Origin of the sequence: Nocardiopsis quinghaiensis, from assembly GCF_008638365.1 — a bacterium.
In the GTDB taxonomy this organism is placed as follows: Bacteria; Actinomycetota; Actinomycetes; order Streptosporangiales; family Streptosporangiaceae; genus Nocardiopsis; species Nocardiopsis quinghaiensis.
On record NZ_ML703337.1, the window covers coordinates 150,668 to 206,885 of the forward strand.

The 56,218-nt window shown below is 72.1% G+C and carries 54 protein-coding genes (1 of these 54 only partly in view); 27 read left to right on the plus strand and 27 right to left on the minus strand.

The window, feature by feature from the left end:
• Positions 1–155 precede the first annotated feature (155 nt).
• The 3 genes from FYX01_RS00695 to FYX01_RS25955 all read right to left on the minus strand — a co-directional run bounded on the left by FYX01_RS00695 (position 156) and on the right by FYX01_RS25955 (position 2,513).
• The gene (locus FYX01_RS00695; RefSeq protein ID WP_190394128.1) at positions 156–1,229 is read right to left on the minus strand and encodes a tyrosine-type recombinase/integrase; all 1,074 of its coding nucleotides are present in this window, start codon (positions 1,227–1,229) and stop codon (positions 156–158) included.
• Between the two features lie 311 nt (positions 1,230–1,540).
• The gene (locus FYX01_RS26445) at positions 1,541–2,251 is read right to left on the minus strand and encodes a site-specific integrase (RefSeq protein ID WP_223830235.1); all 711 of its coding nucleotides are present in this window, start codon (positions 2,249–2,251) and stop codon (positions 1,541–1,543) included.
• Between the two features lie 88 nt (positions 2,252–2,339).
• A complete protein-coding gene (locus FYX01_RS25955) occupies positions 2,340–2,513 on the minus strand; it encodes a hypothetical protein (protein WP_190394129.1) in 174 nt (57 codons plus the stop codon).
• A gap of 250 nt (positions 2,514–2,763) precedes the next feature.
• Here FYX01_RS25955 and FYX01_RS00705 point away from each other — a divergent pair, with 250 nt between their 5' ends.
• The gene (locus tag FYX01_RS00705) at positions 2,764–3,285 is read left to right on the plus strand and encodes an FG-GAP repeat domain-containing protein (protein WP_150236436.1); all 522 of its coding nucleotides are present in this window, start codon (positions 2,764–2,766) and stop codon (positions 3,283–3,285) included.
• 112 nt (positions 3,286–3,397) lie between these two features.
• Positions 3,398–4,186, plus strand: a complete 789-nt coding sequence (locus tag FYX01_RS00710) for a hypothetical protein (RefSeq protein ID WP_150236437.1) — start codon at positions 3,398–3,400, stop codon at positions 4,184–4,186.
• 414 nt (positions 4,187–4,600) lie between these two features.
• On the opposite strand, the gene FYX01_RS00715 is transcribed toward FYX01_RS00710, so the two are convergent.
• The 5 genes from FYX01_RS00715 to FYX01_RS00740 all read right to left on the minus strand — a co-directional run bounded on the left by FYX01_RS00715 (position 4,601) and on the right by FYX01_RS00740 (position 8,722).
• Complete coding sequence (locus tag FYX01_RS00715; RefSeq protein WP_150236438.1) at positions 4,601–5,890, minus strand: DUF2637 domain-containing protein; 1,290 nt, start codon at positions 5,888–5,890, stop codon at positions 4,601–4,603.
• A 465-nt stretch (positions 5,891–6,355) separates the two neighbouring features.
• Entirely contained in the window at positions 6,356–6,676 is a 321-nt protein-coding gene (locus FYX01_RS00720; protein WP_190394130.1) for a hypothetical protein, read from the minus strand.
• A 125-nt stretch (positions 6,677–6,801) separates the two neighbouring features.
• Positions 6,802–8,007: an L-2-hydroxyglutarate oxidase gene (gene lhgO / locus FYX01_RS00725; RefSeq protein ID WP_150236439.1), complete on the minus strand. Its 1,206-nt coding sequence runs from the start codon at positions 8,005–8,007 to the stop codon at positions 6,802–6,804.
• A 36-nt stretch (positions 8,008–8,043) separates the two neighbouring features.
• Complete coding sequence (locus tag FYX01_RS00730; protein WP_150236440.1) at positions 8,044–8,370, minus strand: aldehyde dehydrogenase family protein; 327 nt, start codon at positions 8,368–8,370, stop codon at positions 8,044–8,046.
• Between the two features lie 37 nt (positions 8,371–8,407).
• A complete protein-coding gene (locus FYX01_RS00740; protein ID WP_223830236.1) occupies positions 8,408–8,722 on the minus strand; it encodes a hypothetical protein in 315 nt (104 codons plus the stop codon).
• A gap of 201 nt (positions 8,723–8,923) precedes the next feature.
• Here FYX01_RS00740 and FYX01_RS00745 point away from each other — a divergent pair, with 201 nt between their 5' ends.
• The 3 genes from FYX01_RS00745 to FYX01_RS25960 all read left to right on the plus strand — a co-directional run bounded on the left by FYX01_RS00745 (position 8,924) and on the right by FYX01_RS25960 (position 10,225).
• Complete coding sequence (locus tag FYX01_RS00745) at positions 8,924–9,331, plus strand: cupin domain-containing protein (protein ID WP_150236441.1); 408 nt, start codon at positions 8,924–8,926, stop codon at positions 9,329–9,331.
• Between the two features lie 283 nt (positions 9,332–9,614).
• The gene (locus FYX01_RS00750; protein ID WP_223830237.1) at positions 9,615–9,947 is read left to right on the plus strand and encodes a hypothetical protein; all 333 of its coding nucleotides are present in this window, start codon (positions 9,615–9,617) and stop codon (positions 9,945–9,947) included.
• A 116-nt stretch (positions 9,948–10,063) separates the two neighbouring features.
• A complete protein-coding gene (locus tag FYX01_RS25960; protein ID WP_190394131.1) occupies positions 10,064–10,225 on the plus strand; it encodes a hypothetical protein in 162 nt (53 codons plus the stop codon).
• Between the two features lie 273 nt (positions 10,226–10,498).
• Here FYX01_RS25960 and FYX01_RS00755 read toward each other — a convergent pair whose 3' ends face one another.
• A complete protein-coding gene (locus tag FYX01_RS00755) occupies positions 10,499–11,086 on the minus strand; it encodes a phage antirepressor KilAC domain-containing protein (RefSeq protein ID WP_223830238.1) in 588 nt (195 codons plus the stop codon).
• Between the two features lie 398 nt (positions 11,087–11,484).
• A complete protein-coding gene (locus tag FYX01_RS00760; RefSeq protein ID WP_150236442.1) occupies positions 11,485–12,249 on the minus strand; it encodes an SDR family NAD(P)-dependent oxidoreductase in 765 nt (254 codons plus the stop codon).
• A 243-nt stretch (positions 12,250–12,492) separates the two neighbouring features.
• On the opposite strand from FYX01_RS00760, the gene FYX01_RS00765 reads away from it, so the two are divergent.
• Positions 12,493–13,104, plus strand: coding sequence for a TetR/AcrR family transcriptional regulator (locus FYX01_RS00765; protein ID WP_150236603.1), 612 nt, complete (start codon positions 12,493–12,495; stop codon positions 13,102–13,104).
• 52 nt (positions 13,105–13,156) lie between these two features.
• Here the strand turns inward: FYX01_RS00765 and FYX01_RS00770 are convergent, their stop codons facing one another.
• From FYX01_RS00770 to FYX01_RS00810, 9 genes are all read right to left on the minus strand, one after another.
• The gene (locus FYX01_RS00770; RefSeq protein WP_150236443.1) at positions 13,157–14,215 is read right to left on the minus strand and encodes a fatty acid desaturase family protein; all 1,059 of its coding nucleotides are present in this window, start codon (positions 14,213–14,215) and stop codon (positions 13,157–13,159) included.
• A 759-nt stretch (positions 14,216–14,974) separates the two neighbouring features.
• Positions 14,975–16,171 (minus strand): cytochrome P450, encoded by a 1,197-nt coding sequence (locus FYX01_RS00775; RefSeq protein ID WP_150236444.1) that lies wholly within the window; start codon positions 16,169–16,171, stop codon positions 14,975–14,977.
• A gap of 76 nt (positions 16,172–16,247) precedes the next feature.
• Positions 16,248–17,213, minus strand: coding sequence for a PDR/VanB family oxidoreductase (locus FYX01_RS00780; RefSeq protein WP_150236445.1), 966 nt, complete (start codon positions 17,211–17,213; stop codon positions 16,248–16,250).
• Positions 17,214–17,440: 227 nt separating this feature from the next.
• A complete protein-coding gene (locus FYX01_RS00785; protein ID WP_150236446.1) occupies positions 17,441–18,193 on the minus strand; it encodes an IclR family transcriptional regulator in 753 nt (250 codons plus the stop codon).
• A 68-nt stretch (positions 18,194–18,261) separates the two neighbouring features.
• A complete protein-coding gene (locus tag FYX01_RS00790; protein WP_223830239.1) occupies positions 18,262–19,476 on the minus strand; it encodes an MFS transporter in 1,215 nt (404 codons plus the stop codon).
• Positions 19,477–19,827: 351 nt separating this feature from the next.
• Positions 19,828–22,305, minus strand: a complete 2,478-nt coding sequence (locus FYX01_RS00795; RefSeq protein WP_150236447.1) for a glycoside hydrolase family 3 protein — start codon at positions 22,303–22,305, stop codon at positions 19,828–19,830.
• A 263-nt stretch (positions 22,306–22,568) separates the two neighbouring features.
• Positions 22,569–23,819: an ABC transporter substrate-binding protein gene (locus FYX01_RS00800; RefSeq protein ID WP_150236448.1), complete on the minus strand. Its 1,251-nt coding sequence runs from the start codon at positions 23,817–23,819 to the stop codon at positions 22,569–22,571.
• Between the two features lie 44 nt (positions 23,820–23,863).
• Entirely contained in the window at positions 23,864–24,688 is an 825-nt protein-coding gene (locus FYX01_RS00805; protein WP_150236449.1) for a carbohydrate ABC transporter permease, read from the minus strand.
• Positions 24,685–25,647 carry a carbohydrate ABC transporter permease gene (locus FYX01_RS00810; RefSeq protein ID WP_150236450.1) on the minus strand — a complete coding sequence of 321 codons (963 nt, stop codon included), beginning with the start codon at positions 25,645–25,647 and terminating at the stop codon, positions 24,685–24,687. The genes FYX01_RS00805 and FYX01_RS00810 overlap by 4 nt, the downstream gene beginning before the upstream one ends.
• Before the next feature lie 403 nt (positions 25,648–26,050).
• Between FYX01_RS00810 and FYX01_RS00815 the strand changes: the two genes are divergently transcribed.
• Entirely contained in the window at positions 26,051–28,657 is a 2,607-nt protein-coding gene (locus FYX01_RS00815; protein ID WP_190394132.1) for a glycoside hydrolase family 78 protein, read from the plus strand.
• A gap of 141 nt (positions 28,658–28,798) precedes the next feature.
• On the plus strand, positions 28,799–29,773 hold the full coding sequence (locus FYX01_RS00820; RefSeq protein ID WP_150236452.1) for a LacI family DNA-binding transcriptional regulator: 975 nt from the start codon (positions 28,799–28,801) through the stop codon (positions 29,771–29,773).
• 164 nt (positions 29,774–29,937) lie between these two features.
• Here the strand turns inward: FYX01_RS00820 and FYX01_RS00825 are convergent, their stop codons facing one another.
• Complete coding sequence (locus tag FYX01_RS00825; RefSeq protein WP_150236453.1) at positions 29,938–30,924, minus strand: alpha/beta fold hydrolase; 987 nt, start codon at positions 30,922–30,924, stop codon at positions 29,938–29,940.
• A 54-nt stretch (positions 30,925–30,978) separates the two neighbouring features.
• Here FYX01_RS00825 and FYX01_RS00830 point away from each other — a divergent pair, with 54 nt between their 5' ends.
• Positions 30,979–31,593, plus strand: coding sequence for a TetR/AcrR family transcriptional regulator (locus tag FYX01_RS00830; protein WP_150236454.1), 615 nt, complete (start codon positions 30,979–30,981; stop codon positions 31,591–31,593).
• A 9-nt stretch (positions 31,594–31,602) separates the two neighbouring features.
• Here the strand turns inward: FYX01_RS00830 and FYX01_RS25965 are convergent, their stop codons facing one another.
• A complete protein-coding gene (locus FYX01_RS25965; RefSeq protein ID WP_190394133.1) occupies positions 31,603–31,770 on the minus strand; it encodes a hypothetical protein in 168 nt (55 codons plus the stop codon).
• Here FYX01_RS25965 and FYX01_RS00835 point away from each other — a divergent pair.
• The 3 genes from FYX01_RS00835 to FYX01_RS00845 all read left to right on the plus strand — a co-directional run bounded on the left by FYX01_RS00835 (position 31,769) and on the right by FYX01_RS00845 (position 35,889).
• The gene (locus tag FYX01_RS00835) at positions 31,769–32,647 is read left to right on the plus strand and encodes a sigma-70 family RNA polymerase sigma factor (protein ID WP_150236455.1); all 879 of its coding nucleotides are present in this window, start codon (positions 31,769–31,771) and stop codon (positions 32,645–32,647) included. The two genes, FYX01_RS25965 and FYX01_RS00835, sit on opposite strands and share 2 nt — an antisense overlap.
• Positions 32,648–32,723: 76 nt before the next feature.
• Positions 32,724–35,321 (plus strand): hypothetical protein, encoded by a 2,598-nt coding sequence (locus FYX01_RS00840; RefSeq protein ID WP_150236456.1) that lies wholly within the window; start codon positions 32,724–32,726, stop codon positions 35,319–35,321.
• 94 nt (positions 35,322–35,415) lie between these two features.
• Positions 35,416–35,889, plus strand: a complete 474-nt coding sequence (locus tag FYX01_RS00845) for a carboxymuconolactone decarboxylase family protein (RefSeq protein WP_150236457.1) — start codon at positions 35,416–35,418, stop codon at positions 35,887–35,889.
• A 173-nt stretch (positions 35,890–36,062) separates the two neighbouring features.
• On the opposite strand, the gene FYX01_RS00850 is transcribed toward FYX01_RS00845, so the two are convergent.
• Together FYX01_RS00850 and FYX01_RS00860 are read right to left on the minus strand one after the other, a co-directional pair.
• Complete coding sequence (locus FYX01_RS00850) at positions 36,063–36,440, minus strand: MerR family transcriptional regulator (RefSeq protein ID WP_150236458.1); 378 nt, start codon at positions 36,438–36,440, stop codon at positions 36,063–36,065.
• Between the two features lie 628 nt (positions 36,441–37,068).
• Positions 37,069–37,998, minus strand: a complete 930-nt coding sequence (locus FYX01_RS00860) for a LysR family transcriptional regulator (protein ID WP_150236459.1) — start codon at positions 37,996–37,998, stop codon at positions 37,069–37,071.
• A 164-nt stretch (positions 37,999–38,162) separates the two neighbouring features.
• On the opposite strand from FYX01_RS00860, the gene FYX01_RS00865 reads away from it, so the two are divergent.
• The 8 genes from FYX01_RS00865 (at position 38,163) to FYX01_RS26450 (ending at position 45,646) form a co-directional block, all read left to right on the plus strand.
• Positions 38,163–39,170 (plus strand): fumarylacetoacetate hydrolase family protein, encoded by a 1,008-nt coding sequence (locus FYX01_RS00865; protein WP_150236460.1) that lies wholly within the window; start codon positions 38,163–38,165, stop codon positions 39,168–39,170.
• The gene (locus tag FYX01_RS00870; RefSeq protein ID WP_150236463.1) at positions 39,170–40,177 is read left to right on the plus strand and encodes a cyclase family protein; all 1,008 of its coding nucleotides are present in this window, start codon (positions 39,170–39,172) and stop codon (positions 40,175–40,177) included. Before FYX01_RS00865 ends, FYX01_RS00870 begins: the two co-directional genes overlap by 1 nt.
• A gap of 12 nt (positions 40,178–40,189) precedes the next feature.
• Positions 40,190–41,317 carry an FAD-dependent oxidoreductase gene (locus FYX01_RS00875; RefSeq protein ID WP_150236465.1) on the plus strand — a complete coding sequence of 376 codons (1,128 nt, stop codon included), beginning with the start codon at positions 40,190–40,192 and terminating at the stop codon, positions 41,315–41,317.
• On the plus strand, positions 41,317–42,330 hold the full coding sequence (locus FYX01_RS00880; protein ID WP_150236607.1) for an amidohydrolase family protein: 1,014 nt from the start codon (positions 41,317–41,319) through the stop codon (positions 42,328–42,330). The genes FYX01_RS00875 and FYX01_RS00880 overlap by 1 nt, the downstream gene beginning before the upstream one ends.
• Complete coding sequence (locus tag FYX01_RS00885) at positions 42,327–43,265, plus strand: VOC family protein (protein WP_150236467.1); 939 nt, start codon at positions 42,327–42,329, stop codon at positions 43,263–43,265. The genes FYX01_RS00880 and FYX01_RS00885 overlap by 4 nt, the downstream gene beginning before the upstream one ends.
• Positions 43,266–43,314: 49 nt before the next feature.
• Positions 43,315–44,250: a fumarylacetoacetate hydrolase family protein gene (locus FYX01_RS00890; protein WP_150236469.1), complete on the plus strand. Its 936-nt coding sequence runs from the start codon at positions 43,315–43,317 to the stop codon at positions 44,248–44,250.
• A gap of 49 nt (positions 44,251–44,299) precedes the next feature.
• Positions 44,300–45,064 (plus strand): SDR family NAD(P)-dependent oxidoreductase, encoded by a 765-nt coding sequence (locus tag FYX01_RS00895; protein ID WP_150236471.1) that lies wholly within the window; start codon positions 44,300–44,302, stop codon positions 45,062–45,064.
• A gap of 267 nt (positions 45,065–45,331) precedes the next feature.
• Complete coding sequence (locus tag FYX01_RS26450; RefSeq protein WP_223830240.1) at positions 45,332–45,646, plus strand: alpha/beta hydrolase family protein; 315 nt, start codon at positions 45,332–45,334, stop codon at positions 45,644–45,646.
• 134 nt (positions 45,647–45,780) lie between these two features.
• Here the strand turns inward: FYX01_RS26450 and FYX01_RS00905 are convergent, their stop codons facing one another.
• Entirely contained in the window at positions 45,781–47,352 is a 1,572-nt protein-coding gene (locus FYX01_RS00905) for a cation:proton antiporter domain-containing protein (RefSeq protein WP_150236473.1), read from the minus strand.
• A gap of 296 nt (positions 47,353–47,648) precedes the next feature.
• Between FYX01_RS00905 and FYX01_RS00910 the strand changes: the two genes are divergently transcribed.
• Entirely contained in the window at positions 47,649–48,095 is a 447-nt protein-coding gene (locus FYX01_RS00910) for a hypothetical protein (protein WP_223830241.1), read from the plus strand.
• A 275-nt stretch (positions 48,096–48,370) separates the two neighbouring features.
• Positions 48,371–49,417 (plus strand): SDR family oxidoreductase, encoded by a 1,047-nt coding sequence (locus FYX01_RS00915; RefSeq protein ID WP_223830242.1) that lies wholly within the window; start codon positions 48,371–48,373, stop codon positions 49,415–49,417.
• Between the two features lie 99 nt (positions 49,418–49,516).
• Here the strand turns inward: FYX01_RS00915 and aztA are convergent, their stop codons facing one another.
• On the minus strand, positions 49,517–50,269 hold the full coding sequence (aztA, locus tag FYX01_RS00920) for a zinc ABC transporter ATP-binding protein AztA (RefSeq protein WP_150236477.1): 753 nt from the start codon (positions 50,267–50,269) through the stop codon (positions 49,517–49,519).
• A 51-nt stretch (positions 50,270–50,320) separates the two neighbouring features.
• On the opposite strand from aztA, the gene aztB reads away from it, so the two are divergent.
• The 4 genes from aztB (at position 50,321) to aztD (ending at position 54,676) form a co-directional block, all read left to right on the plus strand.
• Positions 50,321–51,226 (plus strand): zinc ABC transporter permease AztB, encoded by a 906-nt coding sequence (gene aztB, locus FYX01_RS00925; protein ID WP_150236479.1) that lies wholly within the window; start codon positions 50,321–50,323, stop codon positions 51,224–51,226.
• Positions 51,223–52,425 carry an ABC transporter gene (locus tag FYX01_RS00930; RefSeq protein WP_150236481.1) on the plus strand — a complete coding sequence of 401 codons (1,203 nt, stop codon included), beginning with the start codon at positions 51,223–51,225 and terminating at the stop codon, positions 52,423–52,425. Before aztB ends, FYX01_RS00930 begins: the two co-directional genes overlap by 4 nt.
• 5 nt (positions 52,426–52,430) lie before the next feature.
• Positions 52,431–53,399, plus strand: a complete 969-nt coding sequence (aztC, locus tag FYX01_RS00935; protein ID WP_150236483.1) for a zinc ABC transporter substrate-binding protein AztC — start codon at positions 52,431–52,433, stop codon at positions 53,397–53,399.
• Between the two features lie 83 nt (positions 53,400–53,482).
• Positions 53,483–54,676: a zinc metallochaperone AztD gene (gene aztD / locus FYX01_RS00940; protein ID WP_150236485.1), complete on the plus strand. Its 1,194-nt coding sequence runs from the start codon at positions 53,483–53,485 to the stop codon at positions 54,674–54,676.
• A gap of 140 nt (positions 54,677–54,816) precedes the next feature.
• Here aztD and FYX01_RS00945 read toward each other — a convergent pair whose 3' ends face one another.
• Positions 54,817–55,623 (minus strand): hypothetical protein, encoded by an 807-nt coding sequence (locus FYX01_RS00945; RefSeq protein ID WP_150236487.1) that lies wholly within the window; start codon positions 55,621–55,623, stop codon positions 54,817–54,819.
• Positions 55,624–55,665: 42 nt separating this feature from the next.
• Between FYX01_RS00945 and FYX01_RS00950 the strand changes: the two genes are divergently transcribed.
• The gene (locus tag FYX01_RS00950) at positions 55,666–56,175 is read left to right on the plus strand and encodes a DUF4232 domain-containing protein (protein ID WP_223830251.1); all 510 of its coding nucleotides are present in this window, start codon (positions 55,666–55,668) and stop codon (positions 56,173–56,175) included.
• Here FYX01_RS00950 and manD read toward each other — a convergent pair.
• A protein-coding gene (gene manD / locus FYX01_RS00955) for a D-mannonate dehydratase ManD (RefSeq protein WP_150236491.1) crosses the window boundary here: on the minus strand, positions 56,138–56,218 show its 3' end. 1,134 nt of this gene lie beyond the right edge of the window; the window shows 81 of its 1,215 coding nt (coding positions 1,135–1,215); its start codon lies off the right edge, out of view — the gene reads right to left on this strand; the stop codon is at positions 56,138–56,140. The two genes, FYX01_RS00950 and manD, sit on opposite strands and share 38 nt — an antisense overlap.

The window sequence follows — 56,218 nt, forward strand, 5'->3', positions numbered from 1 at the left end:
GCGGTGGGCTCTGCTTCCAGTCTACCAGCGTGCCAAATGTGCCTATACGGCCATGAGAGCCACTGTGCGGAACTGGGAGGCGTTCCCGGATGCAACCACGCGCGTGGTGCCGTTCGTGCCTCAGTGGCGATTCTGTGGCCGTTCCAGCTTTCCGGTCACTCGCCGGTCGTGGCGTCCAGGCCCTCGGTCCAGCCGGTCATCTCGGACAGGCGGAGGGCGATCGCCGCGTCCCGGTCCCCGGCAGCGTGCTGGTAGTTCATCGCCGCTTGAGAGGAGGAGTGGCCCAGGCGCGACATCAGCTCGCGCAGGGTCGCGCCCGACTGGGCCGCCAGCGTGGCCCCCGTGTGGCGCAGGTCGTGGAACCGCAGGTCCGGCCGTCCGGCCTTCGCGCGGGCCGGGTAGTAGACCTTCGCGAAGCTGGACTGCCGCAGGTGCCCGGACGGGTCGGTGCGAGCGGGGAACAGCAGCCCGTCCGCGCCCGGCGCGGTGTGTTCGAGGAGGTGGGCGCGCACCATCGGCAGCAGGTGCGGCGGAATCGCCACGTCGCGATCGCCCGCGTCGCTCTTGGGCGTCTTGACCACGAACCGGCCTTCGACCAGCACCACCGCGCGGGAGACGTGCAGGACACCGGCCTTGACGTCCACGTCGCCCCGGCGCAGCTCGGTCAGCTCTCCGTAGCGCAGCGCGCAGAAGGAGGCGAGGGCGACCATCAGGCGGTAGCGGGGCGGCATCGACCCGGTCAGCGCCGCCAGCTCCTCGACGGAGGCGGGGCGGATCGTGTGGCGTCGCCGCACCTGTCCGGCCCCTCGGATACGGGCGGGGTTCGCCGACAGGTACCCGTCGTCCACCGACCCGGCGAGGATCGCCCGCAGCAGGCTGTACGCCTTCGCCCTGGTCGTCGGCCGATCCTGAGGCAGGCGGCGGCCGTGCCAGCGCTTCACGTCCTCGCGAGTGATCGTGTGCAGATGCGTGGGGGCGAACTCGGGGAGGATGAACCGGTCGAGCAGGTCCTGGTACGTCGCGCGGGTGCGGTCGGCCAGCGGACGGCCGCGCACGGTGCGCGTGGCCATCCAGCGCTCGGCATAGTCGCCGAACGTGGTGGCGAGCTGCGCCGTGGCCGTAGTCCACGTGCCCTTGCTGATCATCGAGCGCTGTTCACCGAGCCACGCGACCGCGTCCCGCTCGGTCTGGAAGGTCCGGCCGGTCTGGAGGCCGTCAGGGGTGAGCAACCGAGCCTGGAACGTCCCCCGAGGGCACGCCTTGGTCGGCGGGAGATGGCGCACACCGTGGGCATGTGGCGTCTTGCGCCTGCAATGGGGGCAATTGGCTCGCTTCGGACGCGACATTTACGGGACTCCCTCGGTCGGCGCACGGAGACGCCAACCGAGGGAATCCCGTGCCAAATTCTTGCCAAACTCCTTTGGTTCCCATTGTACCGCGTTTCCGCTTGTTTCCAAGCATTTCAGCAGGCCACAGCGCATTTTTGCAGTTCAGCAAGGAGTGCCGAATTCACTTTCGAGTCCTGTATCGCCCACCAGCATCACCGCAGGTCAGAGGGTTTACCTGACATGTGGGTGAAGACGGACCAGCCCGGACTGGGAGATATCCGGGAGATCGTCTTCGAAGCGGGTTCCTCCGGGAGCCCGCTTTCGCCGTCTCCACGGTGGTGCTCTTCGAGGGTGGTGCCACGGCGAAGAGCCACTCGCGTTCCCGGTCCGTGAGAGCCGCCGCACTCCCCCGCCACCGGTCTTCGAGCACGCTGAGTACACGCCGCTTCATCTCCGGTGTGACGTCCCTCGTTGAACGTGGAGTGCGGCAGCAGCGGACGCCGCCACCGGGCCCCACCGCTACGGGGATCGCCGTCCCAGGCCGGACGCCAGAGCCGGGCCCGGAAGTTCCCCCGGCACAGCAGCCCACCTTGGGGCCCGCTGAAGAGATGGTCCTCCTCACAGGCCTCGGTCAGATCCGTGCAGAGGGCGTCCAGGAACGGCGGGAGCTGGATCCACCGCTTGCCCGCCGGGGTCTTGGGGCCCTTGGCCGTCTCCAGGTACCCGCCCACCTCCCGTAGCGGTGTGCGCACCGGGACGGCGTGGTTGGTCTCGTCGTAGTCGTGGGGCCTCAGGGCGACCGGTTCCGACCAGCGGGCGCCGGTGCAGCCGTTCATCAGCGCCAGCACGGACCCCGCCCGTCCGAAGGACTCGTGCAGCCGCTGGCGGCAGAACGCACCGAAGAGCACGGGACGGTCACGCACGCGCCGGTGGAACGGTGGGCGGACCCGTTGCGAACTCAAAGGAGGCCCCGCGCGACATCGCGTCGCGCAGGGCCCCTGGGGAGTGGGACTACTCGTAGAAGCTCCAGGCGTAGTCGGTGATGTTCTCCACCACAGGGATGGCGAGTATCTGGACATCGATCTCAGTGGGTTCGGTGTCGTCTTCCTCCTGGGCGTGGGCGGGTGCGGCGCCCAGGGCCAGGACGGCGGCGGCCAGCACCAGGGACGAGGCGAGCTTGCGCATGAGGAACCTCCGGTGTGTGGGTCATGTCCTCCGGGACCTCTATCCCGATGACCTGCACTGATACCCCTTCGAAGCAAGAAGTGACAGGGCATTTACTCCCTGTTCCCAAGCGGGCGCGAAAAAGCCCCCGCGCAACGCTCGGTCGCGCGGAGGCCACCGCGACCTCACCGAGACTCTGCTTGCGGATGACCCGGCACCCGGTGACACTCTTCTCTTCTGGCCGATACCCCACCAAGGACGGGCACGCGAGATGATCACCAGCCGAGGGCACCGAGGACTCTGGGCGGCAGCCGGCCTGGGTCTGACACTCACCGGCTGCATCCGTCCGGCTCCACCACCTGAGCCGTCCGGGCCCAGCGCCTTCCCTCCGTGTTCGGACTCCAGGGGCAGGCTGATCGCCGATGTCAACAACGACGGCCACCTCGACCGCATCACCGGCACCGAGGGCACAGGCACCGACCTGGGAATCTCCTTCGGCGGGGAATCGGGGTTCGCGGAGCCGTGTACACCGGGCGACCTGGTCGGAAGCCCACGTGAAGGAGACGAGCAGGTCACGGCGTCGGTGGCCGACTTCGACGGCGACGGGTGGCTCGACCAGCCGACCCGCCCCGCGGCCGGGCACCCCGTCCGGGACGGCGGACACCCGCTCCAGGCCCACCTCGCGCGCGGCCTCGGTGAACGCCTCCAGGAGCTGGGCCCCGGCTCCGGTCCGGCGGACCGGCTGTCATGTTCGTGCTCGTCAACAGTGGCTCAGGAACACAGATCTCCGTGACCCTTCGTGAAGGAACCATAAGATCAGTGCCAGAACCTTCTCAGGCACACTCACCACCCCCACCCGCCACATCAACTGCGAGCGCTGAGAGAACCCGAGGGGAGCACCGAGCATGGGTGAGGACACGATGCTGGCGGCACTCCACGGAGAACTCGCGGTGCACCCCTGGCACGATCCAGGTACCGCATCCTCCGACGCCTACAGCCTGTTCCTCTCCCGGTCCTCGGCGCTGGAGTGGCTCACCGATGCCGTACCCGGCGCCCACGGCGGTCTGTGGGGCATGAACGACGCCGGACAGGACTTCGAGGCGGGCTCCCCAGGTCCGCTGACACGCAAGCTCTGGTTCCAGGTATCGCTGACCGGGTCGGCGGCCGAGCGGCCGCTGCCGACCCAGCCGCTCCTCTCCTGTGCCGGCGACGTCGCGGCACGGATCGGCGTCCTGGACCTGCACGCGCTGCAGATCCTCGTGCCCGTGCCAACCCGCGCCGCGGCGGGGCGCACGGCCGCACCGGCCGTGCTGGCCCTGCTCCAGGACACCGGGTGGCTCGCCGACACCGATCCGGGCCTGGCACGGCGGGTCCAGGTCACCCTGGACGGCGGGCAGGTCCCCTCCATCGTCGACGCGGCGTCCCGGATGCTGTCGTGGATGCGTACGTTCGAGCAGCGCGTCTTCGCGTGCGGCCCCACACTTGCGCAAGGGGACGCCGACGCGGCCGAAGGGCTGGTCCCCGGCATCGCCGACCACCTGTGGAACGGCCCCGGCCACCACCGCGCCACCGTCTACGGCACCCTTGCCGAGTGGTCCCTGGACGCTCTGGGATGGCTGGTCGCTTTCCTGGCCGAGGCCGGCGCGCAACACGGTGTCCGAACCCCGCTGGTGCTCACGGTCCGCGCTCTGTGACGGCGCCGTGGCCCTACCGGGTTTCCCCCGGTGGGCGGCGGCAAGGACCACACCGGCCCCTGACTCATCTGAGGCCGAGTCACTCCTGGTGACCGTGGGCGCTGGAGCGTTCGGCGTCTCCACGATCGCCGACCGGGGCTCACCGCTGCGGTCAGCCCGTCCTCGGGCGCTGTCGAGCGGCCTTCATCCTCGCTTCGTCCCGTGCTCCGTCCGCACTCCGCGTGGGCCCTCGGAGTCGTCCAAGGGGGCGGGGAGAGGAGGCGAGTAGCGGGGGGCGGCCCGGTCGGGATGTACGTGTTCCTTCCCGGCGGTGCCGGCCGCCGTTCCAGGACCGTCGTCTGGGCGTACCGCGACGGAGCGGCGGCCCCGTGGCGGACGGCGGCCTCCGGTGACCAAGGGCTCCCACCCCGTGTGTCAGGGCTCCGAGCGGGCCGTGGCCAGCGTCGGAGCGGTGTCCTCCCGCTGTTTGTCCTCGTCGCGCCGTGCCGGGTCCTGGCCGGGGGTGTGTCCCGGGATGTCCACTCCCAGGCGCTGGTGGGTGATCTCGTTGCGGTAGCGGCGTGCGGTGCTCGGGGAGGCGTTGATGTACCGGGCGAGCTCGGTGTCGGTGATCCCGGGGAAGGACCGCAGGAGCTCACGCACGCGCTGACGTTTCTGCGCGGGTGCGAGCGGCTCCGCGGGAGGGGTCTCCTCCACCTGGCGGGCGCGCGGGGTGGAGGAGGAGTGCGTGCCCTGCGCCCGGGAGGCGGTGCGGGCCCGCGAGGACACGGTGCCGGAGGTGCCGGCCCGCTCCTGCCCGGTGTGGGCCGGGGCGGACGGGCGGCGGTGACCGGTGCTGCCGGCCAGGGCCGTCACCTCCGCGGCGGTCATGGCCACCGTGGACATGGTCATGGCCCGGGTCAGCTCGTAGGCGGTGTCGAGGTCGTAGCCGTTGTCGAGCATCCACCGCAGGTGCCGGGGGGTGTGGCGGCGCCAGGTGCGGCCGTGCTGCTCGCGCAGCATGGCGTAGGCCAGCTGGCGGCGCTGCTCGCGCTCCAGGGCCTGGGGGTAGGAGGTGATGCCCCAGCCCAGCATGAGCCGGGCCACCTTCATGGTGGAGAGCGGGTGGGCGACCCACCGCCCCACGGGGATGCGGTCGGCGGACTGGCCGTGCGCGATGCCGGCCAGATGGCGCACCCAGGCGGCCACCCCCTCGGCGATGAGGATGATGACGATGGGCGGGCCGGCGTGGCCCAGGTAGGAGGCGGTGGACCCGTCCCCCTGGCTCACGTTGAGGATGATGGTGATGGCCGACAGGGCGTAGGCGGCCCACCGGTTCAGGGGGTGGCGCCGACCCTGCCACTCCATGAGCAGGTCCATGGCCAGGAAGTAGACGATGACCGCGTCGATGCCCAGCGGGAAGAGGAAGCGCAGGTCACCGCCGTTGATCGCGTGCAGCTGGGTGGCCTCCAGCCAGGTGGCCGCCTCGTACAGGGCCGCGTAGCTCATGGTGAACGCGACCAGGATCAGCGCCAGCGCCACCGCGGCGATGACGGCGGTGGCCACCAGGTAGCCGCCGTGCAGGGGCGCCGCCCCCGAGCCCCCCTCCACGCGCGTGGGTCTGCGGGCGACCAGGCGGCGCATGGCCCACACCGCCAGCACCGTGACGACCAGGGCGACCGCGGCGATCAACGACCACAGCGGGAGGGGCAGGGATTCGGACATGGGTTCTCCAGAGCAGGCGGGGACCCAAACGAGTGTGCCAGAGCCCGATTGCGGAGAAATGCCGGGATCGACACCCTTGCCGGGGCCGGGAGGGGGAGCACCCCGCGCTCCCTGGCGAAATGCCGGATGCTCCAGCCGAAGGAGGGTGCGGATTGACTCGTTCCTGTGATCTGGAGCGAACTCCGTATCGTCCCCGGCCCCGAGGGGGAGGACATGGGCGGCCAGGCCGCTCCCGGCCGGGCTGGGATACCCCGGCGACGCCCTCCCAGGCCAGGGCTTCGGCTCTGGCCCGGGACGTGTGCGACAGCCCCCGGACGGGAGGTGTTCGGGGGCCGCCCCGCCCTCCGAGCGGCACGTCGCCGGATCGGTTCATGAACACGCCGCCGTCCACGATCCGGCCCCACCCGCCCCGGTGGCCACCACGGCGCGGTGCGTTTCGTGCCGTGTGGACATCACCGATCCTCGTCAGGACCGGATCATGCCCTCGGCCAGCGTGGGGTAGTCGGTGTACCCGCGCTCGTCACCGCCGTAGGCCCTGGACATGTCGGGCTCGGCCAGTTCGGCCCCCGACGCCAGCCGTTCGGGCAGGTCCGGGTTGGAGATGAAGAGCTGGCCGAACGAGACCAGGTCGGTCGCGCCCTCGTCGACGGGAGCGAGGTGCTCCGGCCCCGTCCTCGCTCCGGGCGTGGCCGGGACGTCCTGCGCGCGCTCGGTGAGCTCGAGAGCAACCTGGCCGCCTCGGAGACGAGGCGCAGGGAGGGCCGCTGAGGCCGGGGCGGCGCCCACTCCCCTGGCTGTCCGGACGAGCGCCTACGGACCCACGGCGTCCAGCGGTTTCGCCGGTACCCGACCCCAGGGGGCGCGCGTGCCGTCGCCCGGACCGGATCGATACCGAATGGGGTGGAAGGCCTTCACCGCGCGTTCTCACCGTGAATGGCGTCGACCACGTGCTCGGCGATGGCCATACACGAGGTGGCGGCGGGCGAGGGCGCGTTGCGGACGGTGGTGACACGCCCCAGCCGGTTGACGCGGAAGTCGTCGACGAGTCCGCCGTCACGGTCGAGCGCCTGGGCGCGCACGCCCGAGCCGCTGCGTACGACGTCGCCGGGACCGATCTCGGGCACGTAGTGCCGCGCGGACCTCATGTAGGCGCGCTTGGAGAAGGACCCGTACACCTCCTTGATTCCGGTGCGCCAGTGCTGGAGCCCCATGGCCCAGAAACCGGGCCAGGAGAGGTTGTCGCCCAGATCCGGCAGGCGGACGTCGGAGCGGCGGTAGCCCTCACGGGAGAACGCGAGGACGGCGTTGGGCCCCACCTCCACGTCCCCCGACACCCGGCGGGTGAAGTGCACACCGAGGAAGGGGTACCTGGGGTCGGGCACGGGGTAGATGAGCCCGCGCACCATGTGCGCCTTCTCCGGGCGGATCAGCATGTACTCGCCCCGGAACGGGACGATCCTGGGGCCGGCCTCGTCCCCGGCCAGGCGGGAGACCCTGTCCGTCTGCAGACCGGCGGCGACGATGAGGTGGTCCACCCGCACCGTCTCTCCGCCCGCGACGACCCGCAGTGAGTCGCCGGACCCGTCGATCCGTGTGACCGGGGAGTCGATGCGGATCTCCCCGCCCTCCGCGACGATGTCCTCGGCGAAGGCCTGGCAGACACGCGTGTAGTCGGTGATGGCCGTGTGCGGCGAGTGCAGGGCGGCCAGGCCCTCGGAGTACGGTTCGATGTCGCGGATCTCGGCGGGACCGACGCGGCGCAGCCCCGGAACGGTGTTCCGGTCGGCTCTGGCGTAGATGTCGTCGAGCCTCGCCACGTCGTCCTCGTCGACCGCGACGACGAGTTTGCCGCACTCGTCGTAGGGCAGTCCGCGTTCGGCGCAGTACTCGCGCAGCATGCCCCTGCCGCGGGTGCACAGACGGGCCTTGAGGCTGCCGGGCTTGTAGTAGAGGCCCGCGTGGACGACCCCGGAGTTGTGGCCGGTCTGGTGCACGGCCACGCGGTCCTCCTTCTCCAGCACCACGACGCGTGTTCCCGGCTGTCTGCGGATGACCTCCCGGCCGACCGCGAGCCCGACGATGCCGGCGCCGACGATCCCGACGACCTCGTCAGTCATGCTGCCTCCCTCGCTTCCGGTCCTGCGCGACGGCCTTCACAGGCCGATGTTGATGGCGACGGTCTTGACCCGGGTGTAGAAGCGCAGCGCCTCCGAGCCCTGCTCCTTGAAGGCCGAGCCCGAGTCGCGGAAGCCGCCGAAGGGGTGGTGCACGTCCCAGCCGATCGTGACGGTGTTGACGGCGACCTGCCCGCACTCCACCTCGCCGACGAACCGGTGGGCGGCGCGCAGGCCCCGGGTGAAGACGGCGGCGGAGAGCCCGTAGACCGAGTCGTTGACCGCCTCGACGGCCTCCTCGAAGCCGTCCACGGCCCGTACCGCCAGGACCGGGCGGCCTTCGACGCCCACGCGGCCTCGGAGCACTTCGCCGAGTACATCCTCGGTGCGGTCCGCCCCAGGCTCACCGACCGGAGCGTCCGGTTCGGCGAGGTCCTCTGAGGCGCTCGCGGTCGCCGACCACGGCGGGGATGCCGACCTCCACGGCCTTGTCGATGTGGGCGTTCCAGGAGTACTGGGCGTCGAGGTGCCGCGCCGCCAGCAGCAGCGACAACTCCCGCAGGCGCAGCGGCAGGCAGGACTCGAAGCGAACGAAGGCGCCGAGCGACTCGACGCGGTCACACAGCTCGGCGCTGTGCAGCCACATCCGGAACGGGCCCCGGACGGCGCCCCGGCGCCCGGCGATGCGCTCGGCGACCTCCTTCTGCCGTTCGTTCATGTCACCGGGTTCGAGAATGGGGGGTCTCATGAGCAGCCTCTGCATCGGAATCGCGGGGTGGAATCAGCCACGACCGTACAGCGCGCTCCGCCGTACTCCCAGAGCACGCGCTGCAAGGTAAAGGCGCACGCTTCGTGCCTCCTCACAGCGGATGCCTGGCATTAGCCTCGGCGGCACGAAGCCCAGGCAGAGGAGTACACGGTGACAGTCATCATCAAGGCGTCCGAGGTCCCCCTTCTCGATCGCGGGGGCGCGGTCACCACGACTCCGCTCGTCACGAAGGAGTCGGCCCCCGGAGAGAACCGGATCACCAGCGGTATGAGTGTCTACCCGGTGGGCTCGGGCGCGCCGATGCACTCGCACAACTGCGACGAACACGTCACCGTGCTCGAAGGCGAGGCCGAGGTCGTGGTGGAGGGCGGGGTCACCAGGCTCAGCCGGTTCGACACCACCTACATCCCCTCCCCCGTCCCGCACCTGTTCCGCAACGTGGGCGACACCCCGCTGCGGATCCTGTGGGTCTACACCTCTCCCACGGTGACGCGCACGTTCACGGACACGGGCGTCACCGTGGAGCACCTGTCCGCCGAGGACCAGATGGGCCGCTGACGCCCGGTCCGGGTGAACCACGGCGTACGGGACCCGTGCCGTTCAGGGCACCAGGCGGTGCGGGTGCGGGTGCTTCCGTGCGGTGAGTCCGCTCCTTCCCCGCGGAGGGGGACGGTTCGTGCCCCTGGGCCGCGGGTGCCACACTGGAGCCCTCCCGCGCCGCCTGCGTCGGCGCCTCTTCCCCGCGTGGAGGTGTGTGGTGAAGCTGCCGCGTGCTCTGGTCTGCGCTGCTCTGGTGACCGCGGTATGCGGTTGTTCCGCCGCGCCTGAGCCGGTGAAGGACGTGGCGTCCTCACAGGCCGCTGTGGAGTCCGCGTCCCCCTCGCCGTCCGTGCCGCCGTCGGTCGGGGTGGATCCGACCTCGGCGAGATTCGTCTGCGAGAAGCTGCGTCTGCGTGACGCACACCTGGAGCGTGGGGACTCGCTGTCCCCGGTGGAGGAGGAACAAGTGGTCCTCCTGGGGATGGAGGCAGCCCATGATGCCCGCCTGGAGGACGCGGAGCCCGCGTTACGAGAGATCGCCCGGGGCTACGGGGAGCACGACGTGGTGGTCGCGAAGATGATCGCGTGGTGCAAGGAGCACACCGAACCGCTGCTCGACACGTCGCCATGGTGAGGGCGCACCACGCGGTGACCGCGGATCAGCGGAACCACCGGAGCGGCGCGGTTACCGCCGCGGCCATCGGGTAAGCGAAGCACGACCCGCCACGCTCCCACCCCCGGAGGCCCCCCGTGCTCGCCACCATCGCCGCGATCCTGTTCGGGCTCGCCCTGTTGCTGGAACTTCTCGGCGAGAACATCCAGAACCTCATCACCACCAGGACCCTCACCCTCGCCGGGCTGCTGTTCCTCGCTCTGCACGTGGCGGGCTACGGCTCGCGCGGGCGGCGCTGAGCCGACGGCCGGAACCTCCACGACCGCTGGCACGGCGGGTGCCCCTGCTCCGCACCGCCGTACCCCGTCCCGTCAGGGAAGCCGATGGTTTCTCCGTGGACCGGGCGAGGGGTCGAAGGTGGCCGGGGAGGGCCTGCGGGACCTGAAACGGCAGGCGACACGGACCAGACCCGTGGACGCCGCACGCGCGCTGTTCGCCGCGCGCGGTTACACGGCCACCGGCGCTGACCTGCTCGCGTGGCCCGAAGGGGAACGGAGCGTCCCCGGACCGGGTCAGGCCGCCTCGTCCACCGCGGGGCGGGCGGGCCCGCCCAGGCGCTGGTGGAGGTACCTCAGCCCCTCGGCGGTCACCCGCAGCTGCGGTTTCGCCGAGACGCGCCTGCCCGTGCGGGGATGGCTGTACGACGTGGGCCGCAGGCGCAGACGGCGTTCGTGCCCGGCCTTGGGAACGTCGGTTCCGGCGGAGACCATACCGCTGGCCCGGATGAAGGAGAACAGCCGTCGCTGTCCCGTGGAGATGGCGGGGTCCCGGTTGAGGATGTGGGCCGCCTCGCGGACGGAGTAGTCCCCGTCGGCCGACACCAGGACATTCCACGCGTGCGCGGCGGATCCCGGCTCCCCTACCGAGGCCCGTGCCTCCAGGGCCCGCCGCGCGGCCGCGGAGATCGCCTCGCCGAGTCGGCCGATGGACTCGATCGCCTCCGAGGGCATCGAGTCGAGGTCGGCGCCGGAGGGCACGAGCGTGGGCGCCGTGGGGGCTCCGGCCCGGCCGGTCGCCTCCTCCACCGCGGCCCGCCGGTCCTGGAACGGTCCGCGCACCTGTCCGCCCCACTCGTCCGGCCCGTGTTCGGTGTGCCGCAATACTCCCCCCCGAGGTCTCGCTCTCCCCGTCTTCGCAGGGACACCGGACCAGCACTCACCGAACGGTTCTTCGGGGGCCGGTGTTTCCGGTAGGGACACCTGCTCTGTTATAACGAAAACGAGGGCGGGGGAATTCCCCGAACACACCATGACCTGGCCTGTCGGATCGGCGTATCCGGAAAGGAACGCCACTTCGGGGGAACGCCGGTTTCCTTTTCCCCGGCCCGGGTTCCCCGCGCGTATTCGGCAGGGCATTCTCATGGAGAACGGATGGGGGGAACGGTCGTCGGCACGACAGGTGCCACAGTTCCTGTTCCCGGGCACCGAAGGATCGGATCACCCCGCCCAACGGCTCACGGCCGTCTTCCCGGGCCGTTGGAGGGGGACCGGAAGTCCGGTCAGACGGCCGCCCAGCCGTTGTCGACCGGCAGGATCACGCCGTTGATGTTGCTGGCGGCGTCGGAGGCCAGGAAGACGATGGCCGCGGCCATCTCCTCCGGCTGGGCCACGCGGCCCATGTTGGCGGCGTACGTGCCCAACACGGCCGGACCGTGGGCCCCGGGGTCGAGGTCGACGCTGATGCCGGTGGCGGTGCCGCCCGGGGCGACCGCGTTGACGCGGACGCCCCGGTCCCGGTACATGATCGCGGTGGACTTCACGAGCCCGGCCACACCGTGCTTGGAGGCCGTGTAGGCCGCGCCCGACGCGCTGCCGCGCAGGGACGCCTCGGAGACGGTGAAGACGATCGACCCGGCGCTCTTCTCGACCATGTGCGGCAGGACGGCACGGGTCATCAGGAAGGGCGCGGTCAGGTTGACGCGGATCAGCCGCTCCCAGACCTCGTCGGCCACGTCGGCGGTGGCGGACATGTCGTCCATGACGCCGGCGTTGTTGACCAGGACGTCGATCCCGCCCAGGCGGGCGGTGGCGGTGGCGACGACCTCGTCGACGACGTCCTGGCGGCTGAGGTCGCCGATGACGGTCTCCGCCGTGCCGCCGGCCTCGCGGATCTCCTCGGCCACGCCCTGGGCGGCGTCGGCGTTGAGGTCGGCGACCAGGATCCCGGCTCCGCCCCCGGCCAGTCGCAGGGCGGTCGATCGCCCGATGCCGGAACCGCCTCCGGTGACGATGACGTTCTTGTCCTTCAGGCCCGGGTCGGCCATGGGGAGTCCTCTCGTTAGCGCTGCCGGCGCCACGTGGCCGCAGGGCGGACCGTGGCGGCCCCACGATTGCTCTCTGTCACTTTAGGACTTTTTGTCGCTCAGTGACAAATATTTTCGCGAGAGCCGTGGACGCGGATAGAGTTGGACCGCCCCGGAGCCAGGACGAGCGGAGGGATGGTTGTGGCGGAGACCCGGTCCCACGACCACTCCACCCGCGTGCGTTCGGGGAGGGGCCGCCCGCCCATGACCGAGCGGCGCAGGGAGATCGTCCGCATGGAGATCGCGCACGCCGCCGTGCGGCTGTTCACCGCGAACGGGGTCTCGGGCACCACCGGCGACGACATCGCGCACGCGCTCGGGCTCTCCACCAGGACGCTGTGGCGGTACTTCCCCACCAAGGAGAGCTGCGTCCGGCCCCTGCTCACCGAGGGCCTGGACCTCGTGGCCGGTCACCTGCGCGCCTGCCCGGCGGACACGCCCCTGTTGGAGTACCTGGACCAGGAGCGGTTCTTCGACGGCGACGCCCCGCTCGTGGAGGACTCCGTCATGGACCTCATCCGGATGACCCGGACCGAGCCGGGGCTCATGGCGGTCTGGCTGGAGGTCCACCACGCGGCCGAGTCGGTCTTCGCCGACATCATCGCCGCCCGCTCCGGAGACCCCGCGGACGGCATGTCCGTCCGTGTGCAGGCGGCCATGCTCAACGCGGCGCTGCGCCTGGCCGCCGAGGAGCAGGCCCGGCACCCCTCCGGCTCGCCCGGTGCCCCTCCGGGCGGCGTGGGCGCTCTCGTCCGCGCCGCCCTGACCACAGCCGTGCGCGGCCTCCCCACCTTCGGACACGGCCCGGACGCCTGAGGCGCCTAGGTGTACTGACCTGAGAGGTTAGGTACGCACTTGGCGGGAGGGCTCAGTACTCGAGTTCCGGACGCAGCGGGCCCCCCACCCTGTGCAGGTGCTGCAGCACCTCGGTGTAGGAGCGCAGGAGGCTCGTCTCGTAGTAGTCGAGCCCGTACCGTTCGCACGCCTCCCGGACCAGGGGCTGCACCCGGCGCAGGTTGGGCCTGGGCATCGAGGGGAACAGGTGGTGCTCGATCTGGTAGTTCAGTCCGCCCAGGGCCAGGTCGGTCAGCGGACCCCCGCGGATGTTGCGGGAGGTGAGGACCTGACGGCGCAGGAAACCCGTCTTGGTGCCCTCTTCGAGGACGGGCATGCCCTTGTGGTTCGGAGCGAAGGAGCAACCCATGTAGAGGCCGAACAGGCCCTGGTGCACCAGGATGAAGCACAGCGCCTGGAGCGGAGTGAGCGTGACCAGGATGATCGTGAGGTAGCCGGCGAAGTGGAGTGCCAGGAGCGAACCCTCCACGACCCTGACCCGCGTCGGCAGCGTGTTCCGCATGATCTCGTGCACCGAGGCGACGTGCAGGTGGAAGGCCTCCAGGAGCAGCATCGGGAAGAACAGCCACGCCTGGCTGCGGGCCAGCCACCGGGCCGGGCCACCACGGCGCTGGAGGGCCTGCTCCCGGCTGAAGGCCAGGGCGGCTCCGGCGATGTCGGGGTCCTTCCCCTCGTGGTTGGGGTGGGCGTGGTGGCGGTCGTGCTTGCCGACCCACCAACCGAATCCCAGTCCCACCAACAGGTCGCCGTGGATCCACCCGATCAGGGTGTTGGTCCGCTGGTTCTCGGAGATCTGCTGGTGTCCGGCGTCGTGTCCGATGAAGGCCGTCTGCGTGAAGAGCACCGCGAGCACCACGGCCGTCAGCAGCTGCCACCAGGAGGGCCCGATCAGGGCGAAGACCGTCCAGGTCGCGAAGAGCAGGGACAGCGTGATGGCGATCCGCGCCGCGTAGTGGCCCGGGCGCTTCCTCAGTAGTCCGGCCTCGCTCGCGGTCCGGGAGAGGACGGCGAAGTCGCTTCCGCGCCGTCGTCCCGCTCCTGTGCCAGCATCCACCTTGTCACTTTGGGTCATCAACCAGGGCCTCCCCCGTCGTCGTGTGAACTGATGGAAGGTACCGCGTCCCGGAGGACTCCGGAAGCCTGCCGACCTGCTTCGACGAATCCCCCGCTCGCAGGTCGCCTCCCAGCGTTCCAGCCCGGCTTCGGGCCACGGCCGGGAGGGAGTCTCCCGCCGCGCTGAAGGAAATTACCCCGGACGGGGCGACGACAATCCTGTCGCCGTCCGCACGGAACACCTCGAACGGTTGGTCACGGCATTCGGGAATCGTCATCGGGCCGATGCCACCGCAGATACGACCAGGCACCTGCTTGGATCTCGGCCCGGGAGCCGCGGGAAAGATGTCGGAGACGGCTGGTGGACGGTGTGTGAAAGGAGCCATGAGTGGAGTGCTCCACAATCCCCAGAGCGGGCGTGCGTGCGTACGCTGCTCCGGACGAAGAAACGTGGGCGCGGCACACGCGTTACGGGTGCGCGGGAAGGGGCACGGATCCGAACCTGTGCCGGGAGCACTGCGGCTCGGGCCCGAAGTGCCGGATCATGCGTCGTCGTCACACCCTCGGCCCGGCCAGCCGGGCTGTATCAGAACGAAATGTGATCTTCGTTCCCTTCCCATCCTACACGGCGCCGTTCTCCGCCCCGGACACCTCGGAGGCGGCCCCGGCGGCGACCCCCTCGCCGCCGAGGACCCCGCCGCCATATCCGACGGGGTCCTCGTTCTCTGATGGGGGCCGCCGCGACGGCCTGCGCGCGCCACGCCTCTCGCCCCTCGGTTCAGGTCCGGGTGACGCGTACGGGGAGCGACTCCCACCCCCGCAGGGTGTTGTTGAGGTGGCGCCGGGGACGTCCGGTCAGTTCGAGGCGTTCGACCCTGCGGGCCAGCGCGGTCACGAGCGCCTCGGCCTCCAGTCGGGCGACGTGCTGGCCCACGCACTGGTGGACGCCCATGCCGAAGCCGACGTGGCCGGACGGGTCGCGCTCCAGGTCGAAGGCGTCCGGCGCGCTCCAGCGGCGCGGGTCCCGGTTGGCCGATCCGAGGAACATCAGGATCTTCTTCCCGTCGGGGATGACGGTGCCGCCGATCTCCACCTCGGTGAGCGCGGTCCGGAAGAAGGTCTGCACGGGCGACTCCCAGCGGACGGCCTCGTCGAAGGCCATCCGCGCCAGGGAGGGGTCGCGGCGCAGCAGGTCCCACTGGCGCGGATGCGTGGCGAAGGCGTACAGGACGGCCGCGAGCCCGTGCACGGTGGTGTCGACCCCCGCCGTGAGCAGCGAGCGCACCAGCAGCGGAGCCTGCTCGTGGGTGATGTCCCCGCGGTCGGCGGCCGACCAGATCCGGGCGCCGAACCCCGCGGAGTCCAGCGTCTCGCGCCGGCACTGGGCGTTGATCCAGGCGGAGACCTCGCCGAGCCCGGGCCTTCCCCTGGCCACGAGGGCGTTGTCGGGACCGAACGCGTTGAAGACGTGGTCACCGTAGGGAAGCAGGTTCTCCCGTCCCTGCCGGGGCAGGCCCACCGCGTCGGGGAAGACGCGCAGCGGAAACGCCTGGGCCAGGCTCGGAACCGCGTCGAACTCGTCGTCGGCGAGCACCTGGTCGACCAGTTCCTCGGCCTCGGCGAACCACCTCCCGCGAAGGGAGCGGAGCGCTCTCGGGGACAGGACCCCGCTGAGCACGGCGCGGGGCGCGTCGTGGTGCGGCGGGTCCGCCTCCAACAGCAGGCTCGGCGGCCGCCACGGCTCCTCGTAGCGGAAGTTGCTCAGGCCGACCCCCGCGGCGGACTGGAAGCGCTGCCAGTCCCGCAGCGCCGCGTGGACGTGTTCGTGGCGGCTCAGGGCGTAGACGTCGTGACGGGTCAGGTGGACGACCGGCCCGGCCTCGCGCAGCCGTGCGTGCAGCTCGGCCGGGTCCTCCAGGACCGAGGGGGAGAAGGGGTCGGTGTCGTCGGTGGGCAGGACGGCGGTGGTGTCCATGGGCTTCCTTCGCGGTGTCAGCGGTCTGACGGTGCACGGACCCGGCGGGGTCCGTCGGGATCACGGGCCGGCGGGGTCACAGGTCCAGGACGAGGCGGTCGGAGACCGCGCGGGAGACGCAGATGAGCATGCGGTCGCCCGCCGCGCGCTCGTCGTCGTCGAGCACGGAGTCGCGGTGGTCCGGGGTCCCCGAGAGGACACCGGTCTCGCAGGTGCCGCAGGTGCCCTGGCGGCAGGAGGACAGCACGTTGGCGCCGGCCTCCCCCACGGCGCGCAGCACCGACTGGCCGGGCACGACCGTGAGTGTGCGCCCCGAGCGGGCCAGTTCCACCTGGAAGGGCTCCCCGCGCACGGGGGCTCCCTGGTCGCGGGCCACGAAGCGCTCGGTGCGCAGCACGCCGGGCGGCCGCTCCGCGCAGGCCTCCTCGACCGCGGCCAGCAGGGGCTCGGGGCCGCAGCAGTACACCTTGGCGTCGGGACCCGCCCATCCCAGGGCGGCCGCCAGGTCGGGCAGGCCCCGCTCGTCCTGGGGCACGACGCTCACCCGGTCGCCGTGGGGGGCCAGCTCGTCGAGGAAGGCCATCGAGGCGCGTGAGCGGCCACCGTAGAGCAGGTGCCAGTCGGCGTCGAGGATGTGGGCCTGGTGCACCATCGGCAGCAGGGGGGTGATACCGATGCCCCCGGCGATGAACAGGTAGCGCGGCGAGGGCACGAGGGGGAAGTTGTTGCGCGGGCCGCCGGCCGTGACGCGCTCCCCCACCGCCAGTTCGTCGTGGATGTGGGCGGAGCCGCCGCGTCCGCCGGGCTCGCGGAGCACCCCGACGCGGTAGGCGCACGGATCCCAGCGATCGCCGCACAGGGAGTACTGACGTACCTGTCCGGTGGGCAGCGCCAGGTCGATGTGCGCGCCGGGGGTCCAGTCGGGCAGCCGCCCCGAGTCGGGGCGGGCCAGGGTCAGCACCGCCACACCCCGCGCGGCGGCCTCCTTCGACCGAACCTCCAGTTCGATCCCGTTTCCGTCGAATTCGGACGTGTTCGACATCGCCGTCCTCTCCCCTTTCCGTGGTTCCGGCCCCGTCCCCGGGGCCGGGAATCCCTTTTCGCGCTCATATGCGCGCTCAGGGAGTTCCGCCGTGGGCGGGATATCGGAGGCCGGATCATGCGGGCCGTGGAAAGGGCCGGCAGCCACCGGTCCCTCGGCCGCGTTCCCATCGTCCTGTGACCTGGGTCATAGGCCAAGGCCGATTCCGTCCAATGGAAAGGGAGGGCTCAGCGTCCGCGCAGGGCCCGGGTGATGCCGTGGGCCGCGGTCCACAGGCCCGAGACGTACTGCCCCGGGTTCTCGGACGGATGCGGGACCACGACGCCCAGGGCGGCGACGACCTCGCCCGCGGGGGCGTGGACCGGGACGGCGATCCCCATGGCGTCGGAGTGGATGTAGCCGCGGCAGACGACGTGGTGGTCGCGGCGGACCCCGGCCAGGAGCGCGCGCAGCCTCTCCGGCTCGTGCGGGGTGTGCTCGGTGAACCGGGGTAGCGGCTCCGCGAGGACACGTTCCTGGAGGCCGGAGCCGGCGTTGGCCAGGAGCACCAGTCCGCTGGAGGAGGCGTGCAGGGGCAGGCGTCCCCCGAGCCTGGTCAGGTTGACCACGGACCCGGGGGCGGACAGGCGCTCGACGAACAGCACGTCCGTTCCGTCGAGCACCCCCAGTTGTGTGTGCTGCCGGGTGGCGGCCTGGAGGTTCTCCAGGAACGGCAGGGCCGCCTCGCGCAGTCCCTGCGTGCGGGGCGCGTGCGAGGCGATCTCCCACAGGCGCAGGCCCACGCGTAGGCGGCGGTCCGCGTCCCGCTCCAGCAGCCCGGCGCCCACCAGTTCTCCGACGAGTCGGTGCGCCGTCGCCACGGGCAGGTCGGCCCGGCGGGCGAGGTCGGACACCGTCAGGGCGGAGACGTCCCGCTCGAAGGCGCCGAGGAGGCGCACGACGCGCTCGACCACCGACTCTCCGGAAGGGGATCTGGCCATGCTTTCCTCCTGTCCGGGGCCGCCGCGGTCACAGGGCGGAGAGTGCCGCGGCGGCCCCGGGGGATGTCTCAGTGTCGCGCCGCGCGTGTCCGCGCTGTGGTGCGCATGGTGAACACGAGGAGCAGGGCCATGACCGCCGAAGCGGCGCCCAGGATCCCCAGGGAGCTCTGCAGGTCGGCGCCCGCGGCCGCGATCGCCGTCACGATGAGGGGGCAGGCGAACTGGCCGACGAACAGCGCCCCCGTCCACAGGCCGGTTCCGCGTCCGCGCTGCTCGAAGGAGAGCCTGTTGATGGCCCACAGGACCAGCGTGGGCAGCAGCAGGCCGGTGCCGAAGCCGGTGATGACAGCGCCGATGATGATGACCGGTACCGGCCCGGCCGCGAAGACGACCCCCAGCCCGAGGGCGGACAGCCCGAACTCGATCGGGACGAGCACCCGCGGTGTCACGGCGGAGACCCTCCCGAACAGCCCGGCTCCCACGGCCGTGGCCAGTGACATGACCGCGCTGATCATGCCCACCGCGGCGGTCGACGTGATGCCCGCGCCGTCCAGGACGTAGGAGAGGTGGACGATCAGCGCGTAGAAGACCACCCCGCCGAAGAGGGTGACCGTGCACGGGCCCAGCAGCTGGCGCCAGGGCAGGCGGACGGAGCCCTCGCTCTCGGAGCGCCTCGGCTGCCACAGGAGTGCCGCCATCGGCACCACCAGCAGCAGTGCGGCGAGGTAGAGCCAGAACGGGGCACGCCATCCCCACGCGCCGAGCATCCCGCCCGCGAGCAGGAACACGGTCGCGGCGCAGGTGGTCGTGAGCACCTGCATGCCCAGGTACCGCGCCCGGCGGGTACCGGACCAGTAGTCACCGATCAGCGTCGTGCAGCAGGTCATGATGGCCGCCTCGAACAGGCCCAGCAGGACCCGGCTGGCGACGATCGCGTTGAGCGTGTCGAGGTACAGGGGCGCGGTGCCCACCACGGAGTAGCCGACCATGGCGACCAGGAGGACGCGTTTGCGGTCGACCCTGTCCACGAGGGCTCCGGCGAAGGGGGCGGTCAGTCCGATCACCAGGGCGGGGACCGTGAGCACCACCGGGACGAGGATGTTCGCGGCCGGGACCTGGGCGAACTCGCGGGCCATCTGGGGAAGGACCGGGGCGATCAGGACGCTGCCGAGGATCGGCATGCAGCTGGCCAGCAGCAGCAGGAGCAGCTGGACGGTGCCGGCCTGCCGGTCGTGTCCCGGCGGCGCCTGCCGGCCGGGTGTGGGAAGGGTCGTGTCGGGCACGGGAGTACCTCGCTGTCATCGCGGGGGATGGAAGCGCGCCGCCGGAAGGACGCGGTGGCACGAGGGGACGAAGCCGGAGGAGGGGGAAGGAGTTCCCCGGACGTTTCACTCCTGTTTCGTGTGTCCAGCCTGCATGTGTTCCACGTCACCGGGAAGAGCGAATTCGCTATACCAGCCATTCACCGGACGGATACGGCCGCCCGCGGCATACCGTCTCCGTGCGGCGCGGCGGAGGGGACGCGGCGGGAACGGCGACGGACCCGTCCGGCCGCCCGGCGGGGTGCGCGGGCGGCCGGGCGGGTCCGGGCCGTGAAGGGGCGGAGAAGGGGCCGGGAAGGGGCCGAGGAACGGTCAGCCGAGGCTGATGGTCCTCTCCAGCGGCAGGTCGGCGGAGGAGCGGCCGGCCCTCACCCGGTACAGGCCGGAGAGGAGGCGCCACGCGTGGGAGGCCTCGTCCCAGACCCGCAGGTCGTCGAGGGGCACGGCCAGCTTGACGCGCTGGAGCTTGCCCGGGCCGAGACGGACCTTGCGGAAGGCCTTGAGCTGGGCCGGGGCGGCGTCCGCCTGCTCCGGCAGGTCGACGTAGAGCTGCACCACCTCGTGGCCCTCACGGTCCCCCGTGTTGCGCACGTTGACGCCGACGACCAGTTCGTCACCGCCGCGGTCGTGGTGCAGCCCCAGGGAGGAGCACTCGAACGAGGTGTAGGACAGGCCGTGCCCGAAGGGGAACAGGGGGGTCTGCCCGTGGCGCTGGTAGTGGCGGTACCCGATGTCGGGGCCCTCGTCGTAGTGGACGGCGCCGTCGACACCGGGATAGGTCCGCGCGGAGGCGCCCGGCCCCTGCTCCTCGCCGGCGGGGAAGGTGAGGGGCAGCCGCCCGGCGGGGTCGGCGTCGCCGAACAGGACCGAGGCCAGGGCCGGGCCGGTCTCGGCGCCGCCGTACCAGGTCTGGACCACCGCGCCCACGTCGTCGAGCCAGGGCATGAGGACGGGGCCGTCGGTGTTGAGCACCACCACCGTGTTCGGGTTGGCGGCGGCCACGGCGCGCACGAGCGCGTCCTGGTCTCCGGGCAGGGCGAGGGAGGTGTGGTCCATGTTCTCCCCGGCCACCCGGTTGACCACGACCACCGCGGTGTCGGCGGCCTCGGCGGCGGCCACCGCCTCGGGGATGGCGGACTCGGGCTGCCAGCCGAACCGCAGGTCGGTCGCGCCCATGAAGGCGCCGTCGTTGGTGTACTCGACGACCACCTCCACCTCCTGTCCGGCGGTGAACTCGCGCGCGGCCTGCAGCGGGTAGGTGTGGGGGCCGAACATGAAGTCCCGGCTGGCCCGGACGCCGTCCGTGACGGTCTCGCCGTCCAGGACGAGACGGGCCTTCCCGGAGAAGAGCAGGGAGAAACGGCACAGGCCGTCGGCCGGGACGGTGAGGGTCCCGCTCCAGCGCGCCGACCACACCCGCGGCAGCCCGTCGACGGGAGCGCCCTCGAAGGCGAGTTCGCCCGTGACCGCGGTCGCCACGGGGGTGCCCTGCGGTTCGGAGCCCTCGTAGAAGGCGCCGCGCAGACCGGGACCTCCGTCGGGGGTGCGCAGGGCCGAGGAGGGGACGGTGTCGAGGGAGACGTCGCCGCGGCTGCCCTGGGCGTGGGTGACCCGGCCGCCCGCCCGCTCCCGGACCGCCTGCAGGGGCGTGGTCCACTCCCCCGGTTCCACCCAGGTGGAGCCCTCGATGCCGGTGACGAAGTCGGTGCCCGCGGGGCCGATGACGGCGACGCTCGTATCCTGCGCCAGTGGCAGGAGGGAGCCCGGGTTGGCCAGGAGCACGGTGCTGTGCACCGCGATCTCGCGGGCCAGCTCCCGGTGGGCGGACGTGCTGACCGTGTTCTTGGCCGGGGGCACCGGGTGGTCGAACAGGCCTCCGGCGAACATGGTGACCAGGATCCGCCGCGCGGCGTCGTCCAGGCGTTCGGCGGAGAGCCCGGCCAGGGCCTCCGGGGGGATCTGCACTCCGTCGGCTCCGAGGCCGACGAGGTCCATACCCGCCTCCGCGGCGGCGACCTGGTCGTCTCCCGAGAAGAAGTCGGGGACGGCGTAGCCCTTCAGGCCGAGGGTGTCCTTGAGGTCGTCGAGCAGTCCGGGGTTCTGGGGCGCGTAGACGCCGTTGACCCGCGGGTAGGAGGTCATCACCGACGTCTCGGGAACGCGTGCGACCACGTGCCGGAAGGGTTCGTGGTGCGTCTCGTGCAGGGCCCGCTCCGAGACGCGGACGTCGACCGTCAGCCTGTCGCGTTCCTGGTTGTAGGCGGAGAAGTGCTTGACCGTGGTGCTGACATGGCCCTCCACCATCCTCGCGGTGATCTCCGCTCCCAGGCGTCCGGCCAGGTGGGGGTCCTCCCCCATGCCCTCGGCCGTGCGCCCCGAGCGCCAGGTACGGGCCAGGTCCACGGTGGGGCCCAGGACGCTGTTGAAGCCCTTGCCCCGGGTCTCCTCGGCGATGGCCGCGCCCATGTCGCCGAGCAGGCCGGGGTCGAAGGTGGCGGTCTGGGCGACGGGCACGGGGAAGGCGGTCACGCCGGTCTCCCCTCGGACGCCGGCGGAGGCGTCGGCGAACAGGATCGGAGGGATGCCCAGGCCCGCCACGGCGTCGAAGTCACAGCACAGCAGGGCGGTCCTGTCCTGCCTGCTCATGCGGGTGAGCAGCTCCTCCGCGCGCTCCTCGGGGGTGGCGCCGGAGCCGTCGCGGGGCTTGGGCCTGGCCAGGGCGGAGTGCGGGTGCAGGGCGGTGGCCGCGGCGGCGACGGCGGCCGCGGACAGCAGGGTTCTGCGTTTCATCGAAGGCTCCCGGGGGGTCGGGGGGTGGGAGGGACCGCCCGGAGCCGGTGGGGGGCACCGGATCCGGGCGGGGTGGGGTCAGGACCTGTCATGTGGACGGGGGCCTTGGTGTCGGGGTTGCCGTTCGGGCGCCCACGGGGTTCTGGAGGCCGTGGAGCGTGTGGCCGAGGAACGAGGGCGTACGGCGCGGAGGCCGAGGGTTCCCGTTCCCCGTGCGCCCGAACACGGGGCGGCGCGGAGCGGAGCCCCGCAAAAGACACCGCCTACTCGGCCTGGTAGGAGGCGTCCATCTCGGCCAGCGCCTCGTCGACGGTGATGTCGTCGGCGAACAGCTGCTGGACCACGGTGAAGTGGGTCTGCTGGACGCGGGGGTTGGGCCAGCGCTGGTCCATGAACGGCACGGTCCGGCCGTCGCTCTGGAACTCGGTGAGGCTGGTCAGCGCCGGGTCGATCTCACGGCTGTCGTCGGGCAGCGCGGTCAGGGTGCCGCCCTCGCTGGCGTAGATGTCCTGGCCCTCGGCCGAGCCGAGGAACTCCACGAAGGCCATGGCGTCGTCCATCCGCTCGCTCTCGGCGTTGGCTCCGTAGGCGGCAGAGACCGAGCCCGGCATGAGGGTCTCGTCGGCGTTGTCGGTGGCGGGCAGGGCGAACATGCCCAGTTCGGCGTCACCCATCTCGGACTGCACCTGCGACAGGGTGGTGGCGACCTGGACCAGTCCGACCGACTTCCCCTGGACGACGCTGCTGACGGAGGCCTCGTAGCTGGTGCCGAGGGGGTCGTCGTTGAAGCAGCCCTCCTCCTCCATCTCCAGGTACTTCTCCATCGCCGTCTTCCAGTCGGACTCGGCGAAGGAGGCCTCGCCCGCGGCCATCCGCTCGGCGAACCCGGGGGCGTCGCCGTAGACGGTGGTGGCGACCAGCGCGTAGGTGACCAGCTGGGTCACCCACGGGGTCTGGTTGCCCAGGGCGAACAGGCTCATGCCCTCATCGCGTGCGGTGCCGCACAGGTCGATGAGCTCGCCCCAGGTGGTGGGCTCCTCGGCGCCCAGTCCGGCCAGTGCCTCCTTGCTGTAGATGGCGCCGATACCGCTGTAGGTGACGGGGACGATGTGGGTGATGCCCTCGTACTCGGTGACGGGGCGGTCGCCCTCGGGGATCTTCGGTGCGAACTCGGTGTCGCTGAGGTCGGCGAGGTAGCCGCTGGGCGCCAGGAGCTGCAGCGCCGCTGGGTTGCCGTTGCCGGGCCAGACGGTGAAGACGTCGGGGGCGGTACCCGAGGACAGCTGCGTGCGCAGGGTGCTCTGCAGCTGGTCGGTGTCGGCGTAGGTGACGGTGACGTCGGTGTCGGGGTTGCTCTCCTGGAAGGCGGCGACCACGGCGTCCATGGGCACGCGGTCGGTGGAGTTCGCGGTCACGGTGAGGCCGTCGGCCGAGTCTCCGCTGTCCGCGCTGCACGAGGTCAGGGCGGTGACGGCGGCCAGGCAGGCCAGTGGGGCGAGGATTCTCTTGGACATGGATCTCTCCGGGAAGGGGTGCGGGGGCGGCGCGGTGGAGGGGGTCAGCCCTTCAGTCCTCCGGCGAAGCCCTGGATGACGCGCTTCTGCATGGCGAAGTAGACGGTGAGCACGGGGATCGAGCCGATGATCAGGCCCGCGAAGACCAGTGGCCACTGGGAGACGTACTGTCCGACGAATCCGAACAGTGCCACGGGGATGGTCTGGCTGCCCGAGCCGCTGAGGTAGAGGAGCGGGGTCAGGAAGTCGTTCCAGACGAAGATGACGTTGAGGATGACCACCGTTCCGGTGATCGGGCGCAGCAGCGGCAGGACGACGTTGAAGAAGGTGCGCATGGGCCCGGCGCCGTCCATCATCGCGGCCTCTTCGTAACCGCGGTCCAGGCTGCGCAGGAACCCGGTGTACAGGAACACGGAGAAGGGCATCTGCAGGCCGGTGTAGTAGATGATGAGCGCGATCGGGTTGCCCAGCAGGCCCAGGTCGCGCATGGTCTGGTAGAGCGGGATGAGCGCCAGCTGGAACGGCAGGAGCAGGCCCAGCATGAAGAGCGCGAAGACGACGCGCGACCAGCCCCGGGTGGAGCGCGCGATCGGGTAGGCGGCCAGTGAGGAGAGCACCACCAGCAGCACGACGCTGACCACGGTGACCAGGGTGCTGTTGACGATCGCCGGCCCCAGGCTCGCCTGCTGCCAGGCCTGGCCGAAGTTGTCCAGGGTGGGCGCCGCCGGCGGCGACAGCGGCGAGGCGCCCGTCACCTCCTTCGGGCGCAGTGCCTGCACGAGCAGGACGTAGACCGGGAAGGCGAAGGCCAGGGCCGCGGCGATCATCACCGCTTCGAGGACGCCGGTCCGCCATGTGTAACGCTTCACGAGTTCCTCTTCTCCTGGCGGCCGAGGTAGCCGTACTGGATTCCGCTCAGCACGATCACGAACAGGGTCAGTACCACCGCCATGGCCGTGCTGTAGGCGAAGGCGTTGAACTGGAAGGCCTCCTGGTAGATGACGGTGGACAGGGTGTCGGTGGCCCCGCCGGGGCCACCCTGGGTCATCACCCACACCTGGTCGAACAGCTTCAGGCCGCCGACCAGGGAGAGCATCAGGTTGATGGTGAGTGCGGGGGCGAGCATGGGCCGCACGATGTGCCAGAAGCGCCGGACGGGCCCGGCGCCGTCCATGTCCGAGGCCTCGTAGATCTCCTTGGGGATGGACTGGAGTCCGGCCAGGAAGATGACCATGGAGTAGCCGGCGAACTGCCAGACGATGACGGCGACGACCGACCACAGGGCGATGTCGCTGTCACCCAGCCAGTTCTGCCCCAGGAAGCCCAGTCCGAGCGCGTCGAGGGCGGCGTTGACGGCGCCCTCCGGTGAGTACAGGTACTTCCACAGGTACGCGGTGACGACCGGGGTGATGACGGCCGGGGCGAAGAAGAACACGCGCAGGACGTTGCGCGACTTGATCTGGGTGTTGACGCCGAGCGCGAGGAGCAGGCCGACGACGTTCTGCACGATGGTGACCGCGAAGGCGATCAGGAGGGTGTGGCCCAGTGCGGCGCGGGCGTTCTCGTCGGCGAACAGGGCGCGGTACTGCTCCAGGCCGACGAAGTCGAAGGAGCGGGCCAGGCCGTCCCAGTCGGTGAAGGAGTACACCGCGCCGCGGGCGCTGGGGACGAGCACCGCGAACGCGAAGAAGGCGAGCGCGGGAAGCACGAACCACCAGGGCACGGCGGTCCGGTGGGACCGGGAGCGTCCCGCCGGTGCGGGCGGGGGCGGACTCTTGCTCCCCGCCGGTGTGGCCGGCTGGGCCTGCGTGGCCATGGCTGTCTCCATCGGGTCTTCCTCATGAGGCGCGGGAAGCGGCGGCCAACGCGCCGCCTCCTGCACGACTCTGGGGTTTAACAGAGTTGAAACGATTCATTGAATGGCCCGAAACTAGGCTGGGATGGTGACATGCGTCAACCCCCGAAGATGAACGAAACCTCTTCGCAACCTGGCTGACGGCAGGCGTATGCAACTGGAACGCCTCTTCCAGAAACCTTGTGAGCTGGAATTCCATTGAACGGAAGCCAGTCTTGACACGAGGTCGCACGGCGAAGCCCCGATGTCCTCCCCTTGACGAAAGCACGTCCGCGTTCTTACGGTTACGCTTGCCCTGAGTGTTAAACCGTTTCAATAAACTGTTCATGTCCCTGCCAGGGACCGTTCTGTCTTCGCTCCCATCCAGGAGTCCCTCGTGCCCCATCCCCGCAGCTCCCCCGTCGGCCCCGTCCCCGACGCGCCCACCGCCGAGCACCACCGCGCGGCGCTGGGCATCGGCGAGTCCTCCCCCCGCCTGTCGTGGACGGTGCGCCAGGCACCGCCGGACTGGCGTCAGGAGGCCTACGAGGTCGAGGTGAGCGGCGGCGGCCGGAGCTGGGCCAGCGGCCGCGTCGACGGCCCCGACTCCGTGCTCGTGCCCTGGCCGGGGGCTCCCCTGGCCTCGCGTGAGCGCCGGTCGGTGCGCGTGCGCGTGTGGGGAGGCGGTCTGGCCGGGCCCTCGCCCTGGAGCCGTGCGCTGGAGGTGGAGACGGGGCTGCTGGATCCGGCCGACTGGTGGGCGGGGATGGTCGGCCCCGCCGACGGGCTGGGCGGGGACGAGCGCCCCGTCCTGCTACGGGGCGGCTTCGCGCTGCCCGCGCCGCCGCGTTCCGCTCGCCTGTACGTCACCGCGCACGGCGCCTTCGAGGCCGAGATCAACGGGGTGCGCGTGGGCGACGAGGTGCTCGCGCCCGGCTGGACCACCTACCCGGCGCGGCTGCGCTACCGCACCCACGACGTGACCGCGCTGCTGCGCGGGGGCGCGAACGTGCTCGGCGCGCATCTGGCGGACGGCTGGTACCGCGGCCGCCTCGGCTTCCACGGCGGCCGGCGCGGTATCTACGGCGACCGCACCGGGCTGCTGGCACAGCTGGAGGTCGAGTGCGAGGACGGGTCGACGGTGCGCTTCGGCACCGGACCCGGCTGGCGGTGCGCGCCCTCCCCGACCCTGTCCTCCAGCCTCTACGACGGTGAGCGCCACGACGCGCGCCTGGAGCGGGCGGACTGGTCGCGGCCGGGGTTCGACGACGCGGGCTGGACACCGGTGGTGCCCGTGGAGCGCGACCCGGCCACGCTGGTGGCGCCGCTGTCGCCACCGGTGCGCCGCACCGCGGAGCTGGACCCGGTGTCGGTCGCTCCGTCCGCCTCGGGCGGCCTGCTGGTGGACTTCGGCCAGAACCTCGTGGGACGCCTGCGCCTGCGCGTGGCGGGCCCCGCGGGCACCGAGGTGACCGTGCGCCACGCCGAGGTGCTGGAGGACGGGGAGCTGTGCACACGGCCGCTGCGCTTCGCCGAGGCCACCGACACCCTCGTGCTGGCGGGCACCGGCGCGGTCGAGGAGTGGGAGCCGCGCTTCACCTACCACGGCTTCCGGTACGCGGAGATCACCGGTTGGCCCGGCCCGCTGGAGCCCGGCGCGGTGGTGGCGCGTGTACTGCACACGGACATGCGGCCCACGGGAGAGTTCACCTGCTCCGACCCGCTCGTGGAGCGGCTGCACGAGAACGTGCGCTGGAGCATGCGCGGCAACTTCGTCGACGTGCCCACCGACTGCCCCCAGCGCGACGAACGGCTGGGCTGGACCGGTGACATCCAGGTGTTCGCGCCCACGGCGGCCTTCCTCTACGACTGCTCCGGCATGCTGCGCTCGTGGCTGGCCGACCTGGCCGCCGAACAGCACTCCGACGGCACGGTGCCGTTCATCGTCCCCACCATCCACGCGCCGACGTGGACCCCCGCCTGGCCCGCGGCGGTGTGGGGTGACGCCGCCGTGCTCACCCCGTGGCGGGTCTACGAGCGCTTCGGCGACGCGCGGGTGCTCGACGACCAGTACGCCAGCGCGACGGCCTGGATGGACCTGGTGGCCGGACGGCTGGAGTCCAATGGCACGTGGCGGCGGGACAAGCAGCTGGGCGACTGGCTCGACCCGGCCGCGCCGCCGGAGGACCCCTTCCAGGCGCGCACCGAGCCCTCCCTGGTGGCCACCGCCTACGCCGCCGAGTCGGCCCGCACGATGGCCGAGACCGCGCGGGTGCTGGGCAGGGACGCCGACCGGGAGCACTACGAGCGCCTGGCCGAACACGTGCGCACCGGGTTCCGCGAGTCCTACACCGACGGCGGAGGGGTGCTCACCAGCGACACCCAGACGGCGTACGCGCTGGCCCTGTGCTTCGGCCTGCTGCCCGAGGGGCGGGCCCGCTCCGCGGCGGCCGACCGGCTCGCGGCGCTCGTGGCCGAGGACGGGTACCGCATCGCCACCGGTTTCGCCGGTACGCCCCTGGTGTGCGACGCCCTGTCGCACAACGGCCACACCGCCACCGCCTACCGGCTGCTGCTGCAGCGCGAGGCGCCCTCGTGGCTCTACCCGGTGACGATGGGGGCGACCACCGTCTGGGAGCGCTGGGACAGCATGCTGCCCGACGGACGGGTCAACCCCGGGGAGATGACCTCCTTCAACCACTACGCGCTCGGCGCGGTGGCCGACTGGCTGCACCGCACGGTGGCGGGCCTGGCGCCCGACGCCCCGGGCTACCGGCGGATCCGCGTCGCGCCCCGGCCGGGCGGCGGCCTGGAGCGGGCGGGCGCCTCGCACGAGAGCCCCTACGGAACGGCGAGCGTGCACTGGCGCCGCGACGGGGACCGCCTTCGTGTGTCCGCCGTCGTACCGCCGGGGACGACGGCCGTGGTGGACCTGCCGGGAACGGAGCCGTTCGAGGTGGGCAGCGGCGCGCACTCCCTGGAGGCGCCCTGGCTCCCCGCCTGAGCAGCCGTGGCGGGACGCGGCGCACCCGGATGTGTCGCTCCCCACTACCATCGAGGAACCTGGATTGAAACGCTACAACTCATCCCCTCCAGCGGGGACGCGGGGAGCACACACGCCGTGAAGGCCGTCAGCATAAGGCAAGTGGCCCAGAAGGCCGGGGTCTCCGTGGCCACGGTGTCCAACTTCCTGAACAGGCCGGAGGTCCTCGCCCCCACCACCCGGGACCGGGTGCGCGAGGCCGTCGACGTGCTGGGATACCGGCCCAACCAGGCCGCCCGCCAGCTCAGCAACGGCCACGGCACCGGTGTGGGCCTCGTGCTGTTCGACGTGCGCAACCCCTTCCTCACCGGGGTGGCCCGAGGCGCCGAGGACCACCTGCACACCGTGGGGCGGACCGTGGTGCTGTGCAACACCGACGTGGACGCCGGCAAGGAGAAGCGCTACCTGGAGATGCTGCTGCAGCAGCAGGCGCAGGGCGTGCTCATCACCCCGTCGGAGCTCTCCCGCGGGTGGGTGGACCGGGTGCGGGCGCTGGGGCTGCGCATGGTGCTGTTCCACAACTCGACCGACTACCCGGACGTGTGCTCGGTGGCCGTCGACGACGTCGCGGGCGGCGAGATGGCCGCCACGCACCTGCTGGCGCGCGGGCACGAGCGGATCACCTGCGTGACGGGGCCCGCGCACATGCGCCAGTCCGTCGACCGTCTGGCGGGCTGCCACCGGGCTGCCGCGCTGGCGGGGCGGCCGGAGGACTCCGTGGACGTGGTGGAGGTCGGCGCGTTCACCCTGGACCAGGGGCGGCGCGCGGGCGAGCGGATCCTGGCCTCGCCCAAGCCGTCCACGGCGGTGTTCTGCGCCAACGACCTGCTGGCCCTGGGCGTGATGCAGTCGGTCACCCGCGCGGGCAGGCGTATCCCCGACGACATCGCGGTGGTGGGCTTCGACGACATCGAGTCGGCGGCCACGGCCGGGGTTCCGCTGACCTCGGTGCACGTGGACAGCCACGCCCTGGGCAGCGCGGCGGCCGGGCTGCTGGTCGAGGAGGTCGAGGACCCCGGTCACCGGCACCGCCGCCTGCTCTTCGCCCCCCATCTGGTCGAACGCGCCTCCAGTTAGGGCGGTGTCCGGGAGCCCTCACCGGATGATCTTGCCCGTAGCGGCGTGCTCGACGGTCGAGCACGCCGGTACGGGCAAGATCATCGCTGGCGGGAACCTGGCCGGAGGAGCGCCGGGTGAACCTGGCGCCTTTTCAGTCACCGCACCCGTGCGGGGCGGGCCGCTCAGGTGCGACCGGCCTCGGACAGGAACGCGGTGATGTCGGCGGCCAACTCCTCCGGGTACTCGCCGTTGACCGCGTGCGAGGCGTCGGGGTAGAACTCCACCGTTCCGTGGCCCAGCGCGCGCTCGGCGGTCGCGACCGCGGTGTCCGGGTCGTGCATCACCGACTCCCCGGCGATGACCGCCAGCACGGGCATGTCCAGGTCGGCGAGCGCGTCCTCGCCGATCCTGCCGGGCTGGGGCAGCCTGAGCGCGTAGTTCTGCATTCCGGACTCGATCATGTCGGCGACCGGCACGTCCTCCACCGGTGCGCCGCCCGCGGTCCAGGAGTTGAATCCGTCGCGCCAGGACTTCGGCAGCCAGGGCAGCGATGCGGGCAGGGAGCGGATGACCGTCTCCAGGGGCATGTCGTCGAGGACGAGCACCGGCTCGACCAGCGTCACGGTGGCGAGGCGCGAGGGTTCGCGCGTGGCGAGGTTGGCCGCCGTCCAGCCGCCGATCGACAGCCCCACCACGTGGAACTCCTCCTCGGGCAGGCCGCCGAGGGCCTGGTGCAGCCACTCCGCCTGGTCCTCGTCGTCCTCGATGGGTCTGGCCTGCACGCTCAGGCCGGGCTCGCCCAGCAGGTCGACCGTGTAGACGTCCCCCACCTCCAGCAGGGTCGGCAGGTTGTCCGCCCAGACCGGCGAGGCCGACGCCCGCCCGGGCAGGAGCACCAGCGGACTCCGCGAGCCGCCCGCGTCACCGGTTCCCTCGAAGCGGTACATCCGCACGACGCCGTAGTCCGTGCGCACGTCGGTCTCGGCGTCCGGCCGGGGCATCTCCGCCATCGCGGCCTCGTAGGCCTCCATGAACGCGTCGTGCCCCTCGGCCGAGCGCCAGTGCCCGACCGGGGAGGGCGTGCGCAGGGCGATCGCGGCGACGAGCACCACGGCGGTGACGGCGCCGAGCACGATGACCCACCGGGTCCGCTTCCTCTTCTTCTCCACCGCGCCCCCTAACCGACTGGTAAGTAATCTGACCGTACGGTAAGTTCTGGAACCATGACAAGAGAAGGCCCCGGTTCGGCACCGAGGGAACCCAGAGAGCCCACCCTGACCGAACAGGCGCGACGCGCTCAGCTCATCGACGTGACGGTCCGGCTCATCGCCGAGCACGGGAACGCGGGAACCTCGCTGGCCCGCATCGCCGAGGCCGCCGGTATCACCAAGGCCGCGGTGCTGTACCACTTCCGCTCCAAGGACGCCCTGGTGCGCGCGGCCCACGAGAGCGCGCTGACGGGTCTGGTGGAGCACGTGGGCGGAGCCGTCGGGAGTGTCGGCGCCGAGCGGGCGCCCGCCGCCTACGTCCGTTCGATGGTCGGCTACCTGCGGGACCGTCCCGGACACACCCGGGTGATCGTCGACGCGGTGGCCGACAGTGAGGACCGCCGCTCCAGCGAGCGCTGGCGCCCCCTGGCGGACCTGATGCACGCCGCGCGGCAGGCACACGGGACGGGCACGGAAGCGGGCTCGGCACTGGACCTGCGCACCACGGCACTGATCGTCGGCGGCGGCATCGACGCGATCGTGGCCGAGCACCTGGACCACCCCGGCTACGACCCGCTCGCCGCCGCCGAGGTACTCGTCGCCATGCTCGACAGGACCCTCTTCCCCTGACCCGCACGGTCACCCGGCGAAGGACTCGGGACCGAACCGGCCCCACGCCACGACGGCGGTCAGCAGGCCGGTGATGATCCACAGAGCGAGGTTCATGGGTTTCCCCTTGCCGGTTACCTCGGCCCTTCCGGGCCCGTCATACCCATGACGGAACTCGCTCGTGGAAGGTAACGACATGACCGGATCTGTTCCCGAGGAAGCCGTGGCGGAAGCCTTCGAGGAGCAGCGCGGGCGTCTCGTCGCGGTGGCCTACCGAATGCTCGGGTCGCGGGCGGACGCGGAGGACGCGGTGCAGGAGGCATGGCTGCGGCTGGCACGCCAGGACGCGGCCGCGATCGACAGCCTCGCCGGCTGGCTGACCACCGTGGTGGGCCGTGTGTGCATCGACATGCTGCGCTCGCGCAGGGCCAGGCCCGAGGCACCGTACGAGGACCGGCTGCCCGAGTTCGTGGTGACCGAGGACGACGGGGCGCCCGAGGACGACGTGCTGCTCGCCGATTCGGTCGGCCTGGCACTGCTCGTGGTGCTCGACACCCTCCGCCCCGCCGAGCGGCTGGCGTTCGTGCTGCACGACATGTTCGCGGTGCCGTTCGAGGAGATCGGCCAGATCGTCGACAGGTCCACGGACGCCACCAAGATGCTCGCCAGCCGGGCCCGCCGGAAGGTGCAGGACACGCATCGCCCCACCGACGAACGGCGGCTGCAGCGCGCGGTGGTCGACGCGTTCCTCGCGGCGGCGCGGGGCGGGGACTTCGAGGGGCTGCTGCGGGTGCTCGATCCGGAGGTGATGTGGCGCGCCCACACGGCACGTGGCGTGGTCGTCAAACTGGGGGCGACCGAGGTGGTCGGCACGTTGCGGCACGCGGGCCACGCGAAGGTGACCGCGCGCCGCGCCCTCGTCAACGGTGAGCCGGGGATCGTGGTGTGGGGCCCGAGCGGCAAGCCGGTGGGCGTGATGGCGTGCACCGTGTCCGGTGGTCGGATCGTCGAGGTCCTGTCGGTGATCGATCCGAAGCTCCTCGCGGCGATGGACATCCCCCGGTGCCCCGGCTGAGGCGTTCCCGCGGCCCTCGGCGCGCGAGAACCCGGCCGTGGCACGGGCTGTCACCGGCCCGTGCCACCATGCCGCCATGACCTTCGCCCCTCCCTCCTCCGCCGACCAGGTCACCCTCCTGACCGACTGGACGCGTCTCAACCGCCCCGACGACCTCCCCCTCGCGGAGGAGGCCCTGCGGCGGATGCACGACGAGCTGCCCGGCGCCTCCCTCGAGGCCGTCAGGTTCCTGTATTCCATGGGCTGCCGCGCCGAGGACCTGCCCCCCGGGCTCCGTCCCTGGTTCTGGGACAGCGTCACGCAGGCGCTGGTCCTGAGGGGAGGCGCCAAGTGCATGTGGGCGGCGCCGCGGGCCCACGCCAGCGCCCGCGGGGCCGAGGCCGACCACGGGCTGCCCGTGGACCCCGAGCACCACGCGTCCCACACCCTCTTCGCGGCCCGCCACGGTGCCCTGCCCGCCAAGGAGATGCGCGCCTTCCAGGAGTGGCTCACCGACACCCTCCCCCCGGAGCAGGCCTACCCGGCCCTCCTCGGGCTGGTCACCGCCCGTGCCGCCGGGGGCGGCGCTCCGGCCGCGGGCACCCACAGCCTGCTGGCCAGGAGCGCCGAGGCCGCCGGGGTGGGCGAGGAGGAGCAGTCCCGTGCTCTCGCCGGGGTGCTCGCCGCGTCCCGGGGCACCGCCGTTCCGACCGCCCTGTTCAAGGGAGCGGCCAAGGTCTTCGCCGGGAACCCGCCGCCTGAGGAGTGCCTGGCCGCGTTCTGGGAGCTGTTCCCGCCCGGCCGCTGGGCGAAGAACGACGGCGGCCCGTGGCTGCGCATGCTCGACGCCTCCCGAGCGGTCGACGCCGTGGTCCGCGGAGACCTCACCCCCGGGGGAGGGGTGTCGGGCTGGCTCCAGCGCTTCGTCCGCCTGCACAAGTTCGCCGGCAGCGGGCAGGGGGTCGCGGCACAGCGGATGCCGACCGAGCTGTACGGACTCCTCCCGCGACTGGCCCCGCGGCTGAGGGCCGAGAACCGCCCCCTCGACACCTGGTCCTCCGAGACGAACCACGTCGGCATCGACGCCGCGTTGCTCGCCGCCTGCCTGGCCGAGGACGTTCCGGTCAAGATCCCGCCGCGCGGTATGCCGTTCTCCTTCCTGGAAGGCCCCCACCTGCGGCACCTGTTCGCCCACCCCGTACTGGGCCCGCGCGCGGAGCATCAGGCCTCCCGCTACCACCACGACCCGCAACGGGTGGTGCGCAACGCCATCGGCCTCTTCCCGGACGTATCGGAGGTGGTTCCCCTGGTGCGCTCCCGGGCCGGACGCCTCATGGCCGAGACCGGCGGGGCCGGGCTCCCCCGCGCCGCCGACGGCCTGCGCACCCTGGACAGCCTGCTGGACCGTGCCGCGATCACGGCGCTGGAGGGAGTCGAGGAGGACCTGGCCGCGGTCGATCCGGTCGGCCCCCTGCTGCGTGCCCTGCGCTGCGGCCTGCCCGAGGAACTCGGCTGGCCCGCCTTCGACGCGGCCGTCGCCGAACTCGGCGGCCCGGACGCCGTGCTGCGCGTGTGCCCCTCCTGGCCGGTCCTCACCCTGGTGGGGCGGGACCGCGCGATCGCCGTGGACCACACCGGCCGCGTGGACGAGCTCAGTCTGCCCGTGGAAGGGGAGACCCCGGTGGTGCGCTACCTGGACGGCCGTTTCCTCGTCGCCTCCCAGGGCGGCGGACCGCGGAGCGTCCACTGGTCCGACCGGCCCGGCGAGGCCTTCGTCCCGGACCGGGACTGGGACTGGGCGACCGCGAGCTGGGCCGAGGAGTCCTCCACCTTCTCCATGAGCGAGTGGACCGGGTACCGGATCCTGCCCGACCCGCCGCGGCGTCGGAACTCCGGGCAGATGACCGACGGCACCACCGTCTGGTTCTCGGAGGAACACCCGAACATCAGGGGCTGGCACGCCTGGACCGGGGACGGCCTCGAAGAGGCGCGGTCCCTGCCCGACTTCTTCTCCGGCGGTCCCGGGGAGGGACTGCGCTGGGAGCACAGGCTCCTGTCCCTGGTCCGTCTCCCCGAGGGGGTGGACTCACCGCTCGGCCATGCCGACGGGCTGTCCGGTTCCCGGATCGCCATCGCCACCGACCGTCCCGGCCACTACTCCGACGACTACGTCATCGAGGGCGCCGACGGCCGCCGGGCCCGCCACCACCGGCTCATAGTCATGGGCGATCCCTGCGCGATCCTGCGCTTCCCCGGCACCGGCGTCGACCTCGTCGTCACCGAGGGGCGCGACGGCACCCGCCGCGAGGAGCTGTGCTGCTACTCGGCCGACGACGACACCCTCCAGTGGGAGGTGCTCACCGCCCCGGCGCCGCTCCGCGAGTGGTCCAAGGGCGGTCTGCCGTTCTATCCGCCGGTCGGCTTCTGGCACTTCCTCGAACTCCGTGACCCCGCATCCTCCCGGGTCCTGCGCGAGGCCGACGCCGACCAGGCCCGGGCCCTGCTCGACGCCCATCTGGCGGACGGGGACGAGGGCGTGCTGCGCACCCTGGACGAGCGGCTGCCGGGGGTGGGGCACGGGCCGACCCGGGAGGGCGTGGTCAGGCGGGTGGCGGACACCGCCGATCTGCTGCGCCGCCGAGAGGCCCTGGTGGAGCGGGTCCGCGCCGACCGGGCCGCGCCGGAGAGCCCATGACATCGCCACGTTCTTCTGAGTACAGCCGGTCGCCGTGTTACGTCCGAGCGGTTCGCCTCGTCAAGTAGACGAATCGAACCAGAAGGAGAGCACCATGGCAGCTCGGCTCAACCCCCTCGGCACTGACATCGGCCCGAGGCTCGTGAAGCACCTCATCGCGACGAACAAGGCCGTGACCGACTCGCCCCTGCCCCGGGCGACCCAGGAACTGGTGAAGATCCGGGCGAGCCAGATCAACGGCTGCGGGGGCTGCCTGGACATGCACACCAAGGAGGCCGCGCACGCGGGCGAGGCACCGGTCCGGCTCAACCTGGTCGCCGCGTGGCGGGACGCGACGGTCTTCACCGACGCGGAGCGGGCCGCGCTGGAACTCACCGAGCAGGGCACCCGGCTCGCCGACACCGGCGACGTCACCGACGAAGTGTGGGAGAACGCGGCCAGGCACTACGACGAGGAACAGCTCACCGCCCTCGTGGCGCAGATCGCCCTCATCAACGCGTTCAACCGGCTGAACGTCATCCTCCGCCAGCCGGGGGGCGAGTACCAGCCCGGACAGCTCCACGCCTGAACCGGGACCGGGTGCCCGGCCTTCCGGCGGCGGGCCGCCACCGGGGGGGGAGGACCCGACGCGGTGGCCCGCCCCAGGGGGCGTTCCGCACGTCCTCGGCCGGGCACCCGCGCAGGTACGGCGGCGGGCAAGCGGGCTGGAGCCGGGCGGGTCGGGAAGGCGCGCGAGGGCGGTCAGACGGAAGCGCCGGAGCGCAGTCGCTCCTGGTAGGTGCGGCCCGTGGCTATCAGGCCGTCGAGCGCGTCCCGCGTGCGCGCCAGTTCGGCGATGTGCCCGGTGAGCCGGTCGCGTTCCCGTTCCATGTGCTCCATCGCCGCGTCGGAGTTCCCCTCGCTGGGCGCGTCCACGCAGGGCAGCAGCTCGATGATGGTGCGGCTGGGCAGCCCGGCGGCGTACAGCCGCTGGATGAAGGTGACGCGATCGACTTCGTCTTCGGTGTAGTGCCGCTGCCCACTGGCGCTGCGGGTGCTGGTGAGCAGTCCCTGCTCCTCGTAGTAGCGCAGGGACCGGACGCTCGCTCCCGTCCGCTTCGCGAGTTCTCCGATGCGCACGGCTTCCTCCCTGTGGCCAGTGACCTGTGAGCTGCGACACAGGCACTTGCCCCTCACATCAATGTCAGGTTTTAGCGTAGTCGACGTGCCCGGGAAGGGCGCACAGTCCACGGAGGAGACCTGACGTGACCAGCTTGTTCGAGCGCTACCGACCCGGGAACCCGACCTGGTCGAGCGGCTCCGCACCGGGCTGCCGATCGCCCCGGTCGACGAGGCCGACTTCTACCAGGGCGGCGACCGGGGATACCTGACCTACCCGGCGTACCAGCACAGCGCGTAAGCCCGGGCCCGGGTACTTCCTCCTTCTCCGAGCAGAAGAGGAAGAGGACGTCCGGGGACGAGTGGCGGCCCTTCCGGGAGGGATTCCTGGAAGGGCCGCCCTGTGCTCGGGGCCGGGCTGCGGGGCCTGGCCATCCAGGATGATCTTGCCCCTAGCGGCACTGTCGGCGGCCGACAGTGCCGCTAGGGGCAAGATCATCGGCGAGGAAACCCCGCACGTCACACCGGCAACGGTTCCGGTCAGCCTGTTAGTCAGCGCACAACACCGGCGCCCGGCCGTGCCCGAACGAACCGCGGCCGGGCCCTCGGCCGTGCCCGCCCTCGGCCTCTGCCAGGCTCACCCGCGTCCTCACCCTTCCGCTGAGCGGTCGACCGAAGGGTCGAGCCCGGCCGCCACCCTCGCCGCCGTCTCCCGCAACCACGTGTGCGCCGCGTCGTGCTGGTGCACCGGGTGCCACCACAGCGCCTCCTGGATCGGCGCCGCCGGGAACGGGCACGGCAGCATACGCAGCCCGGTGCGCTCGTCCGCCTCCTCCACCAGGCGCCGCTGCACCAGTGCCACCCTGCGTGTGCCCCGGACCAGGTCCGGGAGCATCCGGAAGTTCTGCACCGACACCTCCACCCTCGGCTCCAGGCCCAGCATGCCCAGCTGATGGGCGGCAGGCGCGTCATAGGGCCGCTGGTAGACGGCCCACGGCAGCCGCGCCAGGTCGTCCATGGTGACGGCGTCGCCCACGACGTCGTTCCCGGCGTCCACCAGGCACACCCACTCGTCCCGGTACAGCTCCACGGTCGGATAGCCGCTGATCACCCCGTGCAGTATCAGGACGCCGTCCACGCTCCCGAGCACGCTCTCGGTGGCCTCGACGATCGTGGAGGGCAGCTGCCGGAAGTGCAGCCGGATGCCCGGCGCCTCCGCGTGCAGCGCACGGGCCAACCGGGCGCCGAAGACCGTGACGGCGTAGTCGGAGGCCAGGAGGGTGAAGTCCCGCCTCTCCGTGGCCGGGTCGAAGTGGGCACGGCGGCTGAAGAGCCGCTCCATGACCGAGCAGGCGTTGGCGGCGGGCACCCGCAGCGCGTGCCCCAGCGGGGTCAGCTCGTAGTGGTTGCCCCTGCGCACGAGCAGCTCGTCGGAGAAGTGGCGGCGCAGACGCGCCAAGGCTGCGCTGGTCGCGGGCTGGCTCAGTCCAATGCGCTCCCCCGCCTTGGTGACGTTGCGCTCCTCCAGCAGGGCGCGCAGGGCGACGAGCAGGTTGAGGTCCAGATTCGCGATGTTCAACGTGCGTCTCCCCGAACGTGTGCTCTTCCCGAACCTGTGATCTCTCCGAACGTGCGCTCTCCCTGGAGGAATCCACTGCGTGGATGGCCCACATATGAGAGATCTATTTCACAGATGCTTCCTGGTGGACCAATGTTAAGGGCATCACACCTGGAGGAAACACTGTGGCAAACGAACCGTCCCCAGCCCGCCCCTTCGCCCTCGGTACGTTCTCCGTCGGCGGCGGCGCCCCGTTCCCGGGGTTGGTCACCGGCGAGGAGGTCCTCGACCTGCGGACCGTCTCCGGCCTGCGGGGCTCGCCGGGCGGGAGCCTGAGCACACGGGACCTGCTGGAGCGCTGGGCCGAGGTCCTGCCCGTGCTGCGTGAGCTGGCGGCGTCCACCGGCGGCGGCGACAGCGGCAGCGGTCGGCACCGGCTCACCGACCTGCGCGTCCACGCCCCGGTGCGGCCGCGCCAGATCCTCCAGTCGGGCGCCAACTACCGCACCCACGTCGTCGACCTGGCCGTCGCCCACGAGCCCGAGGGCGGACGCCCGGCCGAGCAGGTGCGCGCCGAGACCGCGGCGATGATGGACAGGCGGGCCGCCGAGGACCAGCCGTACGTGTTCATCGGACTGCCGTCCTCGGTGACCGGCCCCCACGACGACGTGGTGATCCCCGGCTGGTGCACCAAGCCCGACTGGGAACTGGAGCTGGCCGCCGTGATCGGCGAGCCCGCCTTCCGGGTCTCCCCCGAGCGGGCGCTGGAGCACGTGGCCGCCTACACCATCGCCAACGACGTCACCGCCCGCGAGCTGGTCTTCCGCCGGGACATGCCCGAGATCGGCGCCGACTGGATGCGTGCCAAGAACGCCCCCACCTTCACCCCCCTGGGCCCCCACCTGGTGCCCGCGGAGTTCGTCGGCGACCCCGGGGACCTGCGGGTGACCCTGCGGCTCAACGGCGAGGTGATGCAGGACGAGTCCACCAAGGACATGATCTTCGACGTCGCCCGCCTGGTCTCCTACGTCTCACAGACCGTCGAACTGCTCCCCGGCGACCTGGTCCTGACCGGCAGCCCCGCCGGGAACGGCATGCACTGGGGACGGCTGCTGCGCTCCGGCGACGTCATGGAGGGCACCATCACCGGCCTGGGCACCCAGCGCAACACCTGCGTGGCGGAGGAGGCGTGATGTCCGACCAGACCGGCGACGCGAGTCCCGACCGCACCATCGGCACGCCACTCGACCGCACCGACCCCGAGGGCGCCGTCGCCGAGGCCGCGCGCAGGTACTCCAACTGGGGCCGCTGGGGCGCGGACGACGTCCTGGGCACCGTCAACTTCATCGATCGGGCCAAGCGCCGTGAGGCGGCCGGACTGGTCCGCCTGGGAACGAGCTTCTCCCTGGCGCAGAGCTTCGACATGGACGGCCCCCAGAAGGGCTGGCGGCGCCGGACCAACCCCGTGCACACCATGCTCGACACCGGCGTGGACGCGGCGCTGGGCAACCAGGGCTTCCCGCACGGGATCGGCGGCGCCGACGACGTGGTGTCCATGCCGCTGCAGTGCTCCACGCAGTGGGACGGCCTCGGCCACATCTTCGACCACGGCCGGGCCTGGAACGGCCGCGACGCCGCGCAGGTGGTCACCTCCGGCGGCGACCAGGTCACCGGCATCGAGCACATGGCCGCGCCCGTGGCCGGCCGGGGCGTGCTGCTGGACGTGGGCCGGTTCCTCGGGGAGGAGGGCGAGCTCCCCGACGGCTTCGCCGTCACCACCGAGCACCTGGAGGCCACTGCGGACGCGCACGGCGTCGCGGTGGGCCGCGGGGACATCGTGTGCGTGCGCACCGGGCGGCTCGCCCGCGCCCGCCGCGAGGGCTGGGGCGAGTACGCGGGCGGGCCCGCGCCGGGACTGTCGTTCACCACCGCCGGGTGGCTGCACGGAACCGAGATCGCGGCGATCGCCACCGACACCTGGGGCTTCGAGGTGCGCCCCAACGAGTTCGACCACGCGTTCCAGCCCCTGCACCAGGTGGCCATCCCCCACATCGGCCTGCTCATCGGCGAGATGTGGGACCTGGACGAACTTGCGTCGCACTGCGCGGCCGACGGCGTCCACGAGTTCTTCCTGACCGCCGCACCGATCCCGTTCACCGGGGCGGTCGGCTCGCCCGTCAACCCCATCGCCGTCAAGTGAAGGTGACCCCCCATGAAAGCTGTTGACAACGTCCTGGTCGTCGGTGCCGGAACCTCCGGCCTGACCCTGGCGATCCTGCTGGCACGCGAGGGCATGCGCGTGGACGTGGCCGAGATCAAGCACGACGCCGACGCCCTCGGCTCGGGCATCACCGTCCAGGGCAACGCGCTCCGGGTCCTCCGTGAGCTCGGCGTGTGGGAACAGGTCGAAAAGGCGGGCTTCCCCTTCGACAGCCTGGGCCTGCGCGCGCCCGACGGGTCGCTGCTGGCGGAGATCCCCGACGTGCGCACCGGCGGCCCGGACCTGCCCGCGACGGTGGGGATGAACCGCCCCGAGCTGGCCGCGATCCTCACCGGTGCGGCCCGCTCCGCCGGGGCGAACCTGCGCCTCGGGCTGACCGTACGCAGCCTCACCGACCAGCCGGACGGTGTGGAGGTGCTGTTCTCCGACGGCGACTCCGACCACTACGACGTGGTCGTGGGCGCCGACGGCATCCGCTCCACGATCCGCCGCATGATCGGCGTCGACGCCGAACCGCGACCGACCGGTATGGGCATCTGGCGTATCCACACCCGCCGCCCGGCCAGCGTGGAGCGCACCGACCTGGTCTACGGAGGCCCGTGCTTCATCGCGGGCTACTGCCCCACCGGCCCGGACACCATGTACGCCTACCTGGTGGAGCGGGCCCGCGAGAACGCCGACTTCACCGTGTCGGAGAGGGCCGCGCACATGACCGAGCTGTCGAAGGGCTACGGCGGGGTCTGGGACGAGATCCGCGCCGACATCGCCGACTCCGACCGGGTCAACTACACGTGGTTCGAGTCGCTGCTGGTGGAGGGACCGTGGAACCGCGGCCGGACGGTCCTCATCGGCGACGCCGTGCACGCCTGCCCGCCCACCCTCGCCCAGGGCGCCGCCCAGGGGATGGAGGACGCGCTGGTGCTGGCCGAGCTGCTGCTCGACGCCGACACCGTCGACCAGACCCTGTTCGACGCGTTCACGGCCCGGCGCTTCGAGCGCGCCCGCACCGTCGTGGAGTCGTCGGTGACGCTGGCCGACTGGCAGCTGGACGGGGTCCGCGACGCCGACGTGCCCGGCATGATGCGCAAGGTCTCCGCACTGGTCTCGGAGCTGCCGTGATGATCGTCGACGTCCACGCCCACGTCCTGCTCCCCGAGGTGGAGGGGGAGGTCTCCGGCCAGCCCGGGCACGACGAGCACCGGGCCACCGACGCGAGGCGCAACGGGGAGGAGTCCCTGGGGGTCAGCGGTCGCATGGTCGGCGAACGCCTGAGCCGCCTGACCGAGGTCTGCGCCCGGCTGGCCGACATGGACGCCGCGGGGGTGGACGTGCAGGTCGTCAGCCCCTCGCCGTCCCACTACCACTACTGGGCCGGGCGCGGGCTGGCCGAGCGCGCGCACAAGCTGGCCAACGAGGGGGTGGCCGCGCACTGCGCCGGAGCCCCCGACCGGCTGGTGGGCCTGGGCCTGGTCCCGCTCCAGCACCCCGACCTGGCGGTGGAGGCGCTCGACCACGCCCTGTCCCTCGGGCTCAGGGGCGTGGAGATCTCCTCCCACGCCCCCGGCCGGGAGCTGTCCGACTCCGCCTACGAACCGCTGTGGGCGCGGGCCGCCGAGACCGGGGCGGTGCTCTTCCTGCACCCCTTCGGCTGCACGCTCGACGAACGGCTGGACCGCTGGTACCTGTCCAACATCGTCGGGCAGCCCGCCGAGAACGCCGTGGCCCTGTCGCACCTGGTCTTCTCCGGTGTCCTGGACCGTCACCCGGACCTGCGGATCGTGGCGGCCCACGGCGGCGGCTACCTGCCCACCCACCTCGGCCGCGCCGACCACGGCTGGCGCGTACGGCCCGACGCCCGGGGCTGCGCCGACCCGCCCAGCACCTACCTGCGGCGCATGTGGTTCGACTCGCTCGTCCACGACCCCGCGGTCCTGCGCCACCTGGTGGAGGCGGTGGGCGCCGACCGCGTCGTGCTGGGCTCGGACCACCCCTTCGACATGGGCACCGACGCGCCCGTGGACGCGCTGCGCGCCGCCGGCCTGGGCCCCGACGCCCTCGCCGCGATCGGCGGCGGCAACGCCGCCGCCCTGTTCGACCTGACCACCGACACACCAGAGAGGGAGTCACCATGACCGACCGGCTCATCACGCACCTCAGACACGTCGCGCTCGCCGTGCCCGACTTCGACAAGCAGCAGCGGTTCTTCACCGACATGTGGAAGCTGACCGAGGCCGAGACCGACTCGGGGGCGTCCTTCCTGGCCGCGGAGGGCTCCCCGGAGAACTACGTGGTCCGACTGCGCCGGGCCGAGGAGAAGCGGATCGACCTGGTGGCCTTCGGCGCGGCCTCGCCCGCCGACGTGGACGCCCTCGCCGACCGCCTGATCAGGGCGGGCGTGCAGATGGTGAACGAGCCCGGGCTGATGGACACCCCCGGCGGCGGCTACGGGGTCCGGTTCTTCGACGTGGACGGCCGCACCATCGAGGTCTCGGCCGACGTCGCCGTCCGTACACACCGCAAGGTGGAGGAGACGGAGTCCGTCCCCGTCCGGCTGTCCCACGTCGTGCTCAACTCCCCGGACCTGGACCGCACCCGCCTCTGGTACGAGAGGCACCTGGGCTTCGCGCTCTCCGACACCCTCATGCACCCGCGCATGGGCAAGGTCATGCACTTCATGCGGTGCAACTCCACGCACCACAGCATCGCCATCGCCCAGGGGCCGCACGCCTCCCTGCACCACGTCTCGTTCGAGATGCGCGGCATCGACGAGTACATGCGCGGCACCGGACGCCTGCTGCGCGCGGGCGTGCGCAAGATCTGGGGGCCGGGGCGCCACATGGCGGGCAACAACACCTTCTCCTACTTCATGGACCCGCACGGCAACACCCTGGAGTACACCACCGAGCTGGAGCGGCTGGACGAGGACACCTGGCACCCGCACATGTACGACTTCTCCGACCCCAACGTCACCGACCAGTGGGGCACCGCCAACCCGATGGACGAGTTCGTCGCCAAGGAGTCCTTCAACGACCCCGACCGCGGCTGCTTCATCGCTCCTCCCATGTGAACCGGACCCTCCCGCGTAGCCCGCCCCCCTCACACCGAATCGGAGCGCCATGAGACTGGCCACCTACCAGCGCGAGGGCCTGCGCCGCTGCGGCGTGGTCGAGGGGAAGGAGGTCCTGCCCTTCCCGGAGGGGACCGACCTGCTCGACCTCGTCGGCGGTGCCCCCGTACCCGCGACGGGGGCGCCCGTGCCCCTGGCCGGGGTCCGGCTGCTGCCTCCCCTGGAGCCGCCCTCGGTCCGCGACTTCGTCACCTTCGAGGAGCACGTCGAGGGCGTGCGCCGCAGTGTGAGCGGGGAGGAGGGGGTACCGGACGCCTGGTACGACGCGCCCACCTTCTACTTCACCAACCCCGCCGCGCTGGTGGGGGCACACGACGACGTCCCGGTCCCGCCCGGATGCGAGGTCCTGGACTTCGAGCTGGAGGTCGCCGCGGTCGTGGGCCGCCCCGGCGGCGACCTCACCCCGGAGCGGGCGCGCGAGCACATCTTCGGCTACACCGTGTTCAACGACTGGTCGGCGCGCGACCTGCAGTCCCGTGAGATGCAGGTGGGCCTGGGCCCGTGCAAGGGCAAGGACGCGGCGGCGACCCTGGGCCCCTGGCTGGTCACCGCCGACGAGTTGGAGCCCCACCGCGACGGGGAGGGGTTCCTGCGCCTGGCCCTGACCGCCGAGGTCAACGGCGAGGTGGTCGGCGTCGACCTGCTGTCCAACATGGGCTGGACCTTCGAGGAGATGCTCTCCCACGCCTCGCGGGGCACGCGGGTCCGGTCCGGGGACGTGCTCGGCTCGGGGACCTGCGGCAACGGCGGGTGCCTGGCCGAGCTGTGGGGGCGGCGAGGCCGCCAGGACCCGCCCCCGCTCCGGCCCGGCGACACGGTCACCCTGACCGTGGAGGGCATCGGCACCGTCGCCAACACCGTCGTTCCCGGGAGGGCGGTCGAGCCGGTGCCCGGTGCACGCAGGCGCCCCCGCGACCGTCCCTGAACAGCGCGCCCCGGGCGGGGCAGGCCCGCCCGGGGCCGGAGAGGAAACCATGGAACGCCTGCACGGCAAGGTCGTCGTGGTCACCGGTGCCGCACGCGGGCAGGGCGCGGCCGCCGCCACCGCCCTGGCCGAGGAGGGCGCCCGCGTCGTCGCCCTCGACGTGGTCGGTCCCGAACCGCCTCCGCCGGCCGGCGGCGCGGTCGTCCACCGGCGCCTGGACGTCACCGACGCCGAGGGCTGGCGTGCGCTCGCCGCCTGGCTGCGCGAGGAGTACGGGCGCGTGGACGGACTGGTCAACAACGCCGGGATCACCCTGCGCCACCGCCTGGACGAGGTCGACCCGGCCGACTTCGACCGCGTGCACGCGGTCAACGTGACCGGACCGCTCCTGGGCGTCCAGAGCCTGCTGCCGCTCATGCCGCGCGGGGCCTCCATCGTCAACGTCGGCTCCGTCGCGGCCCTGACCGGGCACTACCCGGTCGCCTACACCGCGAGCAAGTGGGCGCTGCGCGGGCTGTCCGCGGCGGCCAGCCTGGAGCTGGGCCCGCGCGGGATCCGGGTCAACACCCTGCATCCGGGGTTCGTCGAGACGCCGATGACCGCCTCCGCGCCGGAGGCGATGCGCCGGGCCAGCGTCGAGCAGACCCCGCTCGGTCGGACGGGAACCGTGGAGGACATCGCGCCCCTGGTCGTGTTCCTGGTCTCCGACGAGTCCTCGTTCGTCACCGGCGCGGAGATCCCCGTGGACGGCGGGTACAGCACTCACGGCGGCGCCAAGGCGGTCTCGGACGCCCTGCGCCAGGCCGTGCCGTAGACGACCGGTCGATGCAGTAGGTTCACGGCCGCCCGATCGCCGACCACGAGGGGGTCCTCATGCCGACGGCCTTCATCCCGGAAGCGCGGTCATGAGGCTGTCGAGGGTGACGCCGGAGCTGCGCGGTACCCTGCTCCGGTCGCCGGAGATACCGGTGCGGCTTCCGTGGGCCCTGCGCGCCACGCGTTTCCTGATGCGCCGGATGGACGCCCGTCACCTGCCCGGCGTCACGCTGGAGCTGCCCGAGGAGGCGGCCCCGGCGTCCGGGTGTACCGGCCCGAGGAACGCCGTTCGCAAGCCGCGCTCCTGTGGATCCACGGCGGCGGCCTGGTCATCGGCCGCGCCGTGCAGGACACCCCCCTGTGCAGCGCCACGGCCCGGGAGCTGGGCGTCGATCCCTCGCGCGTGGCCGTCGGGGGGCAGAGCGCGGGAGGCGGGCTCGCCGCCGCCTTCCACCCTGTGCGCTGGGCGCCCCACGGGTTCGAGTCCTGGGCGCCCGGCACCGGCGTCGCCCGCGCCCACCTCGCGACGGCCCGGGCGTGGTCGGGGCGGGCCCTGGCGCGGGGAGCCGGCCGCTCCTGAACGCCGGGACCGGCGGCCGCACCCCGGAGAGCGGCGACTTCCCGGGGCCGCCGTACCGCGCGGATCCGGTGGGACGCAACGGAGGCGTGCGCCTTGGGGTCCGCGCGGGTCCGCCGCGCCTTCCACCACCGGGGTCAGGTACCGGGGCGTATGAGGGCGTCGTCGACGAGGGCGCGGCCCGCCTCACCGTACAGATGGAAGACCGCGTCGGCGCCCTGTTCGCGCAGCTGCACGATCTCGTCCTCGTGGTTGACCACCCCCGCGATCCTGGCCCGGCAGTCCTTTCCTCGGAGCTGGTCCAGCGCCGCCAGGTTCCCCCGCTGGTTCGGCATGGCCAGCACGATCAGCTCCATCGCCGGGGCGAGGCTGAGGCGTTCCCAGAAGTCGGAGTCGGTGGCGTCCCCCTCCACCACCCGGTATCCCTGTCGGCGCAGCCCGGCCACTGTGGCGGGATCGTGCTCCACCCCCACAGCCGGAATCGTGTGCGCCTCGGCCAACCGGTCGTAGGCGCCGCGCCCGACGCGTCCCATGCCCAGGATCACCGCACGCGCACCGCTGATGTCGATGGGCCGGTCCCTCTCCAGAAGGTCGGAGCGCTCGTACCGGCCCAGCCACGGCGCGGACGCCCGGTAGACGGACTCGCCGGCGGTGTTCAGCGGCGCCGACGCGGTGAAGCTGAGCGCCACCGCGAGGGCCAACACCACCAGCCACTCGTCCGACAGCCACCCCTGGGAGGCCGCCAGCGCCCCGACGATGAGGCCGAACTCGGAGAAGTTGCCCAGGGTCATGCCCGCGAGCAGGGAGGTGCGGTAGCGCAGGCGGGAGCGCAGGAACAGCGCCGCGAAGAGCACCGACTTGAGCGGGACCACCAGAAGCAGGAGCAGTGCCGCCAGCAGGGACTCACCGGTGGGCAGAGCGGTGAGGCCGATACTCAGGAAGAAGCCGACGAGCAGGAGTTCCTTCACGGACAGCAGGGACTTGGCCAGGGGTGCCGCGTTGGCCGACGGAGCGAGCAGGAGGCCGAGGACCAGCGCCCCCAGGTCGCCCTTGAGGCCCACCAGGTCGAACAGGGCGTACCCCGCCACCAGGGCCGCGGCCACGCCGAAGAGCACCTGCATCTCCCCGCGTCCGATCCGGTCCAGCAGGTGCCGCAGCACCGGGGCCGCGGGCAGCAGGAGGAACAGGAGCAGGGCCCAGGGGCTGGGGTAGGCCCCCGAGGAGGCGGAGAGGAACACGACGGCGAACACGTCCTGCATGACGAGCACGCCGATGGCCAGGCGCCCGTAGAGCGATCCGGACTCGCTGCGCGCCTCCAGGACCTTGACGGCGAACACCGTGCTGGAGAACGACAGGGCGAAGCCCAGCAGGAGCAGTGTGGGCCAGCCGGTGCCTTGGAGGAGTGACAGCCCCGTGAACTTCAGCGCCCCTACGAACACGGCGATCAGCAGTGTGGAGGCGAGCATGTGGACGGTGGCGGTCCCCCACACCTCGCGGCGCAGCAGGGAGCGCACGTCCAGCTTCAGTCCGATACCGAAGAGCAGCAGGGTGACGCCGAGATCGGCGGCGGTCCCCAGTGCCGGGGTGAGGCCGTAGCCCAGGGCGTTGAGGGCGAACCCCGCTGCCAGGAAGCCGACCATGGGCGGCAGGCGCAGCGCCAGGGCCGCGAGGCCTCCGGCGAACGCTGCCACGATGAAGGCGGGTTCCATGTGTCCTTTGCTTCGTCGGCGTCTCGTTCGGAACGGAAGGCGCGACCGCTCGTGTGCGTGTCCACCGCCCCGTTCAGCCGTTCGTCGCTTCCGCTCGGGAGAGTTTAGCCTCCCCGTACCGCCCCGCCTCCGGCGGGATCACTCCCTCACGGGCCCGGACCCCGTCCCCTTCCTCCTGTTTTGCCAACATCCAAGGAATGGATCGTCGACAATCTGGGAAGGCAGTCCCTGACAACAGTCAACAGATGGTCAAGAGGCGAAAACTCATGTGGACTTTGGGTGGTCCGGATCCGATCGTGCGTGCACTGACCGCCTTGGGTCTTCCGCCGCTCTTCGACCCCGAGCACCGGCCCGATGGTGCCCGGAGCGAGGATGAGCCCGTGCTGGCCGAGAGCCTGATCGCCGCGGGCGAGATGCGGGCCGGACCCGCCCCGGTACCCGGACGCGACGGCGCACCGGGTTCCTGGGCCGACACCGTGCAGGACCGCGAACTGGCCCAGGCCCTGCTGTACCGGCGTATGGAACGCACCATCGCCGACTGGCAGTGGGCCACCGACCCCGCCCCCTCACGCGCCGGCGCGGCGGCCGAGGCCGCGATGTTCGCGGCCCACGCCCTCGTCGCCGCACACGCCGACCCCGGCTCCGAACACACCGAGGGCGATCTGGAGGAGGCCGAGCAGTCCCTGCGGGCCGCCCTGGTCCTGGTGCGGACCGCCCAGCCCTCACCTCAGAAACAGGACTGAGCGAACTCCCGACCCGCGACGGGCGGCGTGTGCCCCTGGCGATCCCGGGTAGCCGTCGCCCAGGGAGTGTTTTCTGGAAGGCTTTCGGGTCGGCGAGCGGCCGTCCCAGGCGATCTCTCGCAAGACGATGTGCGAAGTCCAGCCTGGTCGTGCTTCACGAGCGCGGAGGCGTGGCGAGAGGCGGCCTGGCGGACGCGGGTCCGGAACGGTGCAAAAAACACGACCTAGGAGTGTGCTCGACGGGTGCTGCCCGCCGAACACGCCCTGTCAGACGTATGCCGTCGGGCGCGGGGGAGATGGTGATCGTGCGGGTCAGGGGTTGTGTCGCCGTGGTGACGGGCGCGTCCGGCGGGATCGGACGGGCCACCGCCCTGGCACTCGCCCGCGGAGGGGCCGCCGTGGTGCTGGCCGCCCGGGGCGAGCGGGCCTTGGAGGAGACCGCAGAGGAGTGCCGTGCCCGCGGCGGCCGTGCGCTGGCGGTCGTCACCGACGTGGCCGACCACGAGAGCGTCGAGGAGTTGGCCCGCCGCGCGACCGAGGAGTTCGGCCGGATCGACGTGTGGGTCAACTGCGCGGCGCTGACCCTGTTCGGCTCCTTCACCGAGGTGCCGCTGGAGGACTTTCGACGGGTCGTGGACGTCAACCTCATGGGATACGTCCACGGAGCGCGGGAGGCCCTGTCCCGGTTCCAGGGGCAGGGTCACGGTGTGCTGGTCGACGTCTCCTCGATCGTGGGCGTGGTCGCCCAGCCCTACACCCACGCCTACGGGGCGACGAAGTTCGCCGTCCGCGCTCTCGGCTCCTCCCTGCGCCAGGAACTCGCCCTGTCCGGTGACCGGGGCGTCCACGTGTGCACCGTGCTGCCCGCCGCGATCGACACCCCGATCTTCGACCACGCCGCGAACTACACCGGGCGCAGGGTCGTGGCGATGCCGCCGGTCTACACCCCGGAGAGAGTGGCGCGCACCATCGTCAACCTGGTGCGCGCACCGCGCCGCGAGGTCGTCGTGGGCCCGGGCCGGGGTCTGCTCGCACTGTCCAAGATCGCCCCGGGGACGGCCGAGCGCGTCATGCGGGTCCACGTCGACCGCAACCACCTGTCCCGCCACGAACCCGAGGCCGCCAACAGCGGCAACCTGTACCGGCCCGAGTCCGGTGGCGGAAGGATCCACGGCGGCTGGCACGGCGGGCGCCGCACCGCCGTGCGCCGCCTGACCACGGTGGGGGCGCTGGGCGGGGCAGCCGTGGTGCTCGCCCGCAGGCGGGCCCGGCGGCGCCCGGCGCGGAGCGCGAACCCGGTGCGCGCGCTCCTGACCCGCTGACCCGCTGGCCCGTTCCCGGCGGCCCGCCGACCTGGTGGTCCACGGGCCCGCCCTCCGTCGGAGAGGTCCTGCGACGGCCGCTCGCGTGCGGTGCCCTCCTCACGGGTCCCCGAGCACGGGAGAGCCTCCGGGAGTGACCGGCTCCACGGGGTGCGCGCCGATCCTCCCCCGGGCCGCGTCCCAGGCCCAGGCGACATCCGCCGGTGGGCCGGACGCCGCGATCAGGCCGTCCGCCAGCACGAGGCAGTGGCCAGCGCCCAGCGCCTCACCGGGGTCGTGGGTCGCGTGGACGACGGTCGTCCCGTCGGCGCCCACCTGTTCCAGGGTCTGGCGGACACGCTCCTGTGAACGGTGGTCCAGCCCCGCCGACGGCTCGTCCAGGAGGAGGAGGTCCGCCTCCTGGGCCAGGCCCTGGGCGACCAGGACCCGCTGGCGCTGGCCGCCCGAGAGCTCACCCAGACGGCGGCCGGCCAGGTCCGCGACCCCCATGCGTTCGAGGCACTCGCCCACCACGACCCGGTCGTGCCTGGTCAGCGGCCTCCAGAAGCCCCGGTGCGCCCACCGCCCCATCGCGACCGCCTCGCGCACCGTGACGGGCAGGGCGTCGGAGACCGCGCTGCGCTGGGCCACCAGGGCCGGGCGCGGCCGCCGCGCGGACACGACCCTCCCCTGGCGGGCCCGGACCGTGCCCGCCAGCAGCCCGAGCAGCGTGGACTTGCCCGAGCCGTTGGGTCCCACGAGAGCCGTGACCGCCCCGGCGGGGATCACCGCGTCGAGGCCCCGCAGGACGTCGCGCCTCCCGTAACCCGCGTACACGCCCTCCAGTTCCACCCGGTTCGCCGGATTCCTCATGCCCACCCCCATGTGAAAACGATAATGATTATCGTTGTACAGTGTCTCACCATGGAAGCTCTGTTCGATCCGTTCGGGGTCGTGTTCGTCCAACGCGCGCTGTGGGGCGGGATCCTGGTCTCACTCATCTGCGCGCTCGCCGGAACCTGGGTGGTCCTGCGCGGCATGGCCTTCCTGGGCGACGCGATGTCGCACGGCATGCTGCCCGGTGTGGCGCTGGCCTCCCTGCTCGGCCAGAGCGTGGTGCTCGGCGCGGCCCTGGCCGCCGGGGCGATGGCGGCGGGCGTCACGGCGCTGGGCCGCTCGTCACGGCTGTCCCAGGACACGAGCATCGGACTGCTCTTCGTCGGGATGCTCTCGGTCGGCGTGATCGTCGTCTCCCACTCCGCCTCCTTCGCGGTCGACCTCACGGGCTTCCTCTTCGGGGACGTCCTGGCGGTGCGCGAGCGCGACCTGGTCCATCTGGGCGCCGCCCTGGCCGCGGCCCTGGTGGTCGCGGTCGCGGGGCACCGTGCCTTCCTCGCGCTGGCCTTCGACCCCCGCAAGGCCCACACCCTGGGGCTGGCGCCCCGGATCGCCCACGGAGCCCTGCTCGGCCTGGTCACCCTGGCCGTGGTCGCCTCGTTCCACGTGGTCGGCACCCTGCTGGTGTTCGGGCTGCTCATCGCTCCCCCCGCGGCGGCGGCCCTGTGGGCACGCAGCGTTCCCGCGATCATGCTGGTCGCGGCCGTGCTCGGCAGCGCCTCCGTCCTCCTGGGCCTCCTCGCGTCCTGGCACTGGGAGACGGCGGCCGGAGCCACCATCACCGCCACAGCCACGGCCCTCTTCCTCACCTCGGCGTGCGCCGCCGCCGCGCGGTCCCGCCTCAGGACGCCCGTCCCCCTGCGAACCCCCGAACCCCCCGTATCCGCACTCCCGAGAGAACCCGTACAGACGAAAGAGGCCGGTGACGCATGACGCGTGAACACCGCAACACCGCGCTGGGCGCGGCCGGACTGTCCGCCCTCCTCCTCGCGACCGGTTGCGCGGGCGAGGCCGCCCAAGGCGCCGCGGACCGCCCCGAGGAGACCCCCCACGGCCACGTCGAGGGAGCACGGGAGAGCGCCGAACCCCAGTCGCGCCTCGTGGTCGCCGACGCGCACGGCGGCGAGGTCCGGGTGCTCGACCTGATCACCGGGGAGAGCACCGGCCTCGACCCCGTCGAGGGCGTCGACGGCATCACCGGTGACGGCCGCTTCGCCTACCTGTCGTCGTCGGACCACCAGAGGACCCACATCGTGGACAGCGGGGCGTGGACCGTCGACCACGGGGACCACAGCCACTACTACCGGGCGGACATCCGGGCCGTGGGCCCCGTGGAGGGCCTCGCGGCGGACCGGGTGTCCACGGACACCGCCCTCACCGTCCTCGCCGGCCGGGGCGGCGGAACCGCCGTGCTGGACCGGACCGCCCTGGAGGAGGGAACGGTCGAGGCGACCGTGCCCGTACCCGACGGCGCCGAGGCGGTCCTGCCCCTCGCGGGCCGCATCCTGGTGGCCGAGGGCGGTTCGGAGGGCGGGGTCAGGGTCCACGAACGCGACGGGTCCCCCCTGGAACTCCTCGACGACACCTGCGCCGAACCCCGCGGTCAGGCCCTCACCCGGCGCGGAGCGGTCATCGGCTGTGCCGACGGCACCCTCCACGTCGCCGAGGACGGCGGAAAGCTCACGAGCGCGCTGATCCCCCACCCCGAAAGCGCGCGGGGGCGGACCGAGGAGTTCCACCACCGCCCCGGCTCCGCGACCCTGGCCTCCGTGTCGACCGAGGGAGAGGTCTGGGTCCTGGACCTGGCCGGACCAGGGTGGACACGGCTGGACCTGCCCGGCGCCGTGGCCGTGACGGCGGTCGGCGCGGGTGCTCCCGTCCTGGCCCTGACCGGGGACGGGACCCTGCACTCCCTGGACCCGGAGACGGGCGGGGAGAACGCCTCCACCGAACTGCTCGACGGCACGGACCCCGCACACGCCCCCGTCATCCGCGCGGACACCAGCCGCGCCTACGTCAACGACGCCGAGGGCGGGGTCGTCCACGAGATCGACTACAACGACGACCTGCGCGTGGCGCGGACCCTGGAGACGGGGATCACGCCGCACCTCATGGTCGGGACGGGACGGTGACCGACATGGCCACGCCACCGGCGCTCCTGCGCAGAGCGACCGCGGCCGCACTGGCGGGAGCCGCCCTCCTGGGATCGGCCGCCTGCGCGCCCGGAGCGGACACCGGCGAGGGGATCGTGGTGACCACCAACATCCTGGGCGACATCACCCGGGAGGTCGTGGGCGACCAGGCCGAGGTCACCGTCCTGATGCGGCCCGACGCCGACCCCCACTCCTTCGCCCTCTCCGCGCGGGAGGCCGCCGTCGTCGAGAACGCGGAACTCGTGGTCTACAACGGCCTCGGCCTGGAGGAGGGGGTGCTGCGCAACGTCGCGGCGGCCGAGGAGGCCGGGGTGCCCGCCCTGGAGGTCGGCGCGGGCGTAGACCCCCTTTCCTTCGCCTCGGCGGGAGAGGGGCACGGGGACGCCTCGGCGGGCAACGAGAGCGCGGGCGAGCCCGACCCGCACTTCTGGGCCGATCCGCGCCGGGTCGTGCTGGCGGTCGACCTGATCGCCGAGCACGTCGCCGGGCAGGTCGACGGCGTGGACGCCGACGCCGTGCGCGCCAACGCCGAGGCCTACACCGCCGAGCTGGAGGAACTCGACGCGTGGATGGCCGGGGAGTTCGCGGCCGTCCCCGAGGAGGACCGCAAGCTGGTGACCAACCACCACGTCTTCGGCTATCTCGCCCAGCGCTACGGCTTCGAGGTCATCGGCACCGTGATCCCCAGTGGCACCACCCTGGCCTCGCCGAGCACCTCCGACCTCAAGTCCCTCTCCGACGCCGTGCGCGAGGCGGGGGTGGACGCCGTGTTCGCCGACTCCTCCCAGCCCGACCGCCTGGCCACCGTCATGGCCGAGGAGGCGGGGGTGCGTGTCGACGTCGTCCCCCTGTTCTCCGAGTCGCTGAGCGAGGAGGGGCAGGGCGCGGCCACCTACCTGGAGATGATGCGCGCCAACACCGGGTCCATCGCCACCGGACTGCGTGGCGAGTGACCGGGCCCAGGATCCCGGCACCACCGGGTCGGCCTCCCCGGACCGTCCCCCAGAACCCCGAGAGAAAGCAGCGGAAAGAACCCATGAACACACCATCACCACACCCCGCCACCCCCAGGGCGGTGCTGCCCGTGCTGCTGTCCGCGGGACTCCTGCTGACGGCGTGCGGCACCGGAGAGGACGCTCCCCAGGAGCAGGGCGGCGAGGAGCGCGCCGCGGCCGAGGCGGTGGCACAGGACCCGGTCGTGACCACCTACGACGGCGGCCTCTACGTCCTGGACGGCCAGACCCTGGAGGTCGTCGGCGACATCCCGTTGGAGGGGTTCAACCGGATCAACCCGGCCGGTGACGAACGGCACGTGCTCGTCTCCACCCCGGAGGGCTTCCAGGTCCTGGACGCCGTCGGCGCGGAGCTGACCGACGCCCTCTTCCCCGCCGACTCCCCCGGACACGTCGTCCGGCACGCGGGCAGGACGGTCCTGTTCGCCGACGGCAGCGGCGAGATCACCGCCTTCGACACCGGCGCCCTCGGTGACGGCCTGCCCGAGACCGACGTCCGCACGGCCGAGGAGGCCCACCACGGCGTGGCCGTCGAACTGGCCGACGGCGAGACGCTGCTGACCCTCGGCGACGAGGAGGAGCGCGTCGGCGCCGTCGTCCTGGACGCCGCCGGGGAGGAGGTCGCACGCAGCGAGGAGTGCCCGGGCGTCCACGGTGAGAGCACCGCCGGGGGCGAGACGGTCGTCATCGGCTGCGAGGACGGCGTCCTGATCTACCAGGAGGGCGGGTTCACCAAGGTGGACAGCCCCGACGCCTACGGGCGCATCGGCAACCAGGCCGGGAGCGGGGAGTCTCCGATCGTCCTGGGTGACTACAAGACCGACCCCGACGCCGAACTGGAGCGTCCCGAGCGGATCGCCCTCGTCGACACCACGGAAGCGAGCCTGAGCCTGGTCGACCTGCCCAGCAGCTACACCTTCCGCTCTCTGGGCCGCGGACCCGGTGGTGAGGCCCTGGTGCTGGGCACCGACGGCGGTCTGCACGTGATCGACCCCGAGGAGGGCGAGGTCGTGGACGGCATCGAGGTGATGGACGAGTGGCGGGAGCCGCTGGAGTGGCAGCAGCCCCGCCCGGCGCTCTTCGTGCGCGGCGGCACCGCCTACGTGAGCGACCCCGCCACGAAGCAGGTGCACTCCCTGGACCTGGGGTCCGGTGAGGTCACCGCCTCGGTGACACTGGAGGAGGCGCCCAACGAGCTGAGCGGGGTCGCGCGCTAGGGGCGTGTTCCCAAGGTGGTCGGGTCTGCGTCAGCGGTGCGGCCGGGGCGACCGGGGAGGGACCCTTCCGGCTCCTCCCCGGTCTCCTCGCTCCCGCCCCCGGCCGAGGCCGTGGGGGCGGCCCCGGGCCGGAAAGGGACTCAGGCCGGGGCGGTGGCCGCTCTGGCGACCGGGGTGCGGAACACCTGGTGCGGCTGGAAGACACAGATGTTCGTCTCACCCTGGACGTTGGCGTCGGTGATCTCGACGAAGTAGGCGTAGGAGGTGCCCGGCTCCAGGCCGGCGCCCACCTGCACCTGTCCCCGGCCGCGCCCGGCCTCGGCGTGGCCGTGCATGCGCTGGACGAAGATGTTGTCCCACCACGTCAGGTTCTGGGTGTCGAACTCCCGTGCGGAGGCGCCCTTGGACAACCGGTGGATGTAGTAGGCCTCCGGCCCTCCGAGCTGGTCCAGGGTCCTCCATGAGCAGTGCAGCCCACCCACCTCGGGGACGTCGGCGAGTTCCTCCCCTCCCGAGGGGGTGAAGGAGGCCAGCACCTCGTCCCGGTGCGCGGTGTAGTGCTCGACCAGGCGCCGCGACACACCGCCGTCCTGGTGGCGCGAGCGGGTCTGCACGCTGCCGTCGGTGCCGCGCACCTCGATCGTGTACTCGCCCTCGGCCAGGAAGCCGGTGGGCAGGTTGACCATGTACCAGTAGTAGTCCAGCGTGCGGTCGTAGATGTGGCCGTCGGTGTTGGCCGGGGTGAAGCGCTGGTTGCTGAACTCCACCTCGTACCCGCCCGGGCCGCGGGCGGTGATCGACTCCACCAGCTGGGGGGTGGGCACGCCGGGCGTGGGGTGGAAGGACACCAGGAACTTGTGCTGCTCCTTGGGCAGCGGAGTCCCCTCGAAGTCCCAGTAGACGTCGCAGGCCATGATGTCGTAGACGCGCAGTGGGGGGTGGCTCACGGTCGGTTCCTTCGCTGTGTGGTCGCGTTGTCTCCCGTGAGTGTGCGCCCGCCGCGAGGGTGCGCGCATCGGTCAAATCTCGGTTCCGGCGGTGAACGTGCGGGGCGTGGAGGTCCTGAACCGGCACACCGCACAGGCCCCGCCCCCGACGGCGCGACCGGCCACCGCCTGCTCACCCTGCGGTTCACGAACCACGCGGAGGAGCCCTGCGTGCTGGACGGCTACCCCGACGTGGCGTTCGCCGGCCAGGACGGCGCGGAGATCGGCGTCGAGGTCACCCATGGAAGCCCCTTCACGGACGAGGACCCGGGTCCGGCCACGGTGACCGTGCCCTTCGGCGGTCAGGCCGTGGCCACGCTCGGCTGGGACGCCATGGCCCTCTCCGACAGGGCCGCGCACGTGCTGTACGCCGCTCCCCGCCCCGGTGCGCCCCGTCAGGCCCCCCGTGGAGCTCGACCTCGCCGACGGCGGGGAGGTCACCGCGACCGCGTGGAGACTGGACGAGTGACCCCGCTCACCAGTCGTGCATCGAACCGTCGAGCCTGCGGTTGACCGGCAGGTACCGGGGCTCGTAGGGGTAGCGGGCCGCGGCCGC

Excerpts from the sequence above, each read along its gene's own strand:
- FYX01_RS00795 (WP_150236447.1), bottom strand. The coding sequence starts at position 22,305 with ATGAAACGCAGAACCCTGCTGTCCGCGGCCGCCGTCGCCGCCGCGGCC.
- aztB (WP_150236479.1), top strand. The coding sequence starts at position 50,321 with ATGGAAGCTCTGTTCGATCCGTTCGGGGTCGTGTTCGTCCAACGCGCG.
- FYX01_RS00740 (WP_223830236.1), bottom strand. The coding sequence starts at position 8,722 with ATGAACGAACGGCAGAAGGAGGTCGCCGAGCGCATCGCCGGGCGCCGG.
- lhgO (WP_150236439.1), bottom strand. The coding sequence starts at position 8,007 with ATGACTGACGAGGTCGTCGGGATCGTCGGCGCCGGCATCGTCGGGCTC.
- FYX01_RS00870 (WP_150236463.1), top strand. The coding sequence starts at position 39,170 with ATGTCCGACCAGACCGGCGACGCGAGTCCCGACCGCACCATCGGCACG.
- FYX01_RS00890 (WP_150236469.1), top strand. The coding sequence starts at position 43,315 with ATGAGACTGGCCACCTACCAGCGCGAGGGCCTGCGCCGCTGCGGCGTG.
- aztD (WP_150236485.1), top strand. The coding sequence starts at position 53,483 with ATGAACACACCATCACCACACCCCGCCACCCCCAGGGCGGTGCTGCCC.
- FYX01_RS00705 (WP_150236436.1), top strand. The coding sequence starts at position 2,764 with ATGATCACCAGCCGAGGGCACCGAGGACTCTGGGCGGCAGCCGGCCTG.
- FYX01_RS00810 (WP_150236450.1), bottom strand. The coding sequence starts at position 25,647 with ATGGAGACAGCCATGGCCACGCAGGCCCAGCCGGCCACACCGGCGGGG.
- FYX01_RS00845 (WP_150236457.1), top strand. The coding sequence starts at position 35,416 with ATGGCAGCTCGGCTCAACCCCCTCGGCACTGACATCGGCCCGAGGCTC.
- FYX01_RS00760 (WP_150236442.1), bottom strand. The coding sequence starts at position 12,249 with ATGGCCGACCCGGGCCTGAAGGACAAGAACGTCATCGTCACCGGAGGC.
- FYX01_RS00765 (WP_150236603.1), top strand. The coding sequence starts at position 12,493 with ATGACCGAGCGGCGCAGGGAGATCGTCCGCATGGAGATCGCGCACGCC.
- FYX01_RS00930 (WP_150236481.1), top strand. The coding sequence starts at position 51,223 with ATGACGCGTGAACACCGCAACACCGCGCTGGGCGCGGCCGGACTGTCC.
- FYX01_RS00880 (WP_150236607.1), top strand. The coding sequence starts at position 41,317 with ATGATCGTCGACGTCCACGCCCACGTCCTGCTCCCCGAGGTGGAGGGG.
- FYX01_RS00895 (WP_150236471.1), top strand. The coding sequence starts at position 44,300 with ATGGAACGCCTGCACGGCAAGGTCGTCGTGGTCACCGGTGCCGCACGC.
- FYX01_RS00830 (WP_150236454.1), top strand. The coding sequence starts at position 30,979 with ATGACAAGAGAAGGCCCCGGTTCGGCACCGAGGGAACCCAGAGAGCCC.
- FYX01_RS00915 (WP_223830242.1), top strand. The coding sequence starts at position 48,371 with ATGCCGTCGGGCGCGGGGGAGATGGTGATCGTGCGGGTCAGGGGTTGT.
- FYX01_RS25965 (WP_190394133.1), bottom strand. The coding sequence starts at position 31,770 with ATGTCGTTACCTTCCACGAGCGAGTTCCGTCATGGGTATGACGGGCCC.
- FYX01_RS00840 (WP_150236456.1), top strand. The coding sequence starts at position 32,724 with ATGACCTTCGCCCCTCCCTCCTCCGCCGACCAGGTCACCCTCCTGACC.
- FYX01_RS00905 (WP_150236473.1), bottom strand. The coding sequence starts at position 47,352 with ATGGAACCCGCCTTCATCGTGGCAGCGTTCGCCGGAGGCCTCGCGGCC.
- FYX01_RS00715 (WP_150236438.1), bottom strand. The coding sequence starts at position 5,890 with ATGTCCGAATCCCTGCCCCTCCCGCTGTGGTCGTTGATCGCCGCGGTC.
- FYX01_RS00885 (WP_150236467.1), top strand. The coding sequence starts at position 42,327 with ATGACCGACCGGCTCATCACGCACCTCAGACACGTCGCGCTCGCCGTG.
- FYX01_RS00835 (WP_150236455.1), top strand. The coding sequence starts at position 31,769 with ATGACCGGATCTGTTCCCGAGGAAGCCGTGGCGGAAGCCTTCGAGGAG.
- aztC (WP_150236483.1), top strand. The coding sequence starts at position 52,431 with ATGGCCACGCCACCGGCGCTCCTGCGCAGAGCGACCGCGGCCGCACTG.
- aztA (WP_150236477.1), bottom strand. The coding sequence starts at position 50,269 with ATGAGGAATCCGGCGAACCGGGTGGAACTGGAGGGCGTGTACGCGGGT.
- FYX01_RS00775 (WP_150236444.1), bottom strand. The coding sequence starts at position 16,171 with ATGGACACCACCGCCGTCCTGCCCACCGACGACACCGACCCCTTCTCC.
- FYX01_RS00800 (WP_150236448.1), bottom strand. The coding sequence starts at position 23,819 with ATGTCCAAGAGAATCCTCGCCCCACTGGCCTGCCTGGCCGCCGTCACC.
- FYX01_RS00770 (WP_150236443.1), bottom strand. The coding sequence starts at position 14,215 with ATGACCCAAAGTGACAAGGTGGATGCTGGCACAGGAGCGGGACGACGG.
- FYX01_RS25955 (WP_190394129.1), bottom strand. The coding sequence starts at position 2,513 with ATGCGCAAGCTCGCCTCGTCCCTGGTGCTGGCCGCCGCCGTCCTGGCC.
- FYX01_RS00785 (WP_150236446.1), bottom strand. The coding sequence starts at position 18,193 with ATGGCCAGATCCCCTTCCGGAGAGTCGGTGGTCGAGCGCGTCGTGCGC.
- FYX01_RS00710 (WP_150236437.1), top strand. The coding sequence starts at position 3,398 with ATGGGTGAGGACACGATGCTGGCGGCACTCCACGGAGAACTCGCGGTG.
- FYX01_RS00780 (WP_150236445.1), bottom strand. The coding sequence starts at position 17,213 with ATGTCGAACACGTCCGAATTCGACGGAAACGGGATCGAACTGGAGGTT.
- FYX01_RS00875 (WP_150236465.1), top strand. The coding sequence starts at position 40,190 with ATGAAAGCTGTTGACAACGTCCTGGTCGTCGGTGCCGGAACCTCCGGC.